Here is a 56,046-nt window from a genome sequence, read left to right on the forward strand (position 1 = left end):
TGATCGCAGCCAGGGCAGCCATCAGACCGGAGATCATGTAGGTGGAGATTTTCATCCAGGTGACGGGCACACCGGTGGTGTAGGCCGCTTTGTCATTGCCGCCCACGGCAAACAGGAACCGGCCATATTTCCGGCGTCGGACAAAGGCCCAGATCAGAATGGTGACAACCACGATGATCAGACTGAGCGGTATGCCCAGCAGTTTTGTATTGCGATAGACATCTGTATATTCACGGGGAATGGCGCCGCCGGGGGAGGGGAGTAATAACAAGGCCAAGCCGCTGTAGACGAAACTTGAGGCAAAGGTGATGATGACAGGCTGCAGGCCTAAATAAGCGGTGAAAAAGCCGTTCAACAGTCCTGCGACCAAGCCAAAGGCGATCACAACCAGGACCATCAGGATATTCTTGCCGGGTTCATCGGGGGTGGTCACGGTCAACGCCAGGATCACATTGCCCACTGAGACGATGGAGCCATTGGAGAGGTCCAATCCGCCGCCCAGGATCACAATTGCCTGACCAACTGTTACGAGGATCACGGGGAGCCAGGTGCGGAAGTTACTGTTCAGCAGGCGGCTGACGGTGCCGCTGCTGAAAATGTTTTTCTGGAGGACGAAATAGAGGACGGTGGTCACGACCAGCAGGATCAGGGAGAGCCCGATGGAATGCCTGACATTGATCTTGTGCCACCATTGGGCGATCTTGGATTTGTTTTGTTCAGGCATGCGTACTTTCCTCTTTATGATTGTTGTTATTGGTTGCGCCCATGCTGTGGAAGACCAGGTTGGCCTCGGTCAGTTTGTCACCGGAGAGGTCTGCTTTGATCTTGCCATCCTGCATGACGAGGACGCGCTCGCAAAGGTCCAGAAGTTCCTGCTCATCTGAGCTGTAGAACAGGATAGTCGTCCCGTTTTGTTGTAAATTGACAAGTAATTTATAAAACTCAGACTTGGTCCCCACATCGACGCCCTTGGTGGGGTCATCCAGAAGCAGGAGTTTGGGTGAACGCAACAGCCATTTACCAATGACGACCTTCTGGGCGTTTCCGCCGGAGAGATTGCTGACAGGGGAATCAAGCGATTCCATCACGAGTTTCAGCTGTTCGCTGACCTCCTCAGCATCGGAATAAGCCCGTTTGACCTTCAACAGCGGTTTGCTGTATTTGGCCCAGTTGGGCAGGTGCAAATTCTCAAAAATGGAGCGTAATAACAGCAAGCCCTCCGTGGCCCGGTCACCCGGGATCAGGGCTATGCCGTTGTCCATCGCTTCTTTGGGATGGTCAAAATCCAGGACTTCATCAAAAAGCGTGATCGTGCCGGTGTAGTGGTTGTTGCCGAAGAGGGTGTGCAGAAGAGAACTCTGTCCCTGACCTCGCAAGCCTCCGATACCGACCAGCTCACCCTGCTTGATGTCAAAACTGACTCCGAAAAGGCGGTCAGTTTCAATCCCATCAACCTTCAGAATGGTGCCCATATCCGAAAAGTCCATCTGATCGATGATTTCCCGGCCCAATCCAATGTTCCCGCCTACCATCATGTTCACAATTTCGTCTTCATTGGATTCAGAGATAACAACTTCGCCGACTGTCTTGCCGTTTCTCAGGATCACAGCCCGGTCTGCAATGCGGAAAATCTCATCCATTCGGTGCGAGACGAACACCAGTCCCTTATTTTCGCTCTTAAGCAGTTGCACGAGGTCAAACAGGCAGCTGACTTGCTTGCTATCCAGGCTGGCTGTGGCTTCGTCCAGAATCAAAACATCCGGTTTACGGCTGTAAGCTTTCAAGATTTCGACGATCTGGCGTTCATCCGGGGGAAGGTCGCGTACGTAGGCTTCAGGATGAAGGCTGGATTGATAAGTGCCTTCGAATAAGGTCAGCAGCTCTGCCGTATGCTCAATCATTGTCTTATCGTCAATGGAACCGAATTTGGTCTTGGCTTCATTCGCCAGCCAGATGTTCTGGGCGACCGTTAATGAAGGGATAAGGCTGAGTTCCTGATAGACGGCCATGATGCCGGCTTTTTGAGCGGCCATGGGGTTGCTGTAGGTGACCGGTTCATCGTGGTAGATGATCGTCCCGCCATTTGAGGAAAGCACACCTGTAATGACCTTGGTCAGAGTGCTCTTTCCGCTCCCATTGGAACCTACCAGCGCAAGTACTTCGCCTGACCGGACTTCGATGGAGCCGTCTTTCAGGGCGATGACGCCGCCAAACCTTTTTTCAATTTGTTCTGTATAAAGGACAATGGATTTCATAAAATTCACTTTATTATTATGAACATAGCCTTTTCAGGCTAGGTGGTGGGGATTTTTGTGGTTTAACTTGTGTTGGAGGCCCTCCAATTCTGGAGGACCTCCAAGTTTTAACCTAAGCTAGACTAATCACCAACAAAGAACTGTTGGATTTCTTCCTCGGTCATGATACCGGACATCAGGTAGGAATCCGGGAAGCCACCTTCAACGACGTAAGTGTTATACATTTCGTCGAAGTTTTCAGGGGTGATGACAACGGGGATCGGGATAACAATCTGGTAACCAAATTGGCCGGCCAGTTTGCTCTCGTCCAGTTCACGACCCTGGAGCAGTTCAACAGCAATCCGCAGAGCAGTGGAGTTCACGCCGGGGGCATTCGCTACAGCGATGGTCTCGAAATCTGGATTGGCATCGAGCATTTCTTTCCAGAGTTTGAGGAATTTCACGCGGGCTTCACCCACACCCAGAGGTGCTGGGTCAGGATTGGCAGCGATCACAGCTTCGAGAGCGCCAATGGCCATACCATCTTGGGTCCAGTAACCGTTCAGGTTCGGATAGGCTGCCAGGAAGTTGGACATAACCTGCTGGCCGGTGGCCTCGTCCCAAAAACCAGATTCGCTGGCCAGAACGTTGATATCGTAGCCTTCGAAGGCATCGTAAACAGCGGACATACGGAGTTCATTGGCGGGATGGCCGATGAAGCCTTCAATAAGGACAACATCGCCAGTCTGTAGTTTCTCGGCAAACCAATCAGCACTGATCTGGGCCCATTCGTACTGGTCATGACCAACGTTGATTACGCCTTCGGCCTCAATTTCCTGGTCAATGGACAGAACCAAGATACCGGCCTGGACGGCTTCTTCAAGAATGGAGTTCAGAGCAACAGCATCGCCAGGATTCACCAGAATGGCGTCCACGCCCTGGTTCATCAGGTTTTCGATCTGTTCAATTTGACCGGCAACGTCGGTGTTGAAACTTTCAATCACCAGTTCGTTGGTCAGGCCCTTTTCCATATATTCAGCGTTTGTTTCGATGAGCTCATCGATCATCTGAGTACGATATTCGCTGGTGATGAAGGGGTTTGAAATACCGATCGTGAAGGGGGTGCCGACTTCTTCTTCTTGTGATTGGCAGGCAGCCATCAAACCGGCCAGCATCACAACGACTGCGAAGAGGGCTAACAGCTTCTGAAATTTCTTCATTTCTTTTCTCCTTGGTTTTTGATTAATAGAGGTACGGTTTTGAGGGGTTAATTCTGAGCTAAAGGTCAGTGCTTCACCTCCTTAGGCGAGATTAAGGATTTTCGTACTATTTTTATCCGCTAGCCCATATTATAGCCAGCAAGTCGTTTTAATGTTAAGTAATGTTAATAATTGATAAATAGTGTTTTATTAATTCAGTATACTTTTAAAAGCTTGGGGTAGTAAAGACCCCATCATGATCTGAATTTTGCCACCGCCTCATCAAATAATTGGGCAGTCTGGGCAGTTCCTGTCCGGGTAACACCGATCTCACGGATCTTAATCACGGCATCCAGTGTTCCGGATTTACCCGCCGCTTTGACCTGCACTTCCGGTGCGGCATGGTCCCGCATCAACTGAAGGTCATGCAGGGTTGCACCCCGATAGCTGTATTTACCATCCGCGCCTTTGACGTAGTTGTAACCGGTGGAGGTCTTGACGAAATCTGCACCGGCCTCACTGCAAATCTCGCAGAGTTTGATCTTGAACCGATCCTCCGGCAGGAGGTCGTTCTCGAAGATCACTTTGAGGATGGCGCCATTGAGGTGGGCCAGGTCAGCCAGGGTCTTAATCTCCTGGGAGACATATTGCCAATCCTCGCTGAGCACCTTGCCGATATTGACCACCATATCCACTTCCACTGCGCCATCTGCGAGGACCTGTTTAGCCTCAGCCACTTTGATCGCGGTGGTGGAATTGCCGTGGGGAAAGCCGATCACCGCGCCGACAGCCACATCCGTCCCTTTTAGGTATTCTGCGGCTTGGCGGACATGGTAAGGTTTCACACAGACTGAGGCGGTGTGATATTTGGCGGCAACAGCGCAGCCTTCTTTCAACTGTTTGTCGGTCAGGCCCGGTCCCAGCAGGGAATGATCGACCATTTTCATAATTTCCTGAACGATATCCATTTTTCTATGCTCCAGTGCTAACTTTAGTGACGGTCCCGGTTTCGGCAGCCTGTTGGCAGGCGATCACAGCAGCCAGCGCCTTATAGCCTTCCTCGCCAGGGATCGGTACGGGTTTATTTTCAACGATGGCATCAATAAAGGCATCCACAACCCCGGATTTGACCTGTTCCACATTGGTGGATTTCTTGCCGACCTTATAATATTCGGCTTCCTGCCAGTTATGATGCACAACCAATGGGAACTCCGGATTGCGATAGAGCTCAATCACACCATTCTGGCAGTAGATCATGGTGCTATTGTCCTCTTTTTTATAGGACCAGGATGCGATCATCGTACCCATAGCGCCTTTTTCGGTGCGCAGCAGGCAGAGCGCGTTATCTTCAACATCAATTAATTCGCCACTGGGGTAGGTCTTGTTGAGGGTATCCATGAAGCTGATGGCTTCGGTGTACTCGTCATCCAGCAGCCAGCGTACCAGGTCCAGCTTGTGGATGGCCAGGTCACCCAGAACGCCTAACCCGGTGATGGCTTTTTTATAAAACCAGGTTTTTGCGCCATCAATGGCCCAATCTTCCGAGCCGGGATGACCAAAGACTGAAGTGAAGGTTAGCACCTTGCCCAACCGGCCGGACTGGAGGATTTCACGGGCTTTGACGTTGGCGGGTTCCATCCGCTGGTTGTGGGCGATCATCAACTGCTTGCCGGTTTCACGGGCCGCGTTGATCATTGCCTGGGCATCTTCCAGGGTGGTTGCCATCGGTTTCTCGCACATCACATGCTTCCCGGCTTTGAGGGCGGCGATGGTCATCTCTGCATGGGTGGTGTTGGTCGCGGCCACGATCACCGCGTCCAGGTCGGAGTCCTGCGCCAGGTCACGGTAGTCCGTATAGGCTTTGCAGTGATATTTCTCGGCCATTTCTTTAGCCCGGGATTCGACCACATCACAAACCGCACCAACTTCCGCATCGGGACAGCTTTGGGTCTCCGGCAGGTGCCGCACTCGGACAATTTTCCCAGCGCCGATAATTCCAATTTTGAGGGTCATAAACTCTCCTGAGTTACAGATATTAAATATTTAATCGCTTATCCACCACAACTCGGGTGGGTCCTCAGTCAGCACGATCGGGCGCAGGAAGTTAATCGCGTGCTGCAGCCCTTCATCGCGGGAAGCGAGGGGGTCTTCATGTTCAATACTAATCGTGCCGTCATAGCCCACCAGCCGCAGATTGCGGATGATGTCTTTCCAGGTGAGCGCATCATGGCCATAGCCCACAGTGTGGTGGTTCCACGATCGGGTCAGGCCGTATTTGAAATGTTTGGGGTCCAGAACACCATTGCAGGCGGTATTGGCTGCATCAATGCGGGTGTCTTTTGCGTGGAAATGGAAGATGGCCTTGTTGAAGGCCCGGATCACAGTTTCGGGGTCCGCGCCCTGCCACATGAGGTGGCTGAGATCGAGGTTGACGCCCAGATAATCGCTGCCCACGGCGTCATGCAAGCGCCAGAAGGTCTCGGGGTTATAAACGCAAAAACCGGCGATGGGCTCCAATGCCACCCTAATCCCGCGGGATTCAGCAAAAGGCAGGGTCTCCCGCCAGTAGGGGATCAGGACCTGGTTCCATTGGTAATCGAGGATGGCGTGCCAGACTTCGGGCGGCCAGAAACAGGTCACCCAGTTGGGGAAGATAGCTTCTTCTGACCCGCCCGGACAGCCGGAGAAGGTGATCACGGTCTCAACGTCCAGCGCTTCCGCCAGCAGGACGCCTTTTTTCCAGGCTTCATGGAAGGCCTGAGCTTTTTCTGGTTGGGGATCAACGGGGTTACCGGAACAGTTCAGCGCGCTGAGGCTTACCTGATATTTTTCCAGCAGGGTTTTGAAGTCACGCAGGGCATGATCGTCAGCCAATAGGACATCAGGGTCGGCATGCGCCGTGCCGGAATATCCCCCGCAGCCAACTTCGACTGTATGGATCCCCCGGTCAGTCAGATATATCAGGGCTTCTTCAAAACTCAGGTCCGCCAGGAGAACGGAATAGACACCGAGTTTCATAGTGGTCCACCTTTCACCAATAGTTTTGGCTGACGCTGAATTCGTACTTGTCAGCCCGGTAATAACTGGTAGATGCTTCTAGCGGCTCGCCATTTTCGAGGTAAGCGGTGGTGTTGACCAGCAGCAGGGGGATCTCCTGGGTAACTTTCAGGAGATTCTGATGCCATTCATCGGCAAATACGGCGCCGATGGTTTGGTCAATGCGGGCGATGGGAAGCTTGTACTTGGTTAGGATCAGGTTATAGAGGGAGGCTTCTTTATTGAAATCGTGCGATCCGAGATCGGGGCAGAGGTCAGTGATAATCGTTGTGTATTGCATTCCGATCGGGGTCTCATTGCCAAATCGAACCCTGATCAATTCCAGTGCACTGCTGCCGCGTTTATGCCGCAGGGTCTGCGGGGAGGAATTATCAATCACAATTTCCTTTTGACGCAGCACTTCAGAATGGGGTTCGAATCCCATTTCGACGATCTGTTGGGCAAATGATTTATCCAGGAAAAATTTCAGCCGGTTGCGGCCGGCAAGTACGGTTGTGCCGCGGCCGGGGGTGCGCTGTAATAAATTGGACGAGGCCAGGTCGCCAATGGCCTGGCGGATGGTTTGCCGGCTGACGCAATACGCCTCTGCCAGTTCCTTCTCGGTTGGCAGCATCTGGCCGGGCTTGAGCTGCTCGGACTGCAGCATATTTAAAAGATCAATCCGCACCTGTTGGTAGAGGGGGATTGGGCTGTTTTCATCGACGGGGCGAATATCCAGGTCGGTCGAAGGACTTAGGGGGGTGTCCAAAATGACTGCTCCCGGTTGGTGAGGAGGAATTCTTCCGAAATGTACGTACAAATACTATAATAGGGATTCTTTTTGGCCCTGTCAAGAGGGAAAACAGCCGATTTTCATGGAAAAGGTGCGGATATTGAGTGGAATTTGTTATAATTGGGTAGATTAACACGTACATTTGATCGGCGATCTGGCGAATGGAGTGAATAAATGGCGGACCTCATCCTGGGTGTGGAAATTGGCGGTACCAAACTGCAACTGGCAATGGGAAAGCTGTCAGGGGAGATCCTGGTGACCCATCAAGGACGTGTGAAGAAAGAACAGGGCGGTGAGGGGATCCGCGCCTGGCTGAAACGTGAAATCCCGACTTTCATCAAAGAACAAAAAGCGAAATATGGCCAGGTAGGCGCGATTGGCTGCGGATTCGGCGGCCCAATGGATTCCAAGGCCGGCCAGGTGATGCGCTCGATCCAGATTGAAGGTTGGCAGGATTTCCCGATTCGAGAATGGTTCGAGGATACCTTTGAGCTGCCCACCACGGTTGATAATGATTCCAACGCCGCCGCCTGGGGTGAATATAAATGCGGTTTTGGCCGCGGCTGCCAGCATTTCTTCTATACCAATATCGGCAGCGGGGTGGGGGGCGGCTTTGTGTTCAATGGCGAGCTCTTTGATGGCCAGGGCTATGGCGCTGGTGAGATGGGCCAAACCTATGTTGCCGATTGGACCTCGAAGACTCCCGGCGCTGTAGAAAGGGTGGAAAACCTCTGCTCAGGCTGGGCGATTGAGAGCCGTCTGCGCACGCCCGGATATATCCCTGAGGAATCCAGCCTCTATCGGAAATTCAACTCAGATCTTACAAAGGTCACTGCGCGGGATTTGGGTGAGGCTGCCCGTGAGGGAGATCGCTTTGCCGTCGCGGAAATCGGTAACATCGCCCGCAGCTTTGGGCTGGCACTCTCCAATGTGCTCTGCCTCTCAGGGGTGGAGCGGATCGCGATTGGTGGCGGGGTAGCCAAGATGGGGGACGTGCTGATTGAGCCGATCCGCCAGGCTGTGCATGAGTTTGAGTTTGTCTCCAATGTGGGGAATTATGAGATCAGCCCCTGTGAGCTGGGGGACGAGATCGTACTGGTGGGCGCGATTTTGCGGGCCGGGGAGAGGTTTTAACGGTAGTAAATTTGTGGTCGGTGTTTTAGTAGATAATTATAAATTACGAGTTAATTATTAAACGTAATTAAATTGTAATACTTAGGGGGCTTAATTAAATCTTTGTGTATGCTATAATGTATTTAATCCAAAATTAATACTAGCTTTGTGTGTCCTTTCTTAAACGCTGAATTTATCTTCCTACTTATTGGAAAGGGGTCGCTATGTTTAACTTTTCGAACTGGGGTATCATCGCCCTGATCTGCGGCCTGATTGGCCTTCCGATTGCCGGGATCATTGAAGACAGGAAGGGTGCTCCGTCCATTGGTGCTATCGTCGCCGGGATGGGTATTGTCTTTGTCGTCCTGGTACTCGTCCGTTTCCTGATGATCCAGCTTAATATCATCTAGTCGAGAGCGCAGTTTTCTGTGACGATCGGCTGACTCCTCGCATCAACCCCTGCACCAACAGGGGAATTTGGCTTTCTGCAAAGAGAGCCGCTCTGACCGCTGCGTACCTCCGCAGCGGTCTTTCGTTAACTAATCTGCGCCATTTTCCCTGGCATACTTAAAGAGTTCAATCACATTCTCGGCGGGCACGTCCGCTTGCAAGTGATTGCAGGGGGCCAGGATGTAGCCGCCGCTGGGAGCCAGGTCCCGCAGGCAGCGGTCTACGTCGGCGCGGACGTCCGCCAGTGAACCGGGCATGGCGTGGGAGATATCCACGCCGCCCAGGAAGCTGATCTGATCGCCATAGTCCTTTTTAACCTGGGCCGGATCCATCCCGCTGACCGGCTCGAGGGGGTGCACCACATCTATACCCATCTCGATGAAGTCCGGCACCAATTTCCCAATGGCGCCATCGGAATGGAGCATGATAGCGATATCCGGGCGCACTTCCCGCACTGCCGCAATGATCCGTTCCAGGCAGGGGCGGATCATTTTGCGGAAAAGGCGGGGGGAAAATAGCAGGTTGTCATTGGCGGCGTAGTCATCCCCGGGCAGTTCGATCAAATCCATTGCCGGGCCGGCTACCTCCAGGTAATTTCGGGTCAGGCCGATGATGATGTCGGTCACCCGGTCCAGCAGTGCGCCGGCGAACTCCGGTTCCATCATCATATCCATCATGAAGTTTTCCATACTCCTCAGGTCACAAGCCATCTGATAGGGTCCATGCGAGACGACCATCCGGCCGATCACGAAATAGCCGCTGTCTTTCAGACTGGCAGCTCGTTCAGCTACCCCGGCAGTCCAGCGCGGGTCATTCACGTCCGGCCAGTCCACCAGCTCATCAATTGCGCCAATAGAGTAGGCATTCTTCAGCAGTCCCTCTGTGGCGGAATAGTAGGGATAGGTCTGTTTCCAGGGCTGACCAAAGTCATCATAGATCAGGTCGCCTTCCGGGGAAGGGTGGGTGGGACTGGAGGGAGAAGCGCCGGGCCAGATCAGGCGCGTGTCCATTCCGAGAGCTTCCAGCAGCCGGTCATCCATATGGTTGACGGTATGCCCTTCACGGATCGGTGGCTCCGGTTCGCCTAAACCCAGCAGCTTGACCAGATCAAAATATAGGGGATCGACCAGGCCATACGGGCCGCCCCACAAGGCCAAAGGCACCCGGTCGGGCTGCTGGTGCTTGAGTGCGGTCTGGATGCGGGTTCTGGGGTCCATCGGATCCTCCTGAGATGTCAATAAATGTGAAATAACGTTAGTTTATGTTTGCTTATGATACCTATTGGTGTGTTTGCCTGTATAATACTCCCGAATGGTGTTGTTCGCACGTGGTATTGCACCTGTGGGCCGGCACCATGATTATAAACCGTTCCAGCAGGGGTCAATTGAATTAATGGGTTGCATCGCTGCTGTGAGACTGTTATTTTTTCGGAATGGAACTTACTTTTGGAAAGGAGTCTCTTAATGGCAAAGAAATTTAAAGTCGGTGTGGTGGGTGTCGGGTTCATCGGCCCCGCGCACATGGAAGGAATCCGGCGGCAGGGTTTTGAAGTTCTGGCAATTGGTGAGGCCAATCAGGAACTGGCCGAAGCCGCTGCCGAGCGTTTATTGGTGCCAAAAGCCTATGGCGACTTCAACGACCTGGTCAATGACCCGGAGATTGACGTGGTGCATATTGCATCCCCAAACTTCCTCCATTTCAAGCATGCCAAGGCAGCCCTCGAAGCGGGCAAGCATGTGATCTGCGAAAAGCCGCTGGCGATGACCGCTGAGGAATCAGCGGAACTGGTGCGGCTTGCGGAAGAGAAGGGCCTGGTGAATGCGGTCAATTTCAACATCCGCTTTTATCCCCTGGTGCATGAAGCCAAGGCGCGGGTCGCAGCCGGTGAGCTGGGCGATAAGATCTACATCATTCAGGGTTCCTACTTGCAGGACTGGCTGCTCTATGACACGGACTGGAACTGGCGGCTGGAGCCTGAACTGGGTGGTGACCTGCGTGCGGTGGCTGATATCGGCTCACACTGGATGGACCTGGTGACCTTTATCACCGGAACTCGGATCAGCTCAGTGTTTGCGGATTTCGAGACCTTTCTGCCCATCCGGCGCAAACCCACCAAGAAGATCGACACCTTCGGTGGCAAGATCGAAGTCGATATGACCTATGAGGAGAAGGAAATCCGTACGGAGGATTATGCCTCTGTGCTGCTCAAGTTTGAGAATGGCGCCCGGGGTGTGATGACCGTGTCGCAGGTCTCCAGCGGCCGCAAGAACCGGTTGTTCTTTGAGATCGACGGCTCAGAATCCTCAATCGTTTGGAATTCGGAAGTTCCCAACGAATTGATGATCGGTCACCGGCCGGAACCCAATCAGGTGTTGATCAAGGACCCCTCCCTGATGAGCGAGGATGTACGCTGGACGGCTTCCTATCCCGGTGGGCATGCCGAAGGCTTCCCGGACACCTTCAAACACCTGCAGATGGCGGTCTATCGCTACATCGCTGCCGGTGACTATAGCGTAAAACCTGACTTCCCGACCTTCCGTGACGGCCATAACACCATTTTGGTCGATGAGGCGATCCTGAAGAGCGCCCGCGAAGGCGGCTGGGTGGATGTTGCGTATTAATTCGGATTAGAACCAACTGGAGGAATGGAAAATGAAACTCGGTTTGATGACTGCTGCTTTCCCCGGCAAGAGCTTAAAGGAAGTGGCCGAATGGGCTGCTCCCAATGGATTTGAAATGCTGGAACTGGCCTGCTGGCCGGTGGGTAAGGCCACCCGCCGTTATGCAGGTGTGACCACTCTGAATGTGACCGATCTGGATAAGAAGGGCGCCGATGAGGCCCGGGCCATCATGAAGGCCAATGGGTTGGAAATCTCCTCCCTGGGTTACTATCCTAACCCGCTGCATCCCGATCCGGAACATAGCGAAGTTGTGATCGGCCACCTGAAGAAGGTGATCGATGCTGCGGCTCTGGTGATGGATGAACCGATTGTTGGTACTTTTGTTGGCCGCGACAAAGATAAGACGATTGAGGCAAATCTTGATGCTTTCGCCAAGGTCTGGCCGTCAATCATCCATTATGCCAAGGAACGCGGCGTGAAGGTCGCAATTGAAAACTGCCCGATGATCTTCTCCAATGATGAATGGCCTGGTGGCAATAACCTGGCTTCAACGCCGGCGATCTGGCGAAAAATGTTCGAGATCATCCCTGATGAGAACTTCGGCCTGAACCTCGACCCTTCGCACCTGATCTGGTTGATGATCGACTCTAAGCGGGTGGTGCGCGAATTCGCGGACCGCATCTTCCATGTGCACGCCAAGGACCTTGAGATTGACCGGGAAGGCCTTTATGAAAACGGCATCCTCTCCCTGGGCATGGGCTGGCAGATTCCCAGGCTGCCCGGCTTGGGCGAAGTGGACTGGCCCGGCTTCATCAGCGCACTCTATCGCTGGGGCTATGACTATGTCCTCTCGATTGAGCATGAGGACCGCAAGTTTGAAGGTACAGAAGAGTTGGTTAAACGCGGTTTTGAGATCTCTCGGGATGTCTTGAAACCCTATCTTCATTAAGTGAGACCCTTAGACCAAAATCCATCTCTCATTTTTGAGAGATGGAAGGTATTATTAGCATAGATTTAAAAAAAGTCATTATTACCTTTGGAGTCTCAAAGATGAAGATATTTGTTGGATGCGACCTGGGCGGCACGAACATCAAAGCCGGCCTGGTCAACGTAGAAGATGGACACGTTCTGATCTCGGATTCGGCCCCAACGCTTTCCCGTCAGGGACCGGAATCGGTGATGGAGCGGATCGCGAATCTGATCACGGATTTGATTGCCCAATCCGGGGTGAATAAGGACGAGATCGGCGGGTTGGGAATCAGTGCGCCGGGCGTTATCGACCTAGAAACCAACACCACTGAGTTCTTGCCCAACCTGTATGGTGAATGGCGCGGTATTCCAGTGGGTGAGCGGATCGAATCCTACATCGGGATGAAAATCGTCATGCTGAATGATGTCCGCGCGATCACCTACGGTGAGTGGGCATTTGGCGCGGGCAAAGGAGTCGATTCGATGGCCTGCTTTGCACTGGGCACGGGTGTTGGCGGCGGCCTGGTGATCAATAACGAATTGGTATTGGGTATCGGCGGAACCGCCGGCGAACTTGGCCACCAAACGGTGGACCCCAATGGACCAAAATGCGGCTGTGGTAATTATGGCTGTGTGGAAGTCTTCTGTTCCGGCCCGGCCATTGCCGCCGAGGCCGCACGCGGCGTTCGCCAGGGCTGGAAGACTAAGATTGTGGATCTGATTGACCATGACCTCAACCAACTGACCGCGGAAGTGGTTGCCAAAGCGGCTGAGATGGGGGATGAATGGGCGCTGGAGGTTTGGAAACGGGTCGGCAAGTACCTTGGGATCGGTGTGGCGAATGTGCTGACCTCCGTGGGTGCCCGCCGGGTGGTGATTGGCGGCGGTGTGGCCAAAGCCGGTGACCTGCTGCTTGATCCGGTTCGTCAGGAGGTGGCAAATCGCGCATTTCTGATACCATCCGATATCGTGGAGATCGTGGAAGCCAAACTGGGCACCGATGCCGGGATCGTTGGCATGGCAGCCTGGAGTGCGCGGAAGCATGGTGTTCAGGTGGATATATAAGAGCAGAGAAAGTTAAATTGATAAATCAAATAAGAGACGCTGTTGCAGCGTCTCTTGTCTTATGTAAATTTATTCGGTTAATCCGGTTTGTAAGTCGTTCGGAGGTCTTTCATGCTGCCCGTCTCATCTCGAAAAACAAAGGTGATTTGCTTGACCAATTCGTGAATCGACCAGCATTGGCGTACTGCGTTATTTGGACGAAAGGTGATTTCATTGGTCGTGCCTGGCTGCAGGAATATGGTCTTTGGTTGAAAGTCGGTAGGTGAAGTGGATTGGCTAAAATAACTTCTACCCCAACTTGCGCCATCCTCATATTTAACCGCGAGCGTGAGTTTAATGTAACAACCGTTCACTGCATCATCACTGCAGGTTAGCTGAAGTGTGACGAAAGGATGTTGGTAATTGCTATTATCACACACAAATCCTTCATGTATCCGAGTAAATCCTACTTCAATGAGCTTCACTTGCAAATCGCCATAGGATAACTGGTTTTGATCATCAAATTTCACCTGCTGGGTAGAGCAGGCTGTGAGAAAATTGGTTAATAATAGGAGGATCGCAAGTAGAGTGATCTTATTCTTGTGGAGTTGGCTGGGGTGTAAATCTCGATGGTTTTGAGTGAGCATCATTCATCTTCCTTGGAAACCAGTTATGTGATGGGTGATAGCGGGTTTTAGCGATAAGATTATAATGCCATTCCAATGTGATAGGAGGTAGTTTTGACAACGGAAACTGAGAGACTCGAGGTTGAAAAGGTTATTTGTGATTCGATCGGCTGGGCGTTGACAAAAGACATTGACCGCCTGTATTCGATTTTGGCGGATGATGAGGATTTCTTTATTTACCATCCCGATTCACAATCAACCATCGTTGGTTTCAAAGCCTTCAAAACCTTTGGTGAAGGCATTTGGCTGAAGGATGAATTTAAAGCGACTGATTTTGCCGTTCGCGACATGAGGATTAAATTCGCAGAGTTGGGGAATGCCGCCTGGTTCTCGTGCTTCCTGGACGATCACGCCGAATGGAAAGGCCAGCCGATTGGATGGGATAATTGCCGCTGGACCGGCACCCTTGAAAAGCGGTCAGGTCAATGGGTGATTGTCCAAATGCATTTCTCATTCCCGAAGGATTGAGTGGGGTAGTAAGTAGATCAGGTATCGAGCAGGCGAAGGGTGTGGATATAACGAAAAAGTTGAAATTGAGTTTTCAAGAGACATTGAAAACAATGTCTCTTTTCCGTTAATCCCTTTCTTGTCCCTTTCTCTCGACGAGGGAAGGGCGCCAAAGGTCGGATGGGGTGGATTCGACATACCACCTATCCAAAATACTCTGTGTAAGGGTATACAGAGAATTTTAAAAGATAAATTGTGCGATTTTAAATTTTCGTCTATACTGCGATTGAAGGTTTACATAGAAAATTGATTTGGAGGAAATTATGACTAGGGCAGAAAGGATTTTGGCGTTACTTAATGAAGGGGATGGGCTAACAGATCGGGAAATTACAGATATTGTTGATGGACCTAGAAAACCTCAACAACCAGTAAATCGGAAATGTAACGAGTTAGCGAAAAAGGGGAAAATTATCAGACGTTATAGAGAGGATGGAAAGCTAGGGAATTATCTTTGCACGAGTAAAGAGGATATCCCTAATAGTACTGAAATTAAGAATGAGGTTCAGAAATTAACAGGGATAGAAAGCAGTCCCCATGGTTTAGCTATAGAACAATTGGTAAATCTGGGTTTTGAAAAAGTTGGTTTTTGGATGTTACAAGATAAGGAATTGATATTCGATCTTGTAAAAAACTCTGAAGATGAGAAGATTCTCTATGCATTTGTTGTTAATGGTGATATTAAATATATTGGAAAGTCAATTCAATCGCTTCAAAAAAGAATATACCTCTATAAAGTTGGTCATGATTCGCAAAAGACAAATTTCAGAGTCAATGCTGAATTGGTTACCGCACTATCTACAACAGATAAAGTTGATATTTATGCATTTATTCCAAAGATACCGTTATTTTATTCTGATGTGGAAATTGATTTGGCTGCCGGATTGGAAAGCGGAATAATAGAGAAATTCAATCCGGAATGGAATATTCAAAAATAAACAAGGTCCGGCTGCCCAGAGGCATCGGCAGCCGGACCTACAAAAGAAGTAGATAAAGAAGCCTATCCGTAAGTCTCGTCGTATTCTTTCATCAGGTTGGTTGTGCGGCTCACACCAAAGCGGGTGGCGCCAATTTCGATCACTTCAAGGGCATCCTTCAGCCGGCGAACACCCTGAGCGGCCTTCACCTGGACCTTGTCGCTGACTGAGGCCCGCATCAGGCGCAGAATATCATTCGTGTAGCCGACAGTCTCACCGAATTCGTTTTTATAGGGGGAAGAGGCAAAGCCGGAGCTGGTCTTGACGAAGTCGCCACCGGCTGCTTCAATCAGCTGGCAGGCTTTGACGATCAGGTCCATATCCTCATAATAGCCGGTTTCCAAAATCACCTTGACGGTGAGGCCCTGAGCGGCTTCCACTACGGCCGCGATGTCATCCTGCACGAACTGGTAATCGCCGCCGAAAAGCGCACCCAGGTTCAGTACCATATCAATTTCCTCAGCACCCTGGTCAATTACCTGTTTAGTCTCGAAAACCTTGGTCTCGGTGGTATCATATCCCAGCGGGAAGCAGATTACGGGGTTCACGAGCACGCCGGTGCCCTTGAGGATCTCCGCAGCCAGCGCTGTATAGCAGGGTTTGATTGTTGCTGAGGCCACCTGCTCCTTGATTGCCACTTCCAGGCCCTTGATCGTATCTTCGCGGGTGAGGGTGGGCTTGAGCAGGGAGTGGTCAATCATCTTTGAAAGTTCAAGTCGTGTAATGGGGGCTTTTGTCATTTTAATAATTCTCCTTGAGTTACCGGAAAGGGTCTCCGGGGATTGACGTTTCAGATAACAGATATTATCATTTATTTGGCGTACGTGTTATATAATGTTACTAATTGTTATCAAAGGATAGAAAATGCTGCAATTGGAGCGTCAAAACCAGCTTTTACAGTGGCTTCAGCATAAGGGGTTTCTCTCAACGATAGATGTCGCCAAGCATTTTTGCGTCTCCCAAATGACCATCTGGCGGGATATTGAATCCCTGGAAGAGCAGGGGCTGGTCAAGCGCGTGCATGGCGGGCTGGCTATCCCGGAATGGGAGCTGGGCAGCCAGGGCGAACTGTTGGAGAGTGGGGTGCCAGGGACGCACCACGGTTATCCTTTCCCAGCCGGCTTGCAGGATCCCCGGCGGATCGCTTTGGGCAAATATGTAGCTCGGGAGATCATTAGACCTGGCGATGACTTGATTTTGGAAGGGGGCAGCACGGTGGCCTGCGTGATCCCGCACCTCGATGCCCCGAACCTGACGGTGATCACCAACGGGCTGAACACGCTGACCCTGGCCCAGGTCTATGATACGATCCAGACCGTACTTTGCTGTGGTGGTGTGCTCAACCAACCCAACGCGATCTTCATCGGTCCGCAGGCGGAGAACTTTTTCCATGCTTACCGGGTGGACCGGGCTTTAGTGAGCGCTGCCGGGCTGACTCTTAAGGAAGGATTGGTGGATCCATCACCAATTTATGATAGTATGAAGCGGGTGATGTGCCGAAGTGCCCGGGAGCGGATTGCAATGATTGATTCAACCAAGATTGGCAAGAGCGCGCTCTCACGAGTGATGGGACTGCCTGAAATAGACATTCTGGTCACAAACAGCGACGCAGACCCCGGAATCGTCCAGGCGATCACTGAAATGGGCGTGGATGTTCATTTGGTGCCCGCATGAACCATGAAATGTAGTATCGTTAAGGCAGAATAATTTCAATGAAGCGAGGAATGATGACAGAACTATATCCTATGATTTTTAAATCAATATTTACCGAGGATGTTTGGGGCGGTCGGAATTTAAGTAAATTTGGCCGGGAGCTGCCTGAGGGCAAGCGGATTGGTCAAAGCTGGGACATCGCCGATCATAAAGATGGCATGACCGAGGTGAGCAATGGAAAATTTGCCGGCAAAAATCTCACCGAATTGATTAAAAAATTCGGTGTGGAGTTGGTTGGTTCCAAGTTTGCATGGTTTGCCGAGCAGGCGAAATTCCCTCTGATGGTCAAGTTACTGGAGGCTGGGCAGAATCTCTCCTTGCAGGTGCACCCCAATGATGCCTGGGCCAAAACGCATCTGGAAAATGAGCTGGGCAAGAATGAGATGTGGGTTGTCCTCGACGCGGAACCTGGCGCGAGTGTCACCCTCGGGCTGGCTGAGAAAATGACACCTGAACAGTTGGTGGAATCAGTGAAAAACGGCACCGTGGAAGACAAAATCAATATTATTCCGATCAAAGTCGGCGATTACATTTGCGTACCCGCCGGTTCGATCCATGCATTGATGGCAGGGGCTGTCGTGGCAGAGATCCAGCAAAATTCCAATACCACTTATCGTGTTTATGATTGGAACCGGCCTGGATTTGATGGCAAGCTGCGTCCGCTGCAGACCGAACAGGCCGTTGAGGTCTCCCGGTTTGACCAGGTGGGCCTGACGGTTATGCCGCCCCGGGTGGTTGAAGAGCAGGACGGGATGAAGCGTGAGAAGCTCTGTGTAAATGAAACTTTCACCACCGAACGCGTCTATTTGGAACCCGGCGCGCAGTTCAATGGCAACTGTGATGGCTCAACCCTTGAAATTTGGGGCGTTTTGGAAGGTCAGGCGAATGTGGCCGGGATCGAACTGGACCCCGTTAAGTTCACCTTGTTGCCCGCCGCGTTGGGAACATATACGATCCAGTCCGCTGAAGGAGCGGTTCTGCTGCGAGCTTATGCAGGAGAATAAGTAAAGTACTTCATAAAAATAAGAGGCCTTTCAAGAGAAAGGCCTCTATTATTATCTGTGTTGTAATTTGATTGCTATTGGTTGAAAATTTATTAAATTAATTTACACACTTCTTGTTTGTGTCTTGATTTTCCGTTCAGACCTTAGAATGAAATAACCAACGACGAGAGCACTGAGCAGATTGATCATAGCATAAACCCAATAGCCCGTTTCAGGTATTCCGGCTTTTGCATGGAGGAATGGCAAGAGCGGGGCAGCTGTGTTACTCATGGCATGGAAGATAATCACGGTACTCAATTTTTGATTGCTGGCATTGAAGAGCCAGGCATATATAACCGAGATACTAGTCGTCATAATGAGGAACGCGATATAAGGATAAGTTGAGTGACCATCTCCCGGCATAACCCATAGCGGCAAATGCCATAATCCCCATACAAACCCAATTAATAAACTTGCGGGGATCACGCCCATGCGCTTTTGTAAGGGTTCTTGTGCATATCCGCGCCAACCGAATTCTTCCTGGCCTCCGCCTATGACAAGCATGAGGAGGAAATAGGGGATGGCAATAAGGATGGAGGGGACATTTAATTCGGCTGGGAATAAGGTGTTGGCGACCGGAAAGCCCAGCAGCGGAGCAAGGAAATGTGAAATGAGATGGATGATGATTGGAATTAATCCTGCGGCGAGGAGATAAAGAGGCTTGACCTTTAAGTCAAATGCCTGTTTAAAGAATTTCCAACCACCTTTCCACCCGTTTTGTTTGATGATTAGAAATAAGGCGGCTAATAGAGGAGCGAATGCGCCTATTGGGACTGTGATCGAGGTGTAGGCTGTCGCATCAATGCTTAAATCAACCCCTAATCCTGCAAGAATGGATGGCAGCCATAAAATCCATGAAAATGCAAACGTCAGGATAAAAAAAAGAAACGGTTTTCTTCCCTGTTTTGTAGTTTCCAATATTATTCTCCAGGATAAATTAGGGTTTGAATGGTCGTTAATTCTATCATGTAATTTATTGAAATTTTTTTCTGCAAAATATAGCAGAGAGTATAGAAAAAAAGGGGGTATCGCGTTCGGAACGATATTATAATAACCGTAATAATTCTATTTCTTAGACAAAGGGTCTCTCATGCCAAATTACGATCTACCCAAAATTATCCATCCCGACCCTGTTCCTGAGCGTACAGCCCTCTTGATTGCCAACGGGGACCTGCGCCTTTCGGCCAATCAATCAGACTGGCCCTATCAGGCCGCCATGGAAGATGCATTGGTTAAGGCTTTTGCCAACGAAGGTTGGGACCTGGTACGCGCCCATCCCATTGACGAGAAGAATAAACATGGTTTCATCTCAAACCAGCGAATGGGTATGGATATATTCAAATCCATCCCGGCGGATGCGCCGTTGGTCGTGGCGGAAGCCGTCTGGCAATACAGCTATCATATACTGGCTGGTTTGCGCTCACACAAAGGCCCGATCCTGACCGTCGCAAACTGGAGCGGAAGCGCGCCTGGGTTGGTGGGCATGCTTAACATCAATGGTTCGCTCACCAAGATGGGCGTTGAATACAGCACACTCTGGAGTGTGGATTTTACCGATGAATTCTTCCTGAACGGCTTGCGCCAGTGGTTGAAGGAAGGCAAAGTCACTCACAAACTCGATCATGTCCGCAGCCTTGACCCGCAAAAGCTGCCTGAGGCGGAAAAAGCCCTGGGTGAAACGCTGGCTGAGGAAATGCAGGCTAATAAGGCCATCATGGGCATATTCGATGAGGGCTGCATGGGCATGTATAACGCCATCATTGATGATGAATTTCTCAATCGACTGGGAATTTATAAGGAGCGGATGAGCCAATCCGCTCTATTGGCCGCCATGAAACAGGTGACTGATGAGGAAGCGGAGGCGGCCCGCGCCTGGTTGGATGCGAAGGGGATGACCTTCCATACCGGCACGGATGAGGCAACTGAGTTGACCGATAACCAGATTCACTTGCAATTGAAGATGTACATCGCGGCCACCCGCATGGCGGATTTCTTTGGCTGTGATATCATCGGCATTCAATATCAGCAGGGCCTGAAGGATATGGCCCCCGCATCTGATCTGGCGGAAGGTCTGCTGAATAACGTGGACCGGCCGCCGGTCTATGACCCCGAGACGGGCGAAGAACTCTTCGCTGGGAAAGCCGTGGTCCACTTTAACGAGGTGGACGAAGGCGCCGGCGTGGACGCACTGATCACCAATCGGGTCTGGAGTCAAATGGGGCTTTCCCCGGAAACGACCCTCCATGATGTTCGCTATGGTGAATGGTATAAGGGTGACGGCGTGAATGATTTTGTCTGGGTATTCCTGATCTCCGGCGCGGTGCCACCTGCCCATTTCATTGACGGTTATAAAGGCGCAGATAGTTGGCGGCAGCCCCCGCAGTATTTCCCGATGGGTGGCGGCACCCTGCGCGGCATCTCCAAGCCGGGTGAGATCGTATGGAGCCGGGTTTATGTTGAAGATGGCCGCCTGAACGCTGACCTGGGCCGCGGCACTTCGGTTGCCCTGCCCCGTGAAGAGACCGAACGCCGCTGGGAAATGACCACCAAGGAGTGGCCGATCATGCACGGTGTGCTGCACGGCGTCAGCCGGGACCAATTCATGGCCAAACATAAAGCCAATCACATCAACGTGGCCTATGCGCCGGATGCCGAAAGCGCCGATCGGGCCCTGGCCGCCAAAGCCGCCATGTTGAATGCCCTGGGTGTTCGGGTGTTCCTCTGTGGTGATGTGAAGTTGTAAAATTTTTTCTTATACAAAATGTAAAGAGGCCTTTTCATCTAAAGGCCTCTTTTTTGTTCCTTGAATATTCGTGGGTAAATGAAAATACTAAAACTTTTTCATTACCGTTATTTCTTCGCTTGAGCCTTAAATTCACGTACCAATTTATCAATCACGACATCCTCATTGCCCGCCTGATCCGTGATGTCATGGATGGATTTGAACCCAGCTCTATCCTTGACATGGCTTCCCAGCGACACCACAACCAGGTGTACTTTCTCTCTTGGTATCGATTCAAGAAAGGCAATTGCTGCCGGAGCGAGCCCTCCAGCCCAAAGCGGAGCGACAAAAATAATTTCATCTGCATCTTCCACTGTGCCATGGACCTCGATGGCGACAGATTTGTGAACAGTGGAATAAAAACCTGCTTTGATATACCCAAATATACCATTCCAGTTTTTATCGTCTGTGATTTGTATGCATGGACAGGAAAGTGCCGGGGCAATCTTCTCAGCGACCCTTTTACTAGTATTAGTACGGGTAAAATATGCAACTTCATAGACCATTTATCAGTTTCCTTTCCTTTTGGAAAATAGAATATTTACAAACTAGCCATCGGAGGCTGATTTAGAACTTTAACAAATTTTTCTGAAGGCTACTTTGTCTTTTCTTTTGAATCGACTGATAAAGAATAATAACTTTTCAATTATTGATAAGAGTAAATAGCCCAGGCCTAGGCCTGGGCTTAGTAGTAATATTTTACGCCTTAGAGGAGATGTGAACTTAGAAAGCCTCGTCAGGCTTCCACTGCTCCCAGACTTTGCCAACCAGGTTCGGCCCTGGTTTCAGGGTCGGTTTACCTGGCTGCCAGCCGGAAGGCGTCACCTCACCGGTTTTGACCACATGCTGGAAGGCTTTTACCTGGCGGATCAGCTCAGAAACATTCCGGCCGACCTCCGGGGTCAGCACTTCCATGGCCCGGATGACGAAATCGGGGTCAATGAGGAACCGGCCGCGGATATCAACACCGCTGCCGGGATCATAGACGCCGTAAACTTCACCCACGCGACCACCCGCGTCAGCCAATAATGGATAGGGGACGCCCCCATCCACCATTTTTGACAGTTCAACTTCCTGCCAGATCTTATGTGAGAAGTGGCTATTGGTGCTGATGGCAACAATTTCCACGCCCATTTTCTGGAGTTCGGGATATTTAACAGCGACCGCTGTTAATTCGGTCGGTCAGACAAAGGTGAAATCACCGGGATAGAAACAGACAACAATCCATTTGCCCTTGTAATCGGACAGTCTTACATTTGTAAACCCATCCCCATAAAAAGCCGTCAATTCAAAGTCGGGTGCGGGTTTACCAACTTGCGCTCGTTCCATAAAGAGCTCCTTTCCAGCAACGATAGGTTCTGTTGGTGTCGCTTGAGCTTGTGCGATAGGTCCCTTGGATGGGGTTGCGCATCCTTCGGGTTTATCGGGCATGTGTCCTCCTTTAACTTGAGAGGCGCAAATATCACCACTTAAATTATAGAGGAATCCCTATTCAGAAGCGAATCAAACAGGGAAGTCTTACGGCTTATAGATTTAGCGATGCGAGGATCTTATTCAATTCTTCTGCCCCGGCATAATCCACCACGGTCACTTGCTGGTGCGAGACGCCGGGGGTGGCTTTGACGGCTTCGATTATTTCCATTACCAGGGTGAGCGCAATCGGGCAGACGAATGAGGAGGGACGGAAAATATAGTTCGCGTCGCCATCCTCAGTCACGGTCAGGTCCTGCACCAGGCGCATGCGGATCACGTCCGCGCCGGTCTCCGGGTCAATCACTTTTTTCAGATTTTCCAGCAGGACTTGCTTCAAGGTTTCATTTTCACACATGTTGGTCCTCCCCGAAGATTTGTTGCTGAATAACAGTCCATACCTGGCGGATGGCCTGCGCGGCAGGGGAGTCCGGCGCCCATTTGGTAATCGGCTGGGCGGCGGTCATTGCCTGGGGGACAGCTGGGTCAAATGGGATTTCACCGATAACCGGATAATCATATTCGGCGGCCCGTTCCCGGATTTCCTCAGTGCCTTCCGGATAGAGATCAGCCTTATTGATCACCACCAGGGCCGGGATGTTGAAGTGCTGCAGGGTGCCGGCGATCCGTTCCAGATCATGCACGCCGGAGAGCCCCGGCTCGGTGACCAGCAGGGCCAGGTTCGCCCCTGAGGCTGCAGAGATCACCGGGCAGCCAATCCCCGGAGGGCCATCAACCAGGATCAAGGGCAGGGTGTTGTCTTCGGCGAAAAGTTTGGCGTGCTGTTTGACCAGCGTGACCAGTTTGCCGGAGTTTTCAGCCGCCGGGAAGAGTTCCGCGTGGAATTGGTGGCCGTAGGGCGTTAGGGAGTGGAACCATTCGCCATCCTGCTGGGTTTGCATCTCGATGGCGTCGAAGGGGCAGGCATACACACAGGCCGCGCAGCCTTCACAGACCAGAGCATCTACAACATAGACGGTCCGCTCACCGGCGGGGTGCTGGATGGCGTTGAACCGGCAAACATCAGCACAGCGACCGCAGCTCCAGCATTCCTGCGGGTCAATTTTCGCAATTTGGCTGCCGGAGAAGGAGTGTGATTCTAGCGGTTTCGCGGCGGTGACCAGGGCCAGGTTGGCTGCATCTACGTCGGCATCGGCGAAAACTGCCGGATGGGGGGATTGAGAGGCTAGGTCCACCAGCGCGGCGCAGACGCTTGTTTTGCCCGTGCCGCCTTTGCCGCTGAGAATCACCAGTTGTTTGGGCGCTAGAGTTTGGGTGGTCATGTGGCGCTCCTTTGGGTTTGTTCGATGATCTGATCATAGAGCGACTGGAATGCTTCACGATATTCAGGCAGAATTTCAGTCAGCAGGTCACCCCGCGCCAGGTTGGCGGCGATGTCTTCCCGGAAGGGGATTCGCATCAGAATGGGGAGGGGGAGGGCAGCGAGTTGGTCTTCGATCGCCTGATCGCCTATCCCGTCCCGGTTGATCACGATCCCCGCCGGGGCGCCGGTCTCTTTGAGGACCCCCAGCATCTGTTTGAGGTCATGCCAGCCGAAGGGGGTCGGTTCGGTCACCAGGATGACGTAATCGGCGTCATAGATAGCTGTGACCACGGAGCAGGATGCGCCGGGTGGGCAGTCGATGACGGTCAGCGGTGTTTTTGGGACGGCTTTTTTTACCTCCCGGATAATGGGTGTGGGCATCGGTTCGCCAATCGAGAGTTCGCCATTAAGGAAGGTGATCCCGGAGGCCGTTTGGCCTTCACGCAGCGTGCCGATGGACTTGCCAACTTCGGTGATTGCGTCTTCAGGGCAGGCCAGGGTGCAGCTCCCACAGGAGTGACAGAGCTGCGGAAAGACCAGCATTCGGTCGCCGATCTTGGCCAGGGCATTGTATTCACAGACCTCAACGCAGCGCCCGCAGCGGGTACAGCGTTCTGGGTCTATTTCGGGAATGGGAACCGAGACCGGTTCTTCAACGGTGAAATTGGGTTTGAGAAAAAGATGGGCATTGGGGGCTTCCACGTCACAATCCAGGAAGGAGAGTGATGTTTGCCCGTTTAGGCTGGCTGCCAGGCTGGTGGATACCATCGTCTTGCCCGTGCCGCCTTTGCCGCTTGCGACTGCGATTTTCATTCGGGATGTCCTTTAATGTGCGGTTTCCAGCTTTTCTGCCCGCCAAAGGTCAATAACCTCCTGGACCGATTTTGTATCATCGGTCTGGACCAGCATCGGGATACCTGCCGCTGAGAGGGCTTGATAAGCATTGGGACCAAAATGGCCGCTGATGACTGTCTGAGCGCCGTGATCAATCAAGAATTGCCCGGCTGCCACACCTGCGCCGTGGGCCTGGGCGGTGGCATTGTTTTCAAACGCTTCCCACTCATCGGATTCGGAATCGAATCGGATGAACCAGGGGGTGCGTCCGAACTTGGTGTTGAAGCGGTCTTCCAAGGTTTGTCCCTGGGCTGTAATGAAGAGGATCATATTGTGTTTCTCCTTTGTATTACTATTTTATCAATATTATCCCACACTATAGACAAAATGACAATAGATATGTATAATATAGCTGAAAGGAGAATAAAGATATGCACCACAATTTAAATCGTGATGGTATTCACGGCCCCGGTGGGGGCAGAGGGCGCAGGCCCGGGCGCGGCAGGCGCTGGATGGGTGATCGCTCTCTAATGGATGTTCGCCTGATAGAGCCGGCATTGTTGGCTTTCCTCTCCAAAGAGCCTCAGCATGGTTATGCCTTGTTGGAACGGCTGGATTATTTAGGACTGGGTGGCGCAAACCCCAGCGCGATCTACCGGGTCTTGCGAGATTTCGAAGAAATCGGCCTGGTGAAAAGCGATTGGGATTCGGAAGGCACCCAGGGTCCGCCACGGCGGGTCTATGTGCTCACGGATGAAGGCCGGGCCGCGCTCAAGCGGGCGGAAAAGTCTCTTCAAGAGACCTGTCAGAAGATCAACGCGCTCCTGGAGATCGTTGAATCAGAATAACACTCTACTATTAGATGATCCGAATGAAAGGATATTGATATGCCATATCAAGATGGTACGGGGCCTGAGGGTTCAGGCCCAACCGGCAGGGGATTAGGCCCTTGTGGGAATGGAACAGCGCAGCGCGGCAGTCGGACCTTTGGTTTTGGCCGGGGACGGCGTGGACGCGGCCGTGGTTTCGGCATTGGCGTTGGTATGGGTCGGGGGTTTGTGAACGACGCCGACCCTGCGCAAGCTGAAAAGACCTGGCTGGAAAACCGACTGAAAGTAGTCAATGAGATTTTATCGAAAAAGGCTGACTAGGTTCAAATTTTAGGGAGGGCCTAGTTGGTAACAAAAAACCTGGCAAGTTTGATGCCAGGTTTTTTTGATTGAATTCGACAGCCCCTGTCATGGATCCCGCACACAGCGGTAGCCATGGCGGGGGTTGCCCCAGGTCTTAGGCTGATGTGAGACAAAGCCGGTGTAGCTGACGTAATAGGCGTCCTCATCATCATAAGCATTGGCGGTCCAGAAATATACCGGGGGTTCGTCCGGCGCCCAGAGCGGGGTTTCCTTATCGGGCGTCAGGTCGCAATCCATTCGGCCGGTCTCGCCATCCCAGGTACAGCCGGCGTTGACGCCATGCCGGCTGAGTGAGCGCGCAATTTCGTCCACGGTTGGCATCCGCCAGATGTATTGAGGCTCGTTCATTAGGATTTTGCCATCCTCAGAAAGATAAACACAAACGCTGGTGGCAGCCATGTCCGCTTCAGTGGCGTTGATGTCCGTCTCCAGCCCCTGCACTTCCAGGCCATAGGTTGCCAGTGACCGCCAGCTGGGATAGCCCCCAAAGTCTCGCTTCAGGTTCCAACCGGGGCCTTTTGGTGCCCAAATGAGTGCCACACCGTTCCCTTCGATCAGTCTGGCAGACCGGTCGCCATCATCCACGCGCGTCAGCACAGTGGGGAGGTTGTAGGCTGCCACTACCAGCCCCGTGAGCAGGGGGATGCCAACTGCCAGCAGGGTTCGGAGGTGTTTCTTCACCCAGGGGCGGTCGTCTTCGGTCGGGCGGGGGTTGATCTTAGCGTCGAGGATGAACAGCGCGCCAACCAGCGTGAACCCGCCTGAGAGTAACAGCCGCTCGAGCGCAATCCCGAGGCTGTAGAAGCCGGATTGGATACCGGGTACCAGCCACCAAACTGCAAAAGCGATTCCGGCTGCGATCAGGATGCCGCCGCCGACATAGGGCCAGCGGATGGCTGCCAGGCTGAAAAGGATGGCAACTGCTGCAATGCTGAGGAAGAGGAACCAGGGGGTGTCGGGTACGCCCCAACCCTCATAGAACGCTTCCCCCAGCCCCCAATAAAGCCAGATGGTATTGAGCAGGGTGATGATTCCGATCCCGATCCAGCCGGGTAATTTTCTGAGTTTCTTTCTGGTGTGAGCCATTCTGGTCTTCTCCTGGCGCCGTGACCTTTTCTCCTAGCATACCATTGCTTTTAAAGAACCACAGAGATGACACTTAAATCATCTCTGTGGCAATTGTGTTCAAAAAGAATTATTGGTGAAAGACACTTCCGAGTTTATCTCAGATTAGATCCTCACCGTGATGGCTGGGCGATCATTATTAGTAGATTGCCACGTAATCAACATTCACAATGATAGGCAGGACATCGAAGGAGGAAACGCCGAAACCAACTTGACCTTCATTGAGATTGTATTTATTATCGGTCAACTCATATTCCCGAACGCCATTGATGTAGAGGGTCAGGTCATTGCCATCGCAGGTTGCTGCATAGGTGTTAACACCGCGACCCATCACAACATTGGTTGAACCGCCGCTGCCTAAAAGATAATAGCCACCATCAATTTCAGAATACGCATAGATATAGAACATGCCGCCATTGGTGATGCTGAATTCATACCAGCCGTATCGGTCGGAATAATTGCAGATCAGGCTAACGTTATTGGTATTCATTCCACGGTTTTCTGCTCTAATTTCGATGCCGACATCGGAATAGGTATAGGGATCGTATACGACATAAACATATTGCTCTTCACCGTTCAGTTCAAAAACAAGATAGCCATCTTCGGTATAGAGATCCATATCATTTTCATTGCCGGAGGTGAGGAACCAGCTCCAATCATCGGTATCACCTTCGAATTCTTCAGTGAAATAAGCCGGTGATTCTTGTGAGACCGGTTCTTCGATGGTGGGTTGAACAACGTCTTCTGTGGGTTCTGCCGTAGGGGGGACGACAGCTTGTGTGGCTGTAACGACGATCACTTCCTGCGTGACTGGCTCTACAGACTCGGTTGCAGGGGGATTTTCAGTTGTTCCCGAGACGAGACAAGCTGCGCTTATTAAACTAAAAAAAACAATAACGAAAAGAATGGGTTTGAGTGATTTCATTATTTGCCTTTCGATTTACCAATGGAAAAATAGCGGACGGTTTAGAATTTCATTTTATACGATTTTAAAAAAAGCATCAATATTTTTAAGCTAAACAGCGGATTACAAATGTGTTTCATCAGGAAATCATGTGATGAATGGTAAAATGATCGGCTATGGGGGCTAAAACAATTTTCTTCTTGAGATGGGTGTTTTATCTTAGCGAGTCTGCGACAAATTCGCATAGATTATGTAGCGGTCGTTCTGATCGGTGACCTGCAGGGGCAGGAAGCCTGTCGATTTGAGCATTTTGGCCAACTGCAGTCCTTCCGGCAGGAGGTCATCATGGATAATGGGGTTGTGCGCCTTTTGATGGATGGCATTTACGTGCTCACGGCTTATGTCATGAAAGATCAGCAGGTGGCCGGGAGCTCTGAGAACCTTTTTCATCTCCGCCAGTGCATCTTGCATCCACCAGAAGTGGGGCAAGGCGTTATGGCAGATCAGGCCGTCAAATTGACCCGCAGCGATGGGTAAATGATGGATATCTGCCTGGATCAGGGCGGCGCTTGGGTGGCGATTACCGGCCTTGGTCAGCATCCGATGGGCGATGTCCATCGAAACCAGGTTGATGTCCGGATAGCGTTGGCGTAGGATTGGGATCAGTGCACCGGTGCCGGTGCCGACTTCCAATATGGAGCGGCATTGGCTAAAAAAGGGGTCATAGGGTGCCAGCAGCTCATGGAGCAACTGGTCCCGGCCGGTGGGTTGGTGGTTATCCCATTCAACGGAAAGGTCCTCAAAGAATTGGCGGAGGTTTTCCATTTGGGCTTGGTTTTGAATCGTCATAACTTCTGGATTATAACGCGTATTTTTGCGAATAATTGGTGTAACTAGAATCGATTAATGAGTGCTATTCATCGGCTTCATGTATAATCGAAAAATGAGCATATCCTATCAACAGGAGTCTGGCAAATGAATTACGATTTTGAGTTCCGATCCCGGCGCAGTAACGTTCTTTCCTCCCGCGGAATGGCCGCATCGAGTCAGCCGCTGGCAACGCTGGCGGGTTTGGATATGCTGCGAGCAGGCGGCAATGCTGCCGATGCCGCCATTGCGATGGCCGCCGCGTTGAATGTGGTGGAGCCCTTCTCAACCGGAATCGGTGGGGATTGTTTCGCCCTCTATTGGGATGCGAAAACCAAGAAGGTCTATGCTCTCAATGGGAGCGGTCCGGCAGCAAAGGCATCCTCGATTGATACCATCCGAAAAATGGGTTATACCCAAATGCCTCTCTTCATGGGGCCGGCGGTCAGCGTGCCGGGAACCGTGGCGGGTTGGTCTGCGCTTCTGGCACGCTTCGGCACCATGACCTTGGCGGACGTTCTCAAACCGGCCATTCGCTATGCGTTTGAGGGCTATCCGGTGACGGAATGGATTGGTTCTGGCTGGCAGCTGATGGCCTCCCGGTTACTGCGGGATACTGTGGATGAGAGCTTGCCCCTTCACCTCCAGCGGTCCGGTCCGCCACAGCCTAGCGGGAAGGAGTTCCTGCTGGAGGGAAGGGCCCCTGCAGTCGGGGAGATGGTTACATTACCCACTTTAGGCGAAACCATGATGGGGATTTCTGAAGAGGGGAAGGATTTTATCTATGAGGGTGACTTTGCGGATAAATTGAGCTCACACGTCCAACGCTATGGGGGCTGGCTCACGTCTGAGGACCTGCATGGCTTCGATGCGGAATGGGTCGAACCGATCTATGCCGATTACCACGAGGTGCGGTTATATGAATGCCCGCCGAATGGGCAGGGGCTGGCTGCTGTGATGGCCGCCCGAATCGCAGATGGCTTTGACCTGGCTGGAATGGACCCCGTCCAGCGCACCCATACCCTGATCGAGTGCATGCGGTTGGGATTCACCGAGGCGTTGCAGTGGGTGAGTGATCCCCATTTTGACGCTATTCCCATGGCTGAGCTGTTTTCCGAGCGTTATATCGACTCCCGCCGGGAGATGATCAGCTGGGATAAGGCTATCCCACATTTGCAGACGGGGATCCAACCGGTGGGGGAGGACACGGTCTATATGAGCGCGGTGGATGGACAGGGGAATGCCTGCTCTTTCATCAACAGTCTCTATATGGGCGGCGGAACCGGATTGGTCGTTCCTGGGACGGGGGTCTTTCTGCAGAACCGGGCTGCGCTTTTTAGCCTGGACCCGGAGCATCCAAACGCGCTGGCGGGCGGCAAGCGGCCTTACCATACCATTATTCCCGGGATGATCACCAAAGGGAGTGAACTTTACGCCAGTTTTGGGATCATGGGCGGCTTCATGCAGCCCCAGGCGCATTTGCAAGCGCTTTCCAACCTGGTGGATCTCGAGATGAACCCCCAGCAAGCGCTTGATATGTCTCGGTTCTGTCTGGATGTGGATGCCGGCGGGGGTGTGGGCGCGGCAGACCCCGGGGGCGAGGTGTATCTGGAAAAAGGTTTCAGCTTTGATGAGATGGCCGCCTTACGCCACATAGGACACAAGATTTCACCGGTGAGTGGACGGGAAAGGGCGATGTTTGGCGGGGGACAGATCCTCATACGTGACCCGCAGAGCGGTGTGATCACAGGTGGGTCGGATGCGCGCAAGGATGGATACGCGATGGGGTATTGATTAGTACCCCCTTTGTGAAAAGGCCACAAAGGGGGCTTCGTCGCTTCGCTCCTTGAAGACGGTTGTGCAATGGGGTACTAACAGCGAACCCCCTCCGCTACCGCTTCATGCACCCTCTCGCTAACGCTTTGGGTGTTCCGTTTCACTCCAGGGGCTTCGTCGCTTCGCTCCTTGAAGACGGTTGTGCAATGAGGTACTAACAGCGGACCCCCTCCGCTCATGAGGTTTTATTTAGGTTCCATACCCTTCCCCTTTTGGAGGGGAAGGGTGCCATAGGCGGGATGGGGTGATTCGTGAGAGATATATCTTGTCACGTGCGCTGTGCGGCACATGACCTACATCCACTACGGTTTTGATTCGTTTTGAATTAAATCCCAGGCATGAGCGGCAACGGCGGCAAGGATCAGGATGGTGAATTCGATTGGGAGCAGGATTCCGCTGAGTTGGCTGGCCAGCTCGTTATTGAAAGCCCCCAGCAGCGCTTCCAACCCCACGATGAGTAAATAAATCACCAAGAGCCACGGCCAGCCATTTGCCATCTTCTGGGAAAAAGGGCTGATTTCACCTTGCTTGCCTTTTGGTTTAAAGAAAGCGGCTGTGCCTGCAACCAGGACAATGAAGAAGGCGATGAAACCCCCGCCTGATATAAATAATAAACCACCCAGCAGGATCAGCAACAAGCCTTGACGGGCTTTTTTCATTGGTCGGATGCTCCGCGCGATCAGCAACCCGGTCAGGATCAGGGTCATCAACCCTGCAGTGTCGTAGGTTCCGAAGATCGTCAGGGCGGGAAAGCAGGCATGCCAGACCAGGTCCGGCTCGCAAGGCGCGCCGATCGCATGGATCGAAATTCCATTGGTGGGGGATGCCCCCTGATGGTATTCAGACAGCCCATGCAGACTGGTCAGCAGGGCGGCATATAGCACCAGTGTCAGAACGAGGATGCGAGTGGCTTTATTCATCAAGCGTCAGTCAGTTTTTGTGATCTGGGATAATGCATCCCGATGTTCCACCAGCTTTTGCACACCTGCCACGAGATCATCAATGCCCTTGCGGCCTGCCCGGAAGATCGATTCGCCCATCCAGACTGAAGTCACTTCGGCGGCCTGTTCGGTGACGGGGAAGGACATCTGGTCGAACTGGAAGTATTCTGGGAATGCAGAGGGTACAGCCAGGTGGGAGAGGTAGGGTTGGAAAAGGTCATAACGGCTCATCACCGGATAACCGGTATCCACCGGGATGCCCTCAGCGGAAAGTGCCTGGCAGAAGGTATCATGCCGGACGCCGAAGAAATCGGGATCAATTTTAAAAATATAGCGGTAAAGGCTGCGACGGGTTTGCCGCAGGTCTCGTTTAAGCAGGCTGATGCCAGGGATATCGCTGAGGCCTTCTTCGAGGTAATCCGCCATCGCTGAGCGCTCTTCAAACTGTTCGGGGAACCTTTCCAGGGCAACCAGCCCCAGGGCGGCATGCAGCTCGGACCAGCGATAATTCTGGCCCATTGTGAATTCCACGCCCTCAGGGTCTTTCGGGCGGCCGCAGTCGATAATGCTGGCTGCACGTTGGGCCAGGTGGGGATCTTTTATCAGGAGCACACCACCTTCACCGGTGGTCAGTGACTTGGCGGACTGCAGGCTGAAAGAGCCGAAATCGCCCCATAACCCAACGCCCTTACCGCGCCATTCTGCACCGTGGGCATGGGCAGCGTCTTCAATCACGATCAGGTTGTGCTTTTGGGCGATTGCCGTGATCGCGTCCATATCGGTCACCTGGGCTGCCAGATGCACGACGATGATGGCTTTAGTCTTGGGCGTGATGGCGGCTTCTACTGCCGCGGGATCCGTGCAGAGGGTATCTGGGTGGATATCCACAATCACTGGGATCGCGCCGGCAGCCATTGGCGCTGCTGCGGTGGCCTGGAAGGTGTAGGCAGGGACGATCACCTCATCACCCCAACCGATCCCAGCCGCGCGCAGAGCCACTTCCATGGTGATGGTGCCGTTCATCATCGTGACGGCTGTGCCGCCGCCCTGCAGTTCCGCAAACTTCTCAGAAAACGCAGCAGTGTTTGGCCCGGGGTAGGGAAAACCACCCCAGCGGCCGGATTTGACTGTGCGTGTTACGGCATCAATATCACGCTGGTCCCAGACGGGCCAGACAGGATAGGCTTCGGTTCGGATGGGGGAGCCCCCTAAAACAGCTAGTTGTGACATGAAATCTCCTTGCGCCCGGGGTGAAGGTGAGTTTTGGCCCAGGCACGATTTGGTGAGGTTATATTAGGTTGATTCTATCAAACCCTGGCGGATTTGTCTTGGGTCAGAGCGAATTTGTTAGGTGAACTGGGTGGATTTTCACTTGCATGAAATTGATTAACTTGATAAAATAACATCCGTTATGTAACAAGTGTTATTATTTGGAGGGTCTGATGCCGCCAAAAGTGAAAATAACTCAGGATGCTGTGATTGAGGCCGCGTTCGAGCTGGTCCGGCAGGGGGGGATGCTAGCCCTCAATGCACGGGCGATTGCCAGCGAGTTGAAGTGCTCCACCCAGCCGATTTTCAGGGTGTTTGATTCGATGGATGACCTTAGGGCTGCAGTGATGGTCCGGATCAGCACCGCTTATAACAACTATTTCGACGCGCAACTCAACACGGAGGATGTCCCGCCTTATAAAGCCACCGGCCTTGCCTATATCCATTTCGCCCGGGATGAACGAGAACTGTTCAAGACCCTGTTCATGCGCGATCGGACCGGGGAAGTGCAGGTTGAGGAGGATCACAGCTTCGACGTCGCTGTGGAGCGGATCATGTCAGCCACCGGACTGGACCGCGAAAAGGCCTCCCGTTTTCACCTGGATATGTGGGTGTTTGTGCATGGGATTGCCACGATGTTGGCAACCTCCTATTTAGATTTGGGCGATGAGTTGATCAGTGAATTGATGACGGATGCCTATCGCGGATTTGTTCCGCTTTATATGGAAAGTGAATAAGGAAAATGAGAAATAAATGAATGCAATAGAAATTAAAGAATTAACCAAACGATATAAGGATGTGTTGGCAGTGGATCACCTGAGCCTGGATATCCGCCAGGGGGAGCTGTTTTCACTCCTGGGTGTCAACGGCGCGGGTAAGACCACCACAATTAAGATGCTCTCCTGCGTCCTCACCCCGACCTCGGGAGATGCGCTCCTGCTGGGCGACAGTATCGTGAAGGACCCCATGGCGGTGAAGACCAAGATTAATATCTCCCCCCAGGAGACGGCCGTGGCGCCGAATCTCTCCGTGCGGGAAAACCTGGAGATGATCGCGGGGATCTATGGTCACAAGAAGGAGGCTGCACGTGAAAAAGCAGAGGAGATGATCGTGGAATTCTCCCTGCAGGCGGAAGCGCGCAAGCGGGCTAAGACCCTCTCGGGCGGGATGCAGCGGCGGTTGAGTATCGCTATGGCCCTGATCTCGGACCCGCAAATTCTCTTCCTGGATGAACCCACCCTCGGCCTTGACGTGCTGGCCCGGCGGGAACTCTGGAAGGTGATTGAGATGTTGAAAGAAAAGACCACCATGATCATGACCACCCATTATATGGAAGAGACCGAAGCTCTTTCTGATCGGATCGGCGTTCTGGCGCATGGACACTTGAAAGCGGTGGGTACCGTTGAGGAATTGAAGGCGCAAACTGAATCGAAGACTTTCGAAGACGCTTTTATCGCGCTGGCAGCCGGAATGGAGGGCTGAGATGATGAGATCAACCATATTTGCAACCCGTAACCGAAAGGAAATCCTGCGCGATCCCCTGAACCTGGCTTTTGCCCTGGGGTTCCCGCTGGTAGTGCTGTTCCTGCTCTCAGCCATTCAGGCCAACTTGCCCCAGCCGATCTTCCCGATCAACACCCTTGCCCCAGGGATGGCCGTCTTTGGGCTGTCTTTCATCTCGCTTTTCTCCGGGATGTTGATTGCCAAAGACCGGGGAACGTCCTTCCTGATCCGTTTGATGGCTTCCCCCCTTTCGGCCTCGAATTTCATCTTTGGGTACGTGCTTCCATTGATCCCCCTGGCATTGGTGCAGAGCATGATCTGCCTGGGTGCGGCGTTGATCTTTGGCCTAGAACCGAGTCTGCGCCTGTTGTTGTTCCTGGTGACACTAATCCCAACCGCGCTGCTTTTTATCGCTATCGGTTTACTGGCCGGGACGGTGCTGAACGATAAGCAGGTTGGTGGGATCTGCGGTGCGTTGCTGACCAACCTGAGTGCTTGGTTCTCCGGCACCTGGTTTGACCTGGACCTTGTGGGTGGGGCCTTTAAGAAGATTGCTTATTTGTTACCCTTCGCTCATGCTGTGGACGCGGGTAAAGCCGCCCTGGAAGGCAATTTCAGCCAGATCATGCCCCATTTATTGTGGGTGATCGGCTATGCCGCCATGATCATGGCGATTGCGATTGTGATTTTCAGGCAGAAGATGAAAAACGCTACGATGTGAGCCGTTCTTCAGTCGATTGGATCAATTTCTCTCGGATAGCCCTTGCATTAACCCCTGCGGCTTCGGCACCCAGCAGGACAGCCCCGACCACCGGTGGGACACTTAATTGCACCAATTCCGCACCGGGGGCAAAGGCCTGCAAATGCTCCCGGAAGGGGCTGATATAGATTTCTCCAGTCTTGAACAGGCTGCCGATCAGGACAACATCAAAAACCTTATTTTGCAAATCGAGCTGGCGGATGACAGCCTTGGTGCTCTCCGCCAGTTCCTGCGCGTTCCAGTGGATCACTTCCTGGGCTATTGGATCACCTTCGGCTGCAACCTGGAAAATGGCCTTAGCCAGCTCGGGGGAGGAGTGAATGCGCCGCATGGCCAGTTCTTCAAGCAGCTTATCCACGGTTTCAAGTCCCGTCACTTGCAGGAAGGCCTCGGTCAGGGCGGTCTGCGGACCGCGTTGGGTCCAGGCGTAACTCACCGCGCTGACAGCGCGCCAGATCAGTTCGCCCCCGCCGCCAAATTCACCAAAATGCACGCTGTTGCCCGTGATCCGTCCAATCCGCCCGTTATCATCCCGGCCGCGCACGTTATTACCCGTGCCTGCGTCCACAGCGACGCCCCAGCCACTTTTTGAGCCGGCGATCAGGCCAATTTCCACATCATTCACAAATTCATAGGGCGCATCAATCCCGAGAGCGTCAATTCCCTGGGCGACGATCTCCCGCTCCGAAGGCCAGTCATACCCGGCTACCCCAAATCCCATCCCGGCGATTTCCGCCTGGCTGATCCCGGCATCCTTCAAGGCCAGGTCGGTGACCTGCCGCAGCGCGTCAGCATAACCTTGCGGGCCAAGGACTTCATAGCTCCCGCAGCCGATCTCAGCAAAGCCCCTTACTTCACCATTCAGGGCCGCAATCAGAGCATGTGTTTTGGTGTTGCCGACATCCACACCGAGGAAATACCGTTTGGAAGAATCAGTTGGGCGCAAGGGTCCTCCGGTTCACTTGAAGAAGGCGGGCAGATAGGGTTGATTGGTCTCAAGCAGATCATCCAGCACCGCGCTGACTTGGTCCGCCGCGGGGCCGAGAGGATGCGCAAGCAGGGCCTGATAGGCCGTGTTGCGGTCACCGGTTACGGCGGCCTGGGCGATGAGGATTTCATAGGCTTTGACCTGGGCGATCAGGCCGCTGCAGACCGGGGGCAAGGGATCCGCCGAGAGGGGCTGGATACCGCGGGCGTTCACCCTGCAGGGCAGTTCCAACACCCAATCTGGATCCCATCCGGCCACTGCGCCGTTATGACGCACATCGACCACATGGACCTCATCAAGATCGTTGTAATGAGCGTTAAGGAGCTGGGTCGCTACGGTGGAATAATAGGCTCCGCCGCGTTTCATAAGGTCGGCTGGGGGTTCAGTCCGCGCCGGATCACGATATTGGGCCAGCAGGTCTGCTTCAATCTGGAGTACTTCTTCTGCCCGCGATGGCGGCCATTTTTCCTGCTCTACCAGCATTTCTTTCGTGTAGTAATAGTATTTGAGATAATAATTGGGCAGCATCTGCAGCGATTGGAGGGTATCCCGGTCAAAGGGGATTTCCTCAGGGTCGCCCGCCTCAGCCAGGATGCCGTCCATGATCTGCGGCCAAAGGTCCTGGCCGTTCACTTCAAATCCGTAGAACCAGGTGAGGTGGTTCAGTCCCAGAACTTTCAGCCGGGCCTGCTGGGGATCGACCTTTTCACCCAGTGCGGCTTCTATTTTCTCCAGAAAGGCCATTTTGGTGGTGAGGGAGACGTTGCAGACCCCCATAGACTCCACATCGGGTGCATAACGGAAGAGCGCTTCGGTCACCAGGCCGGAGGGGTTGGCAAAATTGACCAGGAGTGCTCCGGGTGCAACCTCTTCGATATCCCGGGCAACATCCAGCACCACGGGGATCGTACGCAGAGCTTTGGCCATCCCACCCACGCCGGTGGTCTCCTGCCCGATCAGGCTGTGCCGCCGGCCGAGATATTCGTCCTCCCGCCTGGCAGCCATCTGGCCAACCCGAAGCTGGGTGATTACATAGGAGGCGTCCCGGATGGCTTCTTTTTGGTCGGTGCTGAGGATGACTTTGAAGGAGGCCTGCCGCGCCTCAGCCATCCTTTGGGCAAAGCCGCCGACAACTGCCAGCCGATCAGAGTCAATATCCATCAGCCAGAGCTCATCGAGGGGGAAATCCGCCTCGCGCTCGATAAAGCCATTGAGAAGTTCCGGGGTATACGTTGAGCCGCCCCCGATCACGGTCACTTTGAGCATGATGTCTGCCTTCCTTTACTGAAGTGCGATGTTGGTTTCATTATAATGGGGATGGGCGGGATTGACATCAGAAAAGTAAAGTGCATTTGGCGTGTGATGAGGGCGGTAAATGAACATCGAATTGCGACCAGGCGCTGCTTATTCCAGCGCTATTAGGATCTTTTCCATCAGCTTTCGGTAATCGCTAAGCGCCTGCCGGCCCGCTTCGGTGATTGAGTAGGTTGTCAGCGGTTTGTTATCCACAAATTCCTTTTTCACGGCCACATAGGCCGCTTCTTCCAGCTTCCTGATGTGGGTTGAGAAATTGCCCCGGGTCAACCCGGTTTGATGGAGCAGAAAGGTGAAATCTGCGCTGTCTACCACGTTGAGCATCGAAAGGATCATCAACCGGGCTGGTTCATGGACGGTTTTATCAATCTCGGCCGTCATCAAAAGGACATCGAAAAGGGGGCTTTGGTTTTTCATTATGGTTACTCGCCGTCTTGTTTGGGGAATTGATGGCGGAACCTGATCAGTAGGCCGGTGCCGGTTACGAGGATGATTAATGCGCACCCAGCCACGGGGATCCACATCCGTAACCCCTGCCAGGCAGCCAGACCAATGAATGCCAGGCTGATCACCGCGTAGAGCAGGAAGCGTTGGTTGTGCATCAGCAACCCGATGAGGAATAGCACCCCAGCCAGAAGCAAGGCAAAGATCAGAATCTCATTTTGAGCCAACAGTGTCCTAATCGAGCCGCCGGATTCAGGCAAAAGAATGAAGATCAGGACGAATGCGAACAAGGCGATGACTCCAAAGATAGCGACCAATGTTAGGCGGGCCTGGTTCTTGGAAGGTTTATCGAACCGGATCAACCCGATCCTCGGCAGGGCAATTTGGTCTTTGAACGGGATGTAGAAGATCGCTGGGATGCCGATCAGGCCGATAAAGGCGCCTTGATCAAACGCCATCACCAGGGTTAGCAGGGCGAGGCAGCTCCCGACAACAAGGTCCAGAATGCCATCCTGGTGATAAAGCAGAAGAAGCCTGCGTCGCAGATCACTTTTATTGAGGTTATTTTTGTTATTCATATTAACTCTCCTAAAGAATAGTTTGTATCACAAACTAATATATAACTAAGATAACTTAATTATTGAGGTTTGTCAATAGCCTTTATGCGATGTTTTCATTTGGTTTCCAGGTTTGGTATCCGACCCTGGAATTTAGTACAATAAAGGTCAATATTAATAGCTTCTAAACTACTACAGGAGGTCCTGTGTTTAAACGAATAACGGTTATTGTTTTGGACGGCGTGGGCATTGGCGAGGCGCCAGATGCCGCGGATTATGGCGATGTCGGCAGCAATTCCATTGGCAATGTTGCTCGGGTGTTGGGTGGGATCAGTCTGCCCAATATGGGCGCAATTGGCCTCGGTAACGTGATACCGATTGAGGGTGTTCCCCCAACGGATCACCCCCAGGGCGGTTACGGAAAAATGCAGCCTTATTCCGCCGGTAAAGACACCATCCAGGGTCACTGGGAAATGATGGGCATCTATCTGCCGGAACCATCTCCGACTTATCCCAATGGATTCCCGCCTGAGATCATGGATGAATTTGAGAAACGGATCGGCCGCGGCACCCTGGGCAATTATGCCTCTTCAGGCACTGTGATCCTCGAGAAACTGGGCGAGGAGCATGTGCGCACCGGCAAACCGATTATCTACACTTCCGCTGACAGCGTCTTCCAGGTCGCTGCGCACGAGGATGTGATTCCCGTGCCGGAACTTTATAAGATCTGCCTGACCGCCCGAGATATCCTCAAGGGCAAGCACGGGGTGGGGCGGGTAATTGCCCGGCCATTTGTGGGCACCAATGCCAGTAACTTCAAGCGCACCGAAAACCGTCGCGATTATGCCCGCGCCCCTGAAACGGACACCATTTTGGATAAGCTCTACAAGGCGGATATGGATGTCTGGTCAGTAGGGAAGATTGACGACATCTTCGTCCATCGCGGCATCACTCGCAAGAATCACACCCTAGGCAACAAAGAAAGCATCGAAGCGACCCTTAAGTGTTTGGAAGAACCCTTCCACGGGCTGCTTTTCGTCAACCTGATCGAATTTGACATGATCTTCGGCCATCGCAACGACCCGCAGGGCTATTATGGTGCCTTGAAGGGTTTTGATGACGCCATCCCGGCGATTAAAGAGCGGATGGGGCCGGATGACCTGGTGATTGTGGCCGCCGACCACGGCGTGGACCCGACCACCGAGAGCACAGACCATTCCCGTGAATATGTGCCGTTATTGGTTTTTGGCCCGCAGGTGCGGGGCGTGAACCTCGGCATTCGCAAGACATTTGCGGATGTGGGTGCGACGATTGCCGAGAACTTCATGCTGGAACCGCCCCTGATCGGGACGAGTTTCCTCTCCGATCTGACCCTGCTCTAGGAGGCGGCTGATGCGTGTCCGCTGTAATGACTGCGGTACCAATGCTGAATTTACCCTTGAAAGCTGGCGTTGTGACTGTGGTGGCGCCTGGGAGCCTGTTTTTCCATCCGGATTTGATTCCGGTCGGATAATTCCGACAGATTACAGCATCTGGCGCTATGGCGACCTCTTGCCTCTGGACGTTCACCAACCCTTACGGGTAATGGGCGTTGGCTGGACCCCTCTGGTCCCGGTCAGCATTGGTGGACGCGAAGTACAACTTAAACTTGAATTTCTCTCACCCTCCGGGTCGTTTAAGGACCGGGGGGTGAATGCTATGGTAAATCAACTGGCCGCGATGGGGGCAAGCTCACTGGCGGAGGATTCCTCGGGTAATGCCGGGGCTTCACTGGCCGCGCACGCCGCGCGGTTTGATTTGGAAGCGGAGGTTTTTGTCCCCGCCACCACCTCACCGGCCAAGATCCGGCAGATTGCGGTCTATGGTACCACGGTAACGCCCGTCCCTGGTCCGCGCCAGGCTGCGGCGGATGCTGTGCAGGCTTCCCTCAGGCCGGGTCGGGCTTATGCCTCACATGCTTATAATCCAGCTTATCTGGCCGGGCAGACCACAGCGGCCTATGAAATCTGGGAGCAGTTGGGTCATAGCGTGCCGGATTGGTTCATCCTGCCAGCCGCGCAAGGTGGGCAGTTTCTGGGGTTGTATTTTGGTTTCTCACAGTTATTGGCAGCCGGATTGATTGAAAAGCTGCCGCATCTGGTGGCTGTACAGGCGGAACGGGTCGCACCGATCGTGAGGGCCTGGGAAGCGGGCTTGGACCATATCCCTGCGGTTGAACCAACCGGACTGACCCTGGCAGAAGGGGCTTCGATCCCGCGACCGGTGCGCGATAAGCGCATCCTGCAGGCCTTGCAAGAGAGTGGGGGCACGGCTGTGGCAGTCTCGGAGGATGAAATCACCGCCGCGCAGGAAACTCTAGCCCATCAGGGCTACTACATTGAACCGACCAGCGCCCTGGCTTCTGCAGGCTACCTGCGGCTGAAAGACCAGATAGGTGACGATGAGCGCGTCGTGCTGACCCTGACGGGGAGTGGCTTGAAGGGGAAGCCAAAGGGGAAATGATGGCCGAAATAAAGAAACTTGATCCAGAAAATGAATGGATTAACCCTGGTGAGATCCTTCTGGAAGAGTTCCTATCCCCGATGCAGATCTCGCAGTACCGGCTGGCGAAGGATATCAATGTGGATCCCCGCCGGATCAATGAGATCGTACACGGCAAGCGCGCCATCACAGCCGATACCGCGTTTCGCCTAGGCTTCTACTTTGGGATTTCCCCTGAATTTTGGATGAACCTGCAGTCCCACTATGACCTTGAGCAGCTCGCTATGGAATCGGGTGACCTGATCCAGAGCGAAGTTAAATCGCTTGCCGGGTAATCAAACGGAAAAGGATCCTCATATGCCAGGCGGTTGGGTTGACCAGCAGTTCCTTGTCATTCAGGCGCACAGAGAGATTACCCCCGGCTGCTCAAATCGATCCCCGCGAGGAAAGTCGGTTGGTGACCTCGATCATTTTCTGTCGTAATTGTTTTTCGAAGGGGTCCATACTCTTCCTGTTTCGGTGATTTTAGGGCCACCAACCACACCGATTCTGCCAAAGAATTGAATAATCGGTCCTAAAAGAGGGCGGCTTTCAGCCATTTGGGGGGTGAAAATTGTTTGAAAATATTGTATCCTAAGATTAAATCGGACATCATTGGGAGGGCTTAATGCAAGAAAAAGCATTTCGTGAGTATTTGGTTGCTCGGGGGCTTGATGAGAAAACCGTGAATCAGCAGGTTGAAGCTATCCGAAAGGTAGAAGCGCAGTTGCAAAGCCAAGTGCCGGGATGGACGCTGGAGGACCTGAACCACACCTCTGGACAAGAGTTGGTGGATGGGCTGATCGAGCGCGGCGAAAATACTATGGATAATCTGCTCGCTCTGGTCCGTTACACGAAGGTGATTGATAACCGTGAGCTCTTCGTGGCGATTTTCCATCTGCTGGATGGCTATGAAGTCATGGATAACCTCTATTCAAAGCTGGGGGATGCTGTTGGGGAGGACCTCCGGGATGGCATTTTTGAGAACCTTCCTTTGCCGCCGTTGGGACTCTCACGTTATGAAAAAGCGCATTACACGGCCAAAATTATGGATCGAATGGAGGAGATCTTTGGGATCTCGACAACCCGTGATCTGCTGCAGGACTGCCTGCGGGATTTGCCGGATGAATACTACCCAGACGAGAAGACTGATTTTTATGATATTTGTGAAGGGGACATGGACCGCTATCTGGTCTATCGGGGTGAGAAATTTGTAGATTTACTGCGCGGTTATCAGGAACGGAACGAGTTGTTCTTTGGCCAGGAGATCACCGATGAGGTGATTGCTTTTGTGGAGGGCAATCCGGAGATTGGCGGCGGTGTGCGCGAGGGGAACCTGATCTATGAGACCAAGATTCCCTATAACGCCAAGGAATATTTGGCTGCAACGGACCCTGAAAAGAAGCGCTATCACTTCTGTCACTGCCCCTGGGCCAAGGAATCCATCCGCAAGCCAAACTTGACCGTAAGCCCAACTTTCTGCCAATGTTCAGCAGGCTTTGTGAAAAAGCCCTTTGATGTGATCTTTGGTCAGAACCTGCAGGCGGATGTCCTTGAAAGTGTGCTGAAGGGGGATCCCGTCTGCCGCTTTGCAATCCATTTGCCTGAAGAGTGGGGATAAACTAAATATTGGGGAATCAATGGGGAATAAAAAAGCATATTGTTAGTTCATTCATGCTTTCTGGCGGAGCGTGTATAATTTATCCTGTACTGGTTTCAACCATCATCGCCGCGGGACTGTGCGAATAATCAGGTTGAGCCGAAAGACACAAGTGTGATTTCACATTTAAATATCGGAAATGGATACTGTCCGGTTCGGACGGCGTCTATCTGTTGCGGTGTTGTTTACCGCAATTCAAGGATTTTCAATGAAAGCTTATATGGGAAAGGTGCTATGGGTGGATCTGACCTCCGGGACGTTTCGCGAGGAATGCCTGGATGATTCGGTCTATCAGCGCTATCTTTCCGGCATCGGCCTGGCTGCGCACTTGCTCTATGGGCGGATTCCAGCCGGGGCGGACCCGCTGGGACCGGAAAATGTGCTGGGATTTGTCTCCGGCCTGTTGACCGGCACGCCCAGCATTTTCACCGGCCGCTGGATAGCTGTTGGAAAATCCCCGCTGACAAACACCTGGGGTGATGCCAACTGCGGCGGCTATTTCTCGCTGGCGATCAAGAAATGCGGCTATGACGGCATTTTCTTCACTGGTCAGTCATCTCATCCAGTCTACCTTTTCATTGGACCCGGCGGCCCCGAGTTGCGGGAGGCGGATGATCTCTGGGGGTTGGATACGGAGTTGACTGAGTCGACGCTGCGCGAGCGTCACGGTGAACACCGTAAACCAGGTGTGGCCTGCATTGGACCGGCCGGTGAGCGGTTATCCCGCATCGCAGGCATCAGCCACGATTTTGGCCGGATGGCAGCCCGCAGCGGCCTGGGCGCCGTGATGGGCAGCAAGAACCTCAAGGCTCTGGTGCTCACCGGGGCGCAGATGGTGCAGCCAGCTGACCCCGTCCGGATGCGCGAACTCAGTAAAAAACCGGCTAAATTAGCCCGTTTCCGCATCCCTCTGCCTGCCTGGGCGATGTCTTTCCTGGGCAAGGCCCTGGGAAACCCCTGGGTGAGTATGCGGATGATCGGCGTGCTCTATTTAGGCATTCTGCGCAAGTGGGGCACGGCTGGATTGAACCAAACCTCGGTCGAATGGGGGGATGCACCGATCAAGAACTGGGCTGGGTCGCCATTAGACTTTGCCGATCGGGAGTCCCGCAAGGTCTCTCCGAAGGTCGTTGTACATTGGGAATCTCAAAAATATCACTGTTTGGCCTGTCCCCTGGGCTGCGGCGGCATGATGCGTCCGAATGGCCTGATCCCGGCCAGCCATAAACCGGAATATGAGACCATCCTGGCCTTTTCCGGCATGATCCTCAACGGGGATTGGGATACGGTGATGCAGGTCAATGACATTTTGAACCGGGCGGGGATGGATAGCATCTCAGCAGGTGGGACGGTTGCCGCCGTGATCGAATGGTATGAAAAAGGCCTCTTAACCCTTGAGGATACCGATGGTTTGGCCCTCAATTGGGGGAACGACGAGGCCCTGATTGCCTTGATCCATAAGATGATCGCCCGAGAGGGGATTGGCGACCTCTTGGCGGATGGGGTGCAGGAAGCACGGAAGCGTCTCAATATTGAGGACGCTGAAGCGGCTGTCACCGCAGGCGGATCAGAATTGGCCATGCATGACCCCCGGCTGGACCCCGGTTTTGGGCTGCATGCCAGCGTGGAACCAACCCCTGGCCGGCATACTACTGGCGCTTTTGTTTATTACGACATGTACCAACTTTGGAAGGCGATCCCTGGCGCGCCAAAACCTCCGCTGTTTTCCAGTAAGCGGGAGGGGTTCAAGGCCAACCGGACCTCTGCTCAGAAATCCGTGTTGATGTCAGCCTATGCCAGCTTTTATAATAGTTTGGGTGTTTGCATGTTCGGGACTTTTCTCGGCGTGGACCATTTGCCCCTGTTCGATTGGACCAACGCGGCAACCGGATGGGACATTTCTCCCGAAGAATACATCGAAATTGGTCTCAGGATCCAAACCCTGCGGCAGATGTTCAATATCAAACACGGCGTTCAGCCGGCTGAGATCCGGGTCAGCGCCCGGGCTTTGGGCATTCCGCCTCTGACCAAGGGACCAAATAAGAATAATCGCCTGGATTTGACGGCCATGCGGAAAAATTATTGGCAAGAGATCGGTTGGGACCCTGAAACAGGCCATCCGCTGCCGGAAACTGTGAAAAAACTCGGTTTGGACGGCTTATTGGAAGGGCAGGGGGTCTAAAAATGGCCTATTCCATCAACCAGGACTGCCAGGGCTGCCAGGCCTGCGTGCGCAACTGCCCAACGCAAGCCATCAGCGGCGTTCGGCGAGAAGTGCACGAAATTGACTCCCAAAAATGCATTGATTGCGGCACTTGCGGGCGGGTTTGCCCCTATAACGCGGTAAATGAACCCAGTGGCACGATTGCCCAACGGGTGAAACGGGCTGACTGGTACCGGCCGACATTTGATTATCGGACCTGTATATCCTGCGGTTTGTGCCTCACCATCTGCCCGGTGAGCTGTTTGGACCTGGACGATCCTACTGCTCGCAGACTGACCGAAGGGCTGCCGTATCTCAAGGTGCCGCTGGCCTGTGTTGGCTGCGGATTCTGCGAATCGGTCTGCTCGGTGGGCGCGATCATGCTCGTACCGAGGTCTTCAGTCAACGATTAGCGAGTGGTTTGTTCGTTTTTAGCCTTATTCTTCCAGACTGCGCAGCAGCGCAATGCATTCAGTCCTGGTTTGGACATCCGAACCCAGGTCCGCGTTCAAATCGGCGCGGAAGGCTGGTGAACCACATAGCGAGACGAAGGCTGTGGGTTTTTCGGACTGCCAAAAGGCGACACAGGCACCAATGAAGGCGGGAGGATAGTCCGGGAAATCTGATTCATAGGTTTCTTTGCAGTAAGCCAGGACATCCTGCGGTTCGGTGGGGACGCAGGCACTCAGAACGCTAATAAGGATCAACAGTACAGCCACCATTAAGATCTTTTTCATGGCTATCTCCTTTCCCCTATATGCATATGAATTACCCCCAACAAGACCGGTGTTAACCGGTTGAAAGGGTGATGATTTTTGAAGCGGGTGGGTGGGATTGGCAACCGGTTGGGAAGGTTTTTACCTGTGGGTGGTTGCCAGGGGAAGGATATTGGGTAGAAAAAGCTGAATTGAACAGGTTGATCGGTTGGTTAACCTGCTTCATTCTCTATTTTAATGGATTGTCAGGTGGGATTCAACTAGCTGGTGTAATAATCAGGATTTTGTGCCTCTGATGAGATGACGAAGGGTCAGGATGGGGTGGCGAAACAGCATCCTCGGCCCGGAAAAACGCATCACATCCTTGATGCGGCCGCGCATTTCAGGCTGGTAACAGTGCACTTTACAGTTCTTGCAGGTGGGTTTTTCCCATCCGAAAGGACATTTATCCAGGCGTTCATCCACATAGGTCTGCAAATCTGCACAGGATTCGCAAAGCGGATCACCGTCGTGGTGGGCCCGGCAGTAAATCCCGATCATGGCATGGACGGTTTTGCGTTCAATTTTAGTTGGATTCATTGGAAAGTAGGCCTTTATTTGGGCGATCACCAGTAAATAACTGCTTTAATAATACTCGCTCTATGGAAACGGGGAAGTCTCCACCCTAAATTAATAAAAATATCCCCTTATTCGTATAGGATAAGGGGATATTGGCTGTTCAGTAGATGTTATTCGGGCAGATTTGCTGACAATTGCCCTTTTTGAACACTACGAAGGTATGCCTGTCCCGTCAGGTGGCTGGTCACAGCTGAGATGTAGGTTATGGTAAAGAAAAGGCCTATGATACAGGCCAGTAATCCCAACGGACTGAGAATGAAAAATAACAAGGTTCCAATCACATATACCAAAATCCAGTCAAAGGGATTTGCTGTGAAAAGGTGCCAAATTTCTTTCAGTTTAAAGGCTGCTGTAAGGTCATTCTTTGTAATGAAATTCATTTGGGCGATTTGGGCACATATCATGAAGAATATTAAAATAATGCCGTAAAAAATGAAAGAAAATAATGTCAAGGCGCTCATTTCATCTATTGACATTGAAACATTTTGGATAAGCGTCGTGGAAAGCCAGACGATTATGGATTGAAGCAAATATATTGGGACACTATAAACAATTTGAATCGCCAAAAAAAAGAAACCCCTCTTCAAATCTTCAACAAAATCTAAATCGGGGAGAGGTTCTTCGATGCCGTCTATGACATTTTTGGCAATTTTCAGAGACCACCCAGCAACTACTACCTGGCCGATGAGGGGGATCAGGATGCAAATGGCCGGTAGTGTTATCTTTTTAAACCAATACTCATCTTTGAAGATAAAAGTCAAACCCAATTTTACGTTCATGATATTACCCCTTGGTTGGTTTCGCCCCTGATAGCATTGGCGGATGAATTGTTGATGCCCTAGTTATACCATTGGATAGGTTAAAATTTATTTGATCTTAGAAAAAAAACCAATTAATCCGCATTAAAAAACCCCTTTCCATTGCGGAAAGGGGTTGAATATATGTTTTTTTACCTTACTCAACGTTTTCTTCGACAACTTGGACGGGGGGCTGGCTGCGAACCACTGCCTGGCCCATCAGATGTCCCATCACAGCCACACCAAAGGTCAGGGTCAGGATCACGCCGATCACACATGCGACAGTACCCAGAGGACCGATGATGCCAACGGCCAATACCGTGCCAAGGGCCACAATCACCCAATCACCGATGTTATTCATGAGCAGTTTCCAGACTTCAGCCAACCGGAAGGCGGCACCGAAGTCATCTTTGGCGATGTAATTTGCGACAGCGCCCAGGCTCAGGAAGCTGGTCACCAACCCGGTCGCAAAGGCGACCAGGCCGAATGCGCCGGCGAAGATGCCGTAACCCCACATGGCCATGTCATTATTGAACATGTGCCAGCCGTCAACCCAGCCGCCGATGGAGGTGATCAAGGTCACAGGCAGGCTGTAAACGAATGAGATCAGGAAGGCAAAGAACCCACGCAGGATGTCGTTGCCGAAATCGATGTCTGGGAGGGGCTTTTCCACGCCATCAATCACGTTGCGGGTCACTTTGAGCGCCCAACCAACGGTAACCATCCAACCTACAACCGGGATCAACAGGCAGAGGGCGGGCAAGAGCATCTTTTTGAACCAATCCTGGTCATCAAAGATATATGAAAAACTAAGACCGAAATTCATGATAAATCTCCTTAATTGCTTTTTTAATTAACGTTCATTTCAATATACGGATAATTACCGAGAAAGTTTCAAATCGAGCTTTCTTTTGATTGTATTTTATTATATTGATTATCTTATATTTTAATGCAAGTTTCGTGGGTCTCGCCAGGATTCGCTGCCATTATGAAGCGGCAGCATCTTCACGTTGAGCCCATTTTTTACCGGATCGGCGTATTTTTCAAAGAATGCGTCCAATTTCCGGGTCAGGTATTCAATCACCGGCTCGTATTTTGGAAAATCGAAAAGATTAACCATCTCTCGCGGGTCGTTTTTCAGGTCAAAAAGCTCATTTGGACCCTCCGGGTAGCGGCGCACCAGCTTATAATGGGCATCCCGGATCATGCGCACGTCGCCATATTCCCCGATTTGCTCCTCTTTCCAGTCCTCCAGGGGATCCTCATTGGTCAGGATGGAGGCAAAACTGCGTCCGGGGTAGTTCCTATTGACTCGGAAGGCCGGTTCAAAGGGTATTCCGGCATAGTCGAGAATGGTTTGGAAGAGGTCTGTGTGGTCCACAAATTCAGGTCGCCGCTGTTTTGGGAAGAAATGGCTGGGATGGTTGAGGATCATTGGGATTCGCACCGATTCCTCCACCATATTGAGCGGTAAAGTGCCATTTCCCTTGCCCCAAATGCCATGTTGGCCGCAATTTAGGCCGTGATCGGAGGTGTAAATGATCAGGGTGTCTTCCCGCAGCCCCAGTGCTTCCAGTTCATCCAGGATTTGCCCCACCCCCTCGTCAATTTGGGTCACTGCGGCGTAGTATTGGGCGCGCGATTCGTGTGGATCCAGCCGGTATTTGAAGGTTGATTCGAGGTTTTGGATGCCGAAAGGATAGGTTTCACCGCTGGGGAGCTCCTCAAATGTGCATTTGCGGTAGTGTTCGGCTAGCCGCTCGGGGTGACCTTCCCAGGGATTATGCGTGGCGATATAGCCCACCTGCAGGTAAAAAGGCTTCTCCGGGTCCCGCTCCCGCAGGTATTGGATCGCTTTTTTGGTGAAAAGGCGGGTTTTATAACCGTCCATAGGCACAGGCTGTCCATCTTCATAGAAGGTACGGGGGCCGCCATGGGTGAAAGGGTACTCATTGCCGTGCACGAAGGTATGATCAAAGCCGCCCTGGGGATCATTTTCGCTGCCGAGGTGCCATTTTCCGCTCAAGTAGGTTGCGTAGCCGGCGTCGTGCAGGATTTCGGGGAGGACCGTCTCATCCACCAGCCAGGGATAGCCGTCAATATCCACACCGGGGGCGCTGCCGAGGTAGTCATGGATGCCATGCTGGGAGGAAAACCGCCCGGTGAGCAGGCAGGCACGGCCGGGTGAGCAAACCGGGGTGGGGGTATAGGCGTTTTGCATCAAAATGCCCGTTTCGGCCAGGGAATCGAGGTTAGGCGTGAGGATTTCCCGGTTGCCATAAGCGCCATTGGCCCATTGGGCGTGATCATCCGTCAGAAAGAGCAGAATATTCGGTTTCTCGGGCATGGTGGTGTCCTTTTGGGTGATTTAATCCAATAGCAATATAGTTAAAGGGTGATTCGTTTTCATTATAACTGAGCTGTACCCGAAACGGGCAATATAAAATATTAATTTACGTAAAATAATGCAATTTCCGGGTTGATCGAAGGCAATTAGACTTTTCCAGCCTGGACCAGTTCAGCGAAAAGCTCAAACGACCTGTCATAAGTGGCCTCTGCATCATTGGGGAAGGCACAAGCGGGCAGTTCGCGCATTCGCAGGTGGTACTGGATGCACTCACAGCAGATCCCTTTACGGGAACAGGGGGTATAGGAGCAGTTACAGTGGGTCAGATTGCGGTCTTTATTACATTCCATGGCATCTCCTTAATCTTGTGATATTTTCCATTTTATACGAGGGTTATTGGGGCGGCAAGGCAGCCCGGTTGAGTTTCTCAATTTGAAGACCAAACCGGGTAAGAACGCAGCCAAAATGGGTGGGGTTTGATACAATGGAGGATAGTTAATAATGTAAAAGGAAAGGCTAGTTTATGTCCGATCAAACCTTCAGAATTCTACTTCTCATCGCCCGTCCTGCCGCCGGCAAGAGCGAGGTGATCAATTACCTCAAAAACACCCCAGTTGATGAACGGGTAAAGCGGTTCCATATTGGCCCTTTCAGCGAAATTGATGATTTCCCGATGCTTTGGGCCTGGTTCGAGGAGGATGCGCTCCTGGAAAGGATGGGACATCCCCGGCTGCACACCGATGCGGAAGGTTATTTCAGCGAACCTTATCTTTGGGACCTGTTGGTGGAACGAATCTGCCTGGAATATCAAAAACGACAGCGTGATGACCTGAACGAGACTGTGGTGATCGAATTTTCCCGCGGGTCGGAGCATGGTGGCTACCAACGGGCCTTCGCGCACCTCTCCGATGAGGTTTTAGCCAATCTGGCGATCCTCTATCTTAACGTGCCCTGGGAAGAATCCCTGCGGAAAAACCGTGCCCGTTTCAACCCTGAGCGGCCGGACAGCATTTTGGAGCATGGTTTGCCGGATTCAAAGCTGGAAAAACTCTATCGCGAAACCGATTGGGAGCAGTTGACTGAGGGGCATCCGGAAAAATTGCCGATCAAGGGCTTCGAAGTCCCTTATTCAGTTTTCGAAAATGGCGATGACGTAACCACCGCGCAGGGTGCAGCCCTGGGTGAGCGGCTCGAAGCCACACTGAAGACCCTTTGGCAGCGCTACAAGAGCTGATTTAGTCCATTTCAATGCATTATATACGCTCTTTTTTACGCCTGCCGCCTGATTTGGATGTAAAACCAACTGTTCGGCAGCATTTTAAACGCAACTTCCTCGTCAATATGATGGATGGGGCGTTTTGGCTGCTGGCCGAAAGCTTTGTATCTGTCAATACAATCCTGCCGGTCTTCGCCAGCACTCTAACAGATTCGGCCATTTTGATCGGTTTGGTGCCGGCTTTGATCAATGCGGGGTGGTTTCTCCCCCAGCTGTTCATGGCGGGATATGTTCACCGGTTGAAACGCAAGCTGCCCTTTGCCCTGACTATGGCAGCCGTTGAAAGAATTCCTTATTTCGTTTTCCCGCTGGCCGCTTATCTCCTGCACTGGATCCCTGTGACAACCGCGATCTGGCTGTTTATGCTGGTTGTGGCGTGGCGGGGCTTTGCCAGCGGGTTTGTTGCGCTGCCCTGGCAGGTGGTGCTCGCAGATGTGATCCCCGGCCCCGTGCGAAGTCGCTTTTTTGGCATTGGGCGGACGATTGGGCGGACTCTGGCGGTGGGAGGATCGGCGATTTCCGGTCTGATCCTGTCAAAAATTGCCTATCCGGATAATTTCGCGCTGAGTTTTCTGATCGGCCTGGTCTTTATGTGGGTTTCTTTCTTCTTTTTCTCCCGTACAGTTGAACCTGAATCGGCGGACAGCGAAGAAATCCAAGAGGAAAATGCGGTTAAAACACCTCTTTTGGACCTGGCTTCTTTCAAACGTATCTGGCAGGGGGATCATAATTTCAGGCGTTATGTTATCAGCCGAATTTTCTTCCAGCTGGGGAGTATGGCGGTCGGTTTTTATGCCGTCTATGGGATCCAGCACTTCAATTTAGCCGATCAACAAGCAGCGGTCTTCTCGGGCCTGTTGTTTGCCGGAGGGATGGCGGGATTTTTGGTCTGGGGCGTGGTGGGGGACCGTTTTGGTGCCCGAAATATCCTCCTGGCATCCGATTTAATGCAAACCGTGGTCCTGATCATGGTCCTGGTGTCACCTACGGTCTGGGTCTATAACCTGATATTCCTGGTTTTTGGCTTTGCCCAGTCTGGGTATATGATCGGGGAGATGTTGATGGGGATGGGGTTAGGGCCGGAATCGGAGCGGTCGTTGTATTTAGGCCTGGTCCGCACCATCCCAGGGCTGTTTGTGTTGATTGCCCCGCTGATCGGTGGCGCGATCGTGGAAGCTGTGAATTACACGGTGATGTTCCTGGTGGCCCTAGGATTGGGTTTGGTGGGGGTGGGTATGCTGTTGGGTGTCAAGATTCAATCCGCTGGAAGCGCGGAATAACAAATAATAATTGCAATTTCGCGTAGTATTAATTCTTGGTGGGGTTTTTCAGCCCTGTGTCTAGCTTATTGCGCACTTCACGCTTGATTCGGGCGGCCAGACGATGCTTGTGATCGGCCAGGAACTGCTCAACGCCCTTCCGGTCATAGCGAATGGCACGGCGCAGGACCCAGGAGAGTGCTTTGACGATCATATCCTCGTGGTCATCCACCAACATGGCGGCATACTTCAACATCCGTTCCGAGTCGCCGTCTAGGTAGATTGTGCTTACCACCGCAATCCGCCGGTACCAAAAATCAGGGGAAATGATCCATTTTCCGATTAAATCGTCACTGATGACGCCTTGTTTCCAGGTTGGGCCGGAAATAAATTGAGAGAAGGTGTCTGCCGCAGCCCAGTGATTGATGTCTACGCTCAGCGCCTGAACCTTTTCAGGATTCAGCAGGGCAATCGTGCCCGGATGATAATAGATCAGTTCATAGGGGACGAAACGGTAGCCTTCTTCGAAAAAGAGGCGTTCAGCGATCTCCAATAGGGTCTCAGGTGGGGCTTTGCGGTAGAGGCGGGAATAATATTTCCGCACATTTCGGACATCATCCGTTCTGGAGCCAGGCGGAAGCAGGTCAAGGTGTTTGGCGATCGTGCGGGCGAACCATACCGGGGCGTAAATCTCCTGGCCGCCTTCCAAATTGAGAGCATTCGCATTCACCACGCTATCCGCATAGAGCTGCCAGGTCTTCAGCAAGCCATGTTCCACCGTTGCAAGCCAGATAACGCCTTCGTCATTGAATTCCTGTTCATCGGGGATCTGCAGATGAGAGCCGGTGGTCTGACCGATCAGGGCCACGCCGATTGGCAAGAGAACAATCCGACGAATGTAGAGCCGGTATTTGGGGAATTGCGTAAGGTAATCCCGCCAACCGGCAGCTATTCGCTGATAACCCTGCTCGGTATCCCCCGCCAGATCCACAAACGTGTGGTCTGGTGCCAGCAAGGCAGCCACGCCCTCGGCATTATTCTGGTTCACCTGTTGGACGAAATCAAGTACGACCTTTACTGGTTCAGGCAGCATGGTTTCACCTCCTGCAGCAATGCTAATCATATCACGAAACCATCTGAGTTTGTCTGGACAAGGGTAGGCACCTCCTTTTTACGGTGAGATGTGCTAGAATTTTTGGACTAAAGTTCAATAATTAAAGGAGACCTATGAGTCGCAAGACGTTTATGATCATCCTTCGGATCGCAGCAATCATTATTCTGGCTGTGGTCTTAGTCCCGAAAATTGTGGATTATCTCAATCAACCCGATGAGGAAGAAACGGTCATCGGATATAACTCGCAAACGGTCCCCGCGGTTGTTTCGGGTATCATCGAGGAAGGCGAGGTGACCCTGGGGGAGGTGACCCAGCCCTATCAGATTGTTGAAGTGGAAATCGAAGAAGGGGAGTATGCCGGGTTGTTTTATCAGATCGAATATGGCACCCGACAGATCCGCAATGAAATGATCCTCCTGGATGTGGGTGATAAATTGATGGTGACCGTCTCCACCATGCCCACCGGGGATGTTTCGGTTCAATTTACTGACTTTTATCGCACGGATTCGCTGGTCTTGCTGCTGGCGATCTTCATTTTGGCCAGCGTGGTGATTAGCGGCTGGAAGGGCGTGCGCTCTGTACTGGGCATCCTGCTCAGCCTGGCAGTGATCATTTTGATCATCCTCCCGGGTATTCAGGAGGGTAAAGACCCCCTGATGATCAGTATCTTCGGCGCCTTTTTCTTTATGGCTTTTAGCCTCTACCTGGTCTATGGCTGGACGGTGAAGACCCACGCAGCGGTTCTGGGATCACTGGTGGCTTTGGTGATCACCGGCTTTTTAGCCTTTATTTTCGTCAATCATGCCCGGCTGACGGGGTATGGGGATGAGAATATGTTTTATATTTCCCAACTCACCAACAACAACCTAAATGTACGCAGTTTGCTGCTGGCTGGGGTGCTGATTGGGACTCTAGGCGTGCTGGATGACCTGGTGATTTCTCAGGCGTCTGCGGTTTTTGAGCTCTTCCGCAACAACCCGGAATTAACCTTCAAGAAACTCTTCCGATCAGCGATGAATATTGGGCAGGATCACATCGCAGCCACGGTGAACACCCTTGTGCTGGCCTATGCCGGCGCGGCGCTGCCGATGCTGCTGCTGTTTTCTTTCAGCAATGTCAATTTCACGATGGCGCTCAACCTGGAATTCATCGCCGAAGAGATCGTCCGCACAATGGTCGGTTCACTGGGGTTGTTCGCGGCGGTGCCCATTACAACGGCGCTCTCAGCCGGGATTGCGGTAAAATATCGCAATTTCGGGAAATTTAAGACCTATTTAGGGCCGCTGAACGAGTAATTAAAATCAAAATGGCTGGGTTTCCCAGCCATTTGTTGTTTAATTGAGGGCATATGCTTGGTTGGGGTTGTCTTTGGTGATTAGATTGATTGTGGCGAGGTCCAATCCCCGGGACTGCAGGTTTGGGATCAGGTCATTGGCCAGGGCCGAATAGCCTCGAATGCCGGTTTCAGAGATGACACTGGGAGAGCCGGGTTCAAATATCCCGGCACCCTGTGGAAGCAGGATGTGTTCCGGTAGACCATTACCCAACAGACTTTCAATTCCATTCATTATGTGGGTCCGGTAGATTGCAGGGGGGCCGGGCAGTCGGTTTCGATATAAGCGCCCTGATAATCCATTTGGGATCCTTGTGATGTTTCTGCTCAGAAAAGGTAGTCGAAATACACACTTGTGATAATCGACATTTAACACCCCTGGGAGTCCATGATGGCCTGCATACCCTTTACCAACCCCCTTAGGGATGATACGATTGGTGAATTCTATACAAAGTAACAGGAGAACATATGCATTATTCCAATGCCGCAATCCAATCTGAGCGGCGGAACGAGCGTTTGAAATTTGGCACATACGGCGTTAGTTTTATTTCTCTGGGCTTGGCATTGGCCGCCCTGGGTCCCATGCTGCCTTCACTGGCTGAAAACCTGGGGGTAACAATCGGCAAGATCAGCTTTGTGTTGACCGTCAGCAATCTGGGTTACTTGATCGGTTCAGCGGGCGGGGGGCGTCTTTATGATCGCCTCAAAGGGCACCGATTGATGTCTCTGGCCCTGATATTGATGATCGTCAGCGCTATCCTGGCGCCGTTGATGACCAATTTTTATCTCCTCTTGCTGGTTTTTCTCATTTTTGGCTTTGGTAATGGGTTGGTGGATGTCGGCGGGAATGTGAATTTGCTTTGGGTGTTCCAGTCTCGGGTGGGGCCGTATATGAATGCCCTCCACTTCTTCTTTGGCGTAGGGGCTTTTCTGGCTCCGATCATCCTGAATTATGTGATGACCCTGACTAATGGGGCGATCACCTGGCCCTTCTGGATCCTGGCGATCCTTTTTTTGCCTGGGTTACTGGGATTAAACATTCTGCCTTCACCGGAAAATCCTGAAGCGGGGGAGGAAACCGAATCGGCTCAGAAGCCCGATACAGGTCTGGTCATTTTGATTATGGCGCTGTTCTTCCTGTATATTTCGGTCGAGGCAGGTTATGGCAGTTGGGTCTTTACCTATGTCACCCGACTGGGGATTGCCAATGACACCGTCGCATCTTATATCAATTCCGCCTATTGGGGCGCGCTGACCCTTGGACGCCTGATCGCCATCCCGCTTTCACGCAAGATCAAGCCGGGCACCTTATTGGTGGGCAATTACGTTCTGGCGATTATTATCCTGGTGATGTGGATGATCTGGCCTGTTTCGCCCTGGATGCTCTGGATTGGTTCAGCAGGCTTGGGGTTGGCCCTGGCTTCAGTTTTCCCCACATTGCTAGCCCTGGGGGAGACCCGGATGAAGGTTACCGGTGCAGTCACGGGGCTGTTCTTTTTCGGCAGCAGTCTGGGGGGCACAATTATTCCCACTCTATTGGGGTTGATTTTTGACAAGGTGGGTAGTTACCATATGATCCTGACCTTATTTGGCCTGGCTTGTGCGGGCTTTGCTGTGTTGGTGTTGACCTTGTTGGCCTCGAAACGAGTAGGTGAGAAGAAAAGAATTTAGTACGAAAAAGCAGTGGGAGGTTATTGTTTCCTCCCTCTA

At 52.4% G+C, this 56,046-nt stretch carries 60 protein-coding genes and 1 pseudogene (1 of these 61 cut by a window edge); 26 read left to right on the forward strand and 35 right to left on the reverse strand.

The annotated features are described in order from the left end of the window. From JR338_12830 to JR338_12860, 7 genes are all read right to left on the reverse strand, one after another. Positions 1-724, reverse strand: partial view of an ABC transporter permease gene (locus tag JR338_12830; protein ID QRN84464.1) — the 5' portion only. Its footprint begins 278 nt before the window's first position; only the first 724 of its 1,002 coding nucleotides appear in the window; it begins with the start codon at positions 722-724; the stop codon falls past the left edge of the window. Continuing rightward, positions 717-2,255, reverse strand: coding sequence for a sugar ABC transporter ATP-binding protein (locus JR338_12835; GenBank protein QRN84465.1), 1,539 nt, complete (start codon positions 2,253-2,255; stop codon positions 717-719). Before JR338_12835 ends, JR338_12830 begins: the two co-directional genes overlap by 8 nt. Before the next feature lie 122 nt (positions 2,256-2,377). Continuing rightward, complete coding sequence (locus JR338_12840; GenBank protein QRN84466.1) at positions 2,378-3,454, reverse strand: substrate-binding domain-containing protein; 1,077 nt, start codon at positions 3,452-3,454, stop codon at positions 2,378-2,380. 233 nt (positions 3,455-3,687) lie between these two features. Beyond that, positions 3,688-4,401, reverse strand: a complete 714-nt coding sequence (gene deoC, locus JR338_12845; protein ID QRN84467.1) for a deoxyribose-phosphate aldolase — start codon at positions 4,399-4,401, stop codon at positions 3,688-3,690. A 4-nt stretch (positions 4,402-4,405) separates the two neighbouring features. Further along, positions 4,406-5,446 (reverse strand): Gfo/Idh/MocA family oxidoreductase, encoded by a 1,041-nt coding sequence (locus tag JR338_12850; protein ID QRN84468.1) that lies wholly within the window; start codon positions 5,444-5,446, stop codon positions 4,406-4,408. Between the two features lie 30 nt (positions 5,447-5,476). After that, positions 5,477-6,451, reverse strand: a complete 975-nt coding sequence (locus JR338_12855; protein ID QRN84469.1) for a sugar phosphate isomerase/epimerase — start codon at positions 6,449-6,451, stop codon at positions 5,477-5,479. A gap of 13 nt (positions 6,452-6,464) precedes the next feature. Continuing rightward, the gene (locus tag JR338_12860) at positions 6,465-7,238 is read right to left on the reverse strand and encodes a GntR family transcriptional regulator (protein ID QRN84470.1); all 774 of its coding nucleotides are present in this window, start codon (positions 7,236-7,238) and stop codon (positions 6,465-6,467) included. A 198-nt stretch (positions 7,239-7,436) separates the two neighbouring features. On the opposite strand from JR338_12860, the gene JR338_12865 reads away from it, so the two are divergent. After that, positions 7,437-8,396, forward strand: coding sequence for an ROK family protein (locus JR338_12865; GenBank protein QRN84471.1), 960 nt, complete (start codon positions 7,437-7,439; stop codon positions 8,394-8,396). Between the two features lie 203 nt (positions 8,397-8,599). Continuing rightward, positions 8,600-8,785, forward strand: a complete 186-nt coding sequence (locus JR338_12870; protein QRN84472.1) for a hypothetical protein — start codon at positions 8,600-8,602, stop codon at positions 8,783-8,785. Positions 8,786-8,914: 129 nt separating this feature from the next. On the opposite strand, the gene JR338_12875 is transcribed toward JR338_12870, so the two are convergent. Next, positions 8,915-10,042: a hypothetical protein gene (locus JR338_12875; protein QRN84473.1), complete on the reverse strand. Its 1,128-nt coding sequence runs from the start codon at positions 10,040-10,042 to the stop codon at positions 8,915-8,917. A 246-nt stretch (positions 10,043-10,288) separates the two neighbouring features. Between JR338_12875 and JR338_12880 the strand changes: the two genes are divergently transcribed. From JR338_12880 to JR338_12890, 3 genes are all read left to right on the forward strand, one after another. Continuing rightward, a complete protein-coding gene (locus tag JR338_12880; protein ID QRN84474.1) occupies positions 10,289-11,446 on the forward strand; it encodes a Gfo/Idh/MocA family oxidoreductase in 1,158 nt (385 codons plus the stop codon). Between the two features lie 31 nt (positions 11,447-11,477). Beyond that, the gene (locus JR338_12885) at positions 11,478-12,395 is read left to right on the forward strand and encodes a sugar phosphate isomerase/epimerase (GenBank protein QRN84475.1); all 918 of its coding nucleotides are present in this window, start codon (positions 11,478-11,480) and stop codon (positions 12,393-12,395) included. 101 nt (positions 12,396-12,496) lie between these two features. Next, complete coding sequence (locus JR338_12890) at positions 12,497-13,480, forward strand: ROK family protein (GenBank protein QRN84476.1); 984 nt, start codon at positions 12,497-12,499, stop codon at positions 13,478-13,480. A gap of 77 nt (positions 13,481-13,557) precedes the next feature. Here JR338_12890 and JR338_12895 read toward each other — a convergent pair whose 3' ends face one another. Further along, a complete protein-coding gene (locus tag JR338_12895) occupies positions 13,558-14,109 on the reverse strand; it encodes a hypothetical protein (protein ID QRN84477.1) in 552 nt (183 codons plus the stop codon). Between the two features lie 90 nt (positions 14,110-14,199). Between JR338_12895 and JR338_12900 the strand changes: the two genes are divergently transcribed. Continuing rightward, on the forward strand, positions 14,200-14,613 hold the full coding sequence (locus JR338_12900; protein QRN84478.1) for a nuclear transport factor 2 family protein: 414 nt from the start codon (positions 14,200-14,202) through the stop codon (positions 14,611-14,613). A gap of 302 nt (positions 14,614-14,915) precedes the next feature. After that, positions 14,916-15,587, forward strand: a complete 672-nt coding sequence (locus tag JR338_12905; GenBank protein ID QRN84479.1) for a GIY-YIG nuclease family protein — start codon at positions 14,916-14,918, stop codon at positions 15,585-15,587. 62 nt (positions 15,588-15,649) lie between these two features. Here the strand turns inward: JR338_12905 and deoC (JR338_12910) are convergent, their stop codons facing one another. After that, the gene (gene deoC / locus JR338_12910; GenBank protein ID QRN84480.1) at positions 15,650-16,366 is read right to left on the reverse strand and encodes a deoxyribose-phosphate aldolase; all 717 of its coding nucleotides are present in this window, start codon (positions 16,364-16,366) and stop codon (positions 15,650-15,652) included. Between the two features lie 124 nt (positions 16,367-16,490). Here deoC (JR338_12910) and JR338_12915 point away from each other — a divergent pair, with 124 nt between their 5' ends. Continuing rightward, a complete protein-coding gene (locus tag JR338_12915; protein QRN84481.1) occupies positions 16,491-17,300 on the forward strand; it encodes a DeoR/GlpR transcriptional regulator in 810 nt (269 codons plus the stop codon). Positions 17,301-17,371: 71 nt separating this feature from the next. Continuing rightward, on the forward strand, positions 17,372-18,343 hold the full coding sequence (locus JR338_12920; protein QRN84482.1) for a class I mannose-6-phosphate isomerase: 972 nt from the start codon (positions 17,372-17,374) through the stop codon (positions 18,341-18,343). Positions 18,344-18,445: 102 nt separating this feature from the next. On the opposite strand, the gene JR338_12925 is transcribed toward JR338_12920, so the two are convergent. Next, on the reverse strand, positions 18,446-19,300 hold the full coding sequence (locus tag JR338_12925) for a CPBP family intramembrane metalloprotease (GenBank protein QRN84483.1): 855 nt from the start codon (positions 19,298-19,300) through the stop codon (positions 18,446-18,448). Between the two features lie 172 nt (positions 19,301-19,472). Between JR338_12925 and JR338_12930 the strand changes: the two genes are divergently transcribed. Beyond that, complete coding sequence (locus JR338_12930) at positions 19,473-21,125, forward strand: fucose isomerase (protein ID QRN84484.1); 1,653 nt, start codon at positions 19,473-19,475, stop codon at positions 21,123-21,125. A gap of 107 nt (positions 21,126-21,232) precedes the next feature. Here JR338_12930 and JR338_12935 read toward each other — a convergent pair whose 3' ends face one another. From JR338_12935 to JR338_12960, 6 genes are all read right to left on the reverse strand, one after another. After that, positions 21,233-21,670 (reverse strand): hypothetical protein, encoded by a 438-nt coding sequence (locus JR338_12935; GenBank protein QRN84485.1) that lies wholly within the window; start codon positions 21,668-21,670, stop codon positions 21,233-21,235. Positions 21,671-21,887: 217 nt separating this feature from the next. Then, positions 21,888-22,595: a peroxiredoxin gene (locus tag JR338_12940; protein QRN84486.1), complete on the reverse strand. Its 708-nt coding sequence runs from the start codon at positions 22,593-22,595 to the stop codon at positions 21,888-21,890. Between the two features lie 94 nt (positions 22,596-22,689). Beyond that, on the reverse strand, positions 22,690-22,992 hold the full coding sequence (locus JR338_12945; GenBank protein ID QRN84487.1) for a DUF59 domain-containing protein: 303 nt from the start codon (positions 22,990-22,992) through the stop codon (positions 22,690-22,692). Then, complete coding sequence (locus tag JR338_12950; protein QRN84488.1) at positions 22,985-23,917, reverse strand: ATP-binding protein; 933 nt, start codon at positions 23,915-23,917, stop codon at positions 22,985-22,987. Before JR338_12950 ends, JR338_12945 begins: the two co-directional genes overlap by 8 nt. Beyond that, on the reverse strand, positions 23,914-24,771 hold the full coding sequence (locus JR338_12955) for an ATP-binding protein (GenBank protein ID QRN84489.1): 858 nt from the start codon (positions 24,769-24,771) through the stop codon (positions 23,914-23,916). The genes JR338_12950 and JR338_12955 overlap by 4 nt, the downstream gene beginning before the upstream one ends. A 12-nt stretch (positions 24,772-24,783) precedes the next feature. Next, entirely contained in the window at positions 24,784-25,122 is a 339-nt protein-coding gene (locus JR338_12960) for a NifB/NifX family molybdenum-iron cluster-binding protein (protein QRN84490.1), read from the reverse strand. Between the two features lie 101 nt (positions 25,123-25,223). Here JR338_12960 and JR338_12965 point away from each other — a divergent pair, with 101 nt between their 5' ends. Together JR338_12965 and JR338_12970 are read left to right on the forward strand one after the other, a co-directional pair. Then, the gene (locus JR338_12965) at positions 25,224-25,640 is read left to right on the forward strand and encodes a helix-turn-helix transcriptional regulator (GenBank protein ID QRN84491.1); all 417 of its coding nucleotides are present in this window, start codon (positions 25,224-25,226) and stop codon (positions 25,638-25,640) included. Between the two features lie 39 nt (positions 25,641-25,679). Further along, positions 25,680-25,943 (forward strand): DUF5320 domain-containing protein, encoded by a 264-nt coding sequence (locus JR338_12970; GenBank protein QRN84492.1) that lies wholly within the window; start codon positions 25,680-25,682, stop codon positions 25,941-25,943. Between the two features lie 87 nt (positions 25,944-26,030). Here JR338_12970 and JR338_12975 read toward each other — a convergent pair whose 3' ends face one another. From JR338_12975 to JR338_12985, 3 genes are all read right to left on the reverse strand, one after another. Continuing rightward, positions 26,031-27,071: a hypothetical protein gene (locus JR338_12975; GenBank protein ID QRN84493.1), complete on the reverse strand. Its 1,041-nt coding sequence runs from the start codon at positions 27,069-27,071 to the stop codon at positions 26,031-26,033. Positions 27,072-27,249: 178 nt separating this feature from the next. After that, on the reverse strand, positions 27,250-28,035 hold the full coding sequence (locus JR338_12980; GenBank protein ID QRN84494.1) for a hypothetical protein: 786 nt from the start codon (positions 28,033-28,035) through the stop codon (positions 27,250-27,252). A 198-nt stretch (positions 28,036-28,233) separates the two neighbouring features. Further along, positions 28,234-28,863 carry a class I SAM-dependent methyltransferase gene (locus tag JR338_12985; protein ID QRN84495.1) on the reverse strand — a complete coding sequence of 210 codons (630 nt, stop codon included), beginning with the start codon at positions 28,861-28,863 and terminating at the stop codon, positions 28,234-28,236. Positions 28,864-28,989: 126 nt separating this feature from the next. Between JR338_12985 and JR338_12990 the strand changes: the two genes are divergently transcribed. Continuing rightward, positions 28,990-30,675, forward strand: a complete 1,686-nt coding sequence (locus JR338_12990) for a gamma-glutamyltransferase family protein (GenBank protein QRN84496.1) — start codon at positions 28,990-28,992, stop codon at positions 30,673-30,675. A 344-nt stretch (positions 30,676-31,019) separates the two neighbouring features. Here JR338_12990 and JR338_12995 read toward each other — a convergent pair whose 3' ends face one another. Both JR338_12995 and JR338_13000 read right to left on the reverse strand, forming a co-directional pair. Then, positions 31,020-31,637: a hypothetical protein gene (locus JR338_12995; protein ID QRN84497.1), complete on the reverse strand. Its 618-nt coding sequence runs from the start codon at positions 31,635-31,637 to the stop codon at positions 31,020-31,022. 6 nt (positions 31,638-31,643) lie between these two features. After that, a complete protein-coding gene (locus JR338_13000) occupies positions 31,644-32,888 on the reverse strand; it encodes a DegT/DnrJ/EryC1/StrS family aminotransferase (protein ID QRN84498.1) in 1,245 nt (414 codons plus the stop codon). Between the two features lie 212 nt (positions 32,889-33,100). Here JR338_13000 and JR338_13005 point away from each other — a divergent pair, with 212 nt between their 5' ends. Genes JR338_13005 through JR338_13015 form a run of 3 tightly spaced genes read left to right on the forward strand, consistent with a single transcriptional unit; the run spans position 33,101 to position 35,151 of the window. Next, positions 33,101-33,664 carry a TetR/AcrR family transcriptional regulator gene (locus tag JR338_13005; GenBank protein ID QRN84499.1) on the forward strand — a complete coding sequence of 188 codons (564 nt, stop codon included), beginning with the start codon at positions 33,101-33,103 and terminating at the stop codon, positions 33,662-33,664. A gap of 16 nt (positions 33,665-33,680) precedes the next feature. Continuing rightward, entirely contained in the window at positions 33,681-34,409 is a 729-nt protein-coding gene (locus JR338_13010; GenBank protein QRN84500.1) for an ABC transporter ATP-binding protein, read from the forward strand. Positions 34,410-34,413: 4 nt separating this feature from the next. Further along, positions 34,414-35,151 carry an ABC transporter permease gene (locus JR338_13015; GenBank protein ID QRN84595.1) on the forward strand — a complete coding sequence of 246 codons (738 nt, stop codon included), beginning with the start codon at positions 34,414-34,416 and terminating at the stop codon, positions 35,149-35,151. Here JR338_13015 and JR338_13020 read toward each other — a convergent pair. From JR338_13020 to JR338_13035, 4 genes are all read right to left on the reverse strand, one after another. Beyond that, a complete protein-coding gene (locus JR338_13020; GenBank protein QRN84501.1) occupies positions 35,141-36,136 on the reverse strand; it encodes an ATPase in 996 nt (331 codons plus the stop codon). The genes JR338_13015 and JR338_13020 overlap by 11 nt on opposite strands. A 12-nt stretch (positions 36,137-36,148) precedes the next feature. Further along, on the reverse strand, positions 36,149-37,444 hold the full coding sequence (locus tag JR338_13025) for a 6-phospho-beta-glucosidase (GenBank protein ID QRN84502.1): 1,296 nt from the start codon (positions 37,442-37,444) through the stop codon (positions 36,149-36,151). Between the two features lie 138 nt (positions 37,445-37,582). Next, the gene (locus JR338_13030; protein QRN84503.1) at positions 37,583-37,909 is read right to left on the reverse strand and encodes a transcriptional regulator; all 327 of its coding nucleotides are present in this window, start codon (positions 37,907-37,909) and stop codon (positions 37,583-37,585) included. 5 nt (positions 37,910-37,914) lie between these two features. Then, positions 37,915-38,514 (reverse strand): hypothetical protein, encoded by a 600-nt coding sequence (locus JR338_13035; GenBank protein QRN84504.1) that lies wholly within the window; start codon positions 38,512-38,514, stop codon positions 37,915-37,917. 185 nt (positions 38,515-38,699) lie between these two features. Here JR338_13035 and JR338_13040 point away from each other — a divergent pair, with 185 nt between their 5' ends. The 6 genes from JR338_13040 to JR338_13065 all read left to right on the forward strand — a co-directional run bounded on the left by JR338_13040 (position 38,700) and on the right by JR338_13065 (position 45,289). Continuing rightward, positions 38,700-39,875 carry a phosphopentomutase gene (locus JR338_13040; protein ID QRN84505.1) on the forward strand — a complete coding sequence of 392 codons (1,176 nt, stop codon included), beginning with the start codon at positions 38,700-38,702 and terminating at the stop codon, positions 39,873-39,875. A 10-nt stretch (positions 39,876-39,885) separates the two neighbouring features. After that, positions 39,886-40,995, forward strand: a complete 1,110-nt coding sequence (locus JR338_13045) for a threonine synthase (GenBank protein QRN84506.1) — start codon at positions 39,886-39,888, stop codon at positions 40,993-40,995. Beyond that, positions 40,995-41,309, forward strand: a complete 315-nt coding sequence (locus JR338_13050; GenBank protein ID QRN84596.1) for a HigA family addiction module antidote protein — start codon at positions 40,995-40,997, stop codon at positions 41,307-41,309. The genes JR338_13045 and JR338_13050 overlap by 1 nt, the downstream gene beginning before the upstream one ends. Before the next feature lie 332 nt (positions 41,310-41,641). Continuing rightward, positions 41,642-42,634 carry a hypothetical protein gene (locus tag JR338_13055; GenBank protein QRN84507.1) on the forward strand — a complete coding sequence of 331 codons (993 nt, stop codon included), beginning with the start codon at positions 41,642-41,644 and terminating at the stop codon, positions 42,632-42,634. Positions 42,635-42,881: 247 nt separating this feature from the next. Next, a complete protein-coding gene (locus tag JR338_13060; GenBank protein QRN84508.1) occupies positions 42,882-44,855 on the forward strand; it encodes an aldehyde ferredoxin oxidoreductase family protein in 1,974 nt (657 codons plus the stop codon). Positions 44,856-44,857: 2 nt separating this feature from the next. Next, a complete protein-coding gene (locus tag JR338_13065) occupies positions 44,858-45,289 on the forward strand; it encodes a 4Fe-4S binding protein (protein QRN84597.1) in 432 nt (143 codons plus the stop codon). 24 nt (positions 45,290-45,313) lie between these two features. Here JR338_13065 and JR338_13070 read toward each other — a convergent pair whose 3' ends face one another. The 7 genes and pseudogenes from JR338_13070 to JR338_13100 all read right to left on the reverse strand — a co-directional run bounded on the left by JR338_13070 (position 45,314) and on the right by JR338_13100 (position 49,704). Further along, the gene (locus JR338_13070; protein ID QRN84509.1) at positions 45,314-45,613 is read right to left on the reverse strand and encodes a hypothetical protein; all 300 of its coding nucleotides are present in this window, start codon (positions 45,611-45,613) and stop codon (positions 45,314-45,316) included. Positions 45,614-45,665: 52 nt separating this feature from the next. Beyond that, on the reverse strand, positions 45,666-45,818 hold the full coding sequence (locus JR338_13075) for a hypothetical protein (protein ID QRN84510.1): 153 nt from the start codon (positions 45,816-45,818) through the stop codon (positions 45,666-45,668). A gap of 30 nt (positions 45,819-45,848) precedes the next feature. Continuing rightward, positions 45,849-46,171, reverse strand: a pseudogene (locus tag JR338_13080) (nitrous oxide-stimulated promoter family protein). Positions 46,172-46,320: 149 nt separating this feature from the next. Further along, entirely contained in the window at positions 46,321-46,989 is a 669-nt protein-coding gene (locus tag JR338_13085; GenBank protein ID QRN84511.1) for a DUF4013 domain-containing protein, read from the reverse strand. 175 nt (positions 46,990-47,164) lie between these two features. After that, positions 47,165-47,833 (reverse strand): DUF4013 domain-containing protein, encoded by a 669-nt coding sequence (locus JR338_13090; protein ID QRN84512.1) that lies wholly within the window; start codon positions 47,831-47,833, stop codon positions 47,165-47,167. 120 nt (positions 47,834-47,953) lie between these two features. Next, the gene (locus tag JR338_13095; GenBank protein ID QRN84513.1) at positions 47,954-49,354 is read right to left on the reverse strand and encodes a sulfatase-like hydrolase/transferase; all 1,401 of its coding nucleotides are present in this window, start codon (positions 49,352-49,354) and stop codon (positions 47,954-47,956) included. 146 nt (positions 49,355-49,500) lie between these two features. Further along, on the reverse strand, positions 49,501-49,704 hold the full coding sequence (locus JR338_13100) for a cytosolic protein (GenBank protein QRN84514.1): 204 nt from the start codon (positions 49,702-49,704) through the stop codon (positions 49,501-49,503). A 173-nt stretch (positions 49,705-49,877) separates the two neighbouring features. On the opposite strand from JR338_13100, the gene JR338_13105 reads away from it, so the two are divergent. Next, the gene (locus JR338_13105) at positions 49,878-50,588 is read left to right on the forward strand and encodes a hypothetical protein (GenBank protein QRN84515.1); all 711 of its coding nucleotides are present in this window, start codon (positions 49,878-49,880) and stop codon (positions 50,586-50,588) included. 14 nt (positions 50,589-50,602) lie between these two features. Beyond that, a complete protein-coding gene (locus tag JR338_13110) occupies positions 50,603-51,910 on the forward strand; it encodes an MFS transporter (GenBank protein QRN84516.1) in 1,308 nt (435 codons plus the stop codon). Positions 51,911-51,938: 28 nt separating this feature from the next. Here JR338_13110 and JR338_13115 read toward each other — a convergent pair whose 3' ends face one another. Then, the gene (locus tag JR338_13115; protein QRN84517.1) at positions 51,939-52,982 is read right to left on the reverse strand and encodes a DNA alkylation repair protein; all 1,044 of its coding nucleotides are present in this window, start codon (positions 52,980-52,982) and stop codon (positions 51,939-51,941) included. A gap of 134 nt (positions 52,983-53,116) precedes the next feature. Here JR338_13115 and JR338_13120 point away from each other — a divergent pair, with 134 nt between their 5' ends. Further along, on the forward strand, positions 53,117-54,298 hold the full coding sequence (locus JR338_13120; GenBank protein ID QRN84518.1) for a YibE/F family protein: 1,182 nt from the start codon (positions 53,117-53,119) through the stop codon (positions 54,296-54,298). A 39-nt stretch (positions 54,299-54,337) separates the two neighbouring features. Here JR338_13120 and JR338_13125 read toward each other — a convergent pair whose 3' ends face one another. Beyond that, on the reverse strand, positions 54,338-54,571 hold the full coding sequence (locus tag JR338_13125; GenBank protein ID QRN84519.1) for a hypothetical protein: 234 nt from the start codon (positions 54,569-54,571) through the stop codon (positions 54,338-54,340). Positions 54,572-54,804: 233 nt separating this feature from the next. On the opposite strand from JR338_13125, the gene JR338_13130 reads away from it, so the two are divergent. Next, positions 54,805-56,007 carry an MFS transporter gene (locus tag JR338_13130; GenBank protein QRN84520.1) on the forward strand — a complete coding sequence of 401 codons (1,203 nt, stop codon included), beginning with the start codon at positions 54,805-54,807 and terminating at the stop codon, positions 56,005-56,007. Positions 56,008-56,046: the final 39 nt, after the last annotated feature.

The sequence above is a fragment of the Chloroflexota bacterium genome, assembly GCA_016887485.1.
In the GTDB taxonomy this organism is placed as follows: domain Bacteria; phylum Chloroflexota; class Anaerolineae; order Anaerolineales; family Anaerolineaceae; genus Brevifilum.

Excerpts from the sequence above, each read along its gene's own strand:
- deoC (QRN84480.1), bottom strand. The coding sequence starts at position 16,366 with ATGACAAAAGCCCCCATTACACGACTTGAACTTTCAAAGATGATTGAC.
- JR338_12880 (QRN84474.1), top strand. The coding sequence starts at position 10,289 with ATGGCAAAGAAATTTAAAGTCGGTGTGGTGGGTGTCGGGTTCATCGGC.
- JR338_12895 (QRN84477.1), bottom strand. The coding sequence starts at position 14,109 with ATGATGCTCACTCAAAACCATCGAGATTTACACCCCAGCCAACTCCAC.
- JR338_13060 (QRN84508.1), top strand. The coding sequence starts at position 42,882 with ATGAAAGCTTATATGGGAAAGGTGCTATGGGTGGATCTGACCTCCGGG.
- JR338_12975 (QRN84493.1), bottom strand. The coding sequence starts at position 27,071 with ATGGCTCACACCAGAAAGAAACTCAGAAAATTACCCGGCTGGATCGGG.
- JR338_13070 (QRN84509.1), bottom strand. The coding sequence starts at position 45,613 with ATGAAAAAGATCTTAATGGTGGCTGTACTGTTGATCCTTATTAGCGTT.
- JR338_13025 (QRN84502.1), bottom strand. The coding sequence starts at position 37,444 with ATGCTCAAAGTGACCGTGATCGGGGGCGGCTCAACGTATACCCCGGAA.
- JR338_13120 (QRN84518.1), top strand. The coding sequence starts at position 53,117 with ATGAGTCGCAAGACGTTTATGATCATCCTTCGGATCGCAGCAATCATT.
- JR338_13115 (QRN84517.1), bottom strand. The coding sequence starts at position 52,982 with ATGCTGCCTGAACCAGTAAAGGTCGTACTTGATTTCGTCCAACAGGTG.
- JR338_12865 (QRN84471.1), top strand. The coding sequence starts at position 7,437 with ATGGCGGACCTCATCCTGGGTGTGGAAATTGGCGGTACCAAACTGCAA.
- JR338_12930 (QRN84484.1), top strand. The coding sequence starts at position 19,473 with ATGCCAAATTACGATCTACCCAAAATTATCCATCCCGACCCTGTTCCT.
- JR338_12835 (QRN84465.1), bottom strand. The coding sequence starts at position 2,255 with ATGAAATCCATTGTCCTTTATACAGAACAAATTGAAAAAAGGTTTGGC.
- JR338_12995 (QRN84497.1), bottom strand. The coding sequence starts at position 31,637 with ATGAATAAAGCCACTCGCATCCTCGTTCTGACACTGGTGCTATATGCC.
- JR338_13085 (QRN84511.1), bottom strand. The coding sequence starts at position 46,989 with ATGAACGTAAAATTGGGTTTGACTTTTATCTTCAAAGATGAGTATTGG.
- JR338_13095 (QRN84513.1), bottom strand. The coding sequence starts at position 49,354 with ATGCCCGAGAAACCGAATATTCTGCTCTTTCTGACGGATGATCACGCC.
- JR338_12970 (QRN84492.1), top strand. The coding sequence starts at position 25,680 with ATGCCATATCAAGATGGTACGGGGCCTGAGGGTTCAGGCCCAACCGGC.
- JR338_13005 (QRN84499.1), top strand. The coding sequence starts at position 33,101 with ATGCCGCCAAAAGTGAAAATAACTCAGGATGCTGTGATTGAGGCCGCG.
- JR338_13000 (QRN84498.1), bottom strand. The coding sequence starts at position 32,888 with ATGTCACAACTAGCTGTTTTAGGGGGCTCCCCCATCCGAACCGAAGCC.
- JR338_12950 (QRN84488.1), bottom strand. The coding sequence starts at position 23,917 with ATGACCACCCAAACTCTAGCGCCCAAACAACTGGTGATTCTCAGCGGC.
- JR338_12870 (QRN84472.1), top strand. The coding sequence starts at position 8,600 with ATGTTTAACTTTTCGAACTGGGGTATCATCGCCCTGATCTGCGGCCTG.
- JR338_12915 (QRN84481.1), top strand. The coding sequence starts at position 16,491 with ATGCTGCAATTGGAGCGTCAAAACCAGCTTTTACAGTGGCTTCAGCAT.
- JR338_13105 (QRN84515.1), top strand. The coding sequence starts at position 49,878 with ATGTCCGATCAAACCTTCAGAATTCTACTTCTCATCGCCCGTCCTGCC.
- JR338_12840 (QRN84466.1), bottom strand. The coding sequence starts at position 3,454 with ATGAAGAAATTTCAGAAGCTGTTAGCCCTCTTCGCAGTCGTTGTGATG.
- JR338_13075 (QRN84510.1), bottom strand. The coding sequence starts at position 45,818 with ATGAAGCAGGTTAACCAACCGATCAACCTGTTCAATTCAGCTTTTTCT.
- JR338_12935 (QRN84485.1), bottom strand. The coding sequence starts at position 21,670 with ATGGTCTATGAAGTTGCATATTTTACCCGTACTAATACTAGTAAAAGG.
- JR338_13090 (QRN84512.1), bottom strand. The coding sequence starts at position 47,833 with ATGAATTTCGGTCTTAGTTTTTCATATATCTTTGATGACCAGGATTGG.
- JR338_12965 (QRN84491.1), top strand. The coding sequence starts at position 25,224 with ATGCACCACAATTTAAATCGTGATGGTATTCACGGCCCCGGTGGGGGC.
- JR338_12960 (QRN84490.1), bottom strand. The coding sequence starts at position 25,122 with ATGATCCTCTTCATTACAGCCCAGGGACAAACCTTGGAAGACCGCTTC.
- JR338_13015 (QRN84595.1), top strand. The coding sequence starts at position 34,414 with ATGAGATCAACCATATTTGCAACCCGTAACCGAAAGGAAATCCTGCGC.
- JR338_12905 (QRN84479.1), top strand. The coding sequence starts at position 14,916 with ATGACTAGGGCAGAAAGGATTTTGGCGTTACTTAATGAAGGGGATGGG.
- JR338_12955 (QRN84489.1), bottom strand. The coding sequence starts at position 24,771 with ATGAAAATCGCAGTCGCAAGCGGCAAAGGCGGCACGGGCAAGACGATG.
- JR338_13050 (QRN84596.1), top strand. The coding sequence starts at position 40,995 with ATGGCCGAAATAAAGAAACTTGATCCAGAAAATGAATGGATTAACCCT.
- JR338_13045 (QRN84506.1), top strand. The coding sequence starts at position 39,886 with ATGCGTGTCCGCTGTAATGACTGCGGTACCAATGCTGAATTTACCCTT.
- JR338_13010 (QRN84500.1), top strand. The coding sequence starts at position 33,681 with ATGAATGCAATAGAAATTAAAGAATTAACCAAACGATATAAGGATGTG.
- JR338_12945 (QRN84487.1), bottom strand. The coding sequence starts at position 22,992 with ATGTGTGAAAATGAAACCTTGAAGCAAGTCCTGCTGGAAAATCTGAAA.
- JR338_12875 (QRN84473.1), bottom strand. The coding sequence starts at position 10,042 with ATGGACCCCAGAACCCGCATCCAGACCGCACTCAAGCACCAGCAGCCC.
- JR338_13035 (QRN84504.1), bottom strand. The coding sequence starts at position 38,514 with ATGAATAACAAAAATAACCTCAATAAAAGTGATCTGCGACGCAGGCTT.
- JR338_12920 (QRN84482.1), top strand. The coding sequence starts at position 17,372 with ATGATTTTTAAATCAATATTTACCGAGGATGTTTGGGGCGGTCGGAAT.
- JR338_13125 (QRN84519.1), bottom strand. The coding sequence starts at position 54,571 with ATGAATGGAATTGAAAGTCTGTTGGGTAATGGTCTACCGGAACACATC.
- JR338_12850 (QRN84468.1), bottom strand. The coding sequence starts at position 5,446 with ATGACCCTCAAAATTGGAATTATCGGCGCTGGGAAAATTGTCCGAGTG.
- JR338_13100 (QRN84514.1), bottom strand. The coding sequence starts at position 49,704 with ATGGAATGTAATAAAGACCGCAATCTGACCCACTGTAACTGCTCCTAT.
- JR338_13110 (QRN84516.1), top strand. The coding sequence starts at position 50,603 with ATGCATTATATACGCTCTTTTTTACGCCTGCCGCCTGATTTGGATGTA.
- JR338_13130 (QRN84520.1), top strand. The coding sequence starts at position 54,805 with ATGCATTATTCCAATGCCGCAATCCAATCTGAGCGGCGGAACGAGCGT.
- JR338_13065 (QRN84597.1), top strand. The coding sequence starts at position 44,858 with ATGGCCTATTCCATCAACCAGGACTGCCAGGGCTGCCAGGCCTGCGTG.
- JR338_12990 (QRN84496.1), top strand. The coding sequence starts at position 28,990 with ATGAATTACGATTTTGAGTTCCGATCCCGGCGCAGTAACGTTCTTTCC.
- JR338_12890 (QRN84476.1), top strand. The coding sequence starts at position 12,497 with ATGAAGATATTTGTTGGATGCGACCTGGGCGGCACGAACATCAAAGCC.
- JR338_12855 (QRN84469.1), bottom strand. The coding sequence starts at position 6,451 with ATGAAACTCGGTGTCTATTCCGTTCTCCTGGCGGACCTGAGTTTTGAA.
- JR338_12980 (QRN84494.1), bottom strand. The coding sequence starts at position 28,035 with ATGAAATCACTCAAACCCATTCTTTTCGTTATTGTTTTTTTTAGTTTA.
- JR338_12885 (QRN84475.1), top strand. The coding sequence starts at position 11,478 with ATGAAACTCGGTTTGATGACTGCTGCTTTCCCCGGCAAGAGCTTAAAG.
- JR338_13055 (QRN84507.1), top strand. The coding sequence starts at position 41,642 with ATGCAAGAAAAAGCATTTCGTGAGTATTTGGTTGCTCGGGGGCTTGAT.
- deoC (QRN84467.1), bottom strand. The coding sequence starts at position 4,401 with ATGGATATCGTTCAGGAAATTATGAAAATGGTCGATCATTCCCTGCTG.
- JR338_13030 (QRN84503.1), bottom strand. The coding sequence starts at position 37,909 with ATGAAAAACCAAAGCCCCCTTTTCGATGTCCTTTTGATGACGGCCGAG.
- JR338_12985 (QRN84495.1), bottom strand. The coding sequence starts at position 28,863 with ATGACGATTCAAAACCAAGCCCAAATGGAAAACCTCCGCCAATTCTTT.